Origin of the sequence: Streptomyces durmitorensis (assembly GCF_023498005.1) — a bacterium.
Taxonomy (GTDB): Bacteria; Actinomycetota; Actinomycetes; order Streptomycetales; family Streptomycetaceae; genus Streptomyces; species Streptomyces durmitorensis.
Genome location: NZ_CP097289.1, coordinates 7,176,774 through 7,231,173, shown reverse-complemented (window position 1 = coordinate 7,231,173; position 54,400 = coordinate 7,176,774). Strand labels below are relative to the sequence as shown.

Sequence of the window (54,400 nt, the reverse complement as noted above, 5' to 3'; positions counted from 1 at the left end):
CGCCCGGTTTCGCCGCCGACAACACGGACGAGCAGTGGGAGTCGGCTTTCGAGTCCGTGTTCCTCGGGGCGGTGCGGCTGGCGCGCTCGGCGGCGGCGGAGCTCGGCGAGGGCGGCGTCATCGGCTTCGTGCTCTCCGCCTCCGTGCACGAGCCGATTCCGGGGCTGACCATCTCCAACGGACTGCGTCCGGGACTCGCGGGCTTCGCGAAGTCGCTCGCCGACGAGGTCGGCCCCCGGGGCATCCGTGTCGTGGGGCTGCTTCCGTCCCGCATCGACACGGACCGGGTGCGGCAGCTGGACGCGCTCTCCGCTGATCCCGAGGCTGCCCGGGCGGGGCACGAGTCGCGGATTCCGCTGCGGCGGTACGGGACTCCGGAGGAGTTCGGCCGTACGGCGGCGTTCTTCCTCTCGCCCGCGGCGTCGTATCTGACGGGGGTCATGCTGCCGGTGGACGGCGGGGCACGGCACGGGTTCTGACCGCTCCTGCCCCGTATGACGTCGGCCGGTCCTGAGGTTCAGGACCGGCCGACGTCATACGGGAACCCGCTCCCTCAACTCACCCGCTCGGCCCGGTGCTTGACCGCCCGCAACTGCACCACCGCGGGCAGCCGGGCGAGCCCCGCCGAATCCCTCGCATGCGCCAACGCCTCCACGGAGAGCAGGTGCAGCGCCTCGCCGGGCATCGCGTGGGGCTCCAGGAGCAGGGACACGCGTGCCTCCGGCGCGTTGCGGCGGCCCGTGAGGGAGACCCCGGCCCGCTGCACGCCCTCCAGGGACTCCGCCTCCCCGACGAGCACGCCCTCCAGGGCCCGCCCCCGCAGCAGCGCGCCCTCTCCGTCCCCGGTCTCCACGAGGACCTCGGCGAGCCTGCGCCGCCGCAGCTGCGCCACCAGCCACCACAGGGCGAGCAGCAGGCACACCGCGAGTACGGCGATCACCGTGGGCCAGAACCAGCCCTCGTCCCGCCACCGCGCCCGGTCCGCGTCGCTCAGCAGGACGTCACGCTTCCCGTCGTGGATCCACCACGACGGCGGCGACGCACCGAGCCCGACGGCGAGGACCGAGCCGCCGCCGAGCACGAGCACCAGGCCGATCAGGCCGAGGAGCACACGGTTGACCGTCTTCAGCATCGCGAGCTCAGCCCTTCCGACCCGGACGTGCCACCCGGACCGAGAGGCCGGGGCTGCGGCCGAGGCCCAGGTCCCTGATGCCTTCGGCCAGCGTGGCGTCCAAGTCGCTTCGTACGTCGTCGAGTTCACGGAAGTGCGAGACCGCGTGGACGTCCACCTTGGAGCGCGTCATGCGGACCCGCACCGACTGCACGCCGGACACGTCCATCGCCCGGTCCCGCAGCACCATCGCGGCGGCGCCCCGGTGCAGCCCCGCCCGTACGTCCTCGTCCCCGCGCCGCATCGCGAGGACCGCCCGGAGTCCGGGCGTCACGGCGAGCACGATCAGCCAGATGCCCGCGGCCGCGGCCACCCCGGCACCGACGAGGACCGCCGTGCTGTCCAGGGGCCGCTCGCCGAGTTCGCGGGCGAGATCGGGCCGCCATCCCATGGCGGAGTGCCCGGCCCGCACGGCCGCGATGTCGTACAGCAAGAGCCCCGCGGCGCCGAGGATCAGCAGCGCGAGGACGGCGGCGGGAACGCGCCGCGGTGACCAGAAGCGGGTCGCCCTGGTCTCGTCGTCGGCCAGGGTGGGCGGCGCGTCGTAGGACGCCGCGGACGCCGACTGGTCCAGTTCGCTCTCGGCGCGTTCGACGACCGGCGGCGGCTGCGTGCCGCCACCGCCGCCCGCCACATGAGACCCCGAAGCCTCGCTCATCGCGTCCTCCCCTGCGCCGCGGCGTGCACGTGTGCCGAGTGCAGCCGCTCGACGTGGACCGCGACCTCCGGCACTTCCATCCCCGCCAACGCCTTTACCCGCTGGGCGACTTGGCGACGCACAGCGCCGCACTGCCCGCCGATGTCCGAGGGGTAGTCCAGTTCGACGCTGATCCGCACGCGGGCCACATCATGGCGCACGGTGACGGTCGCGTGCGGCGGGGAACCGTCCGCGGGCACCGCCGTCAGTGCCTCGCGTGCCGCCTGTGCCGCGATCTTCGCGACGACCCGGTCGGCGATCCGGGTCGCGCCGCGCTCCGCGGGCGCGACCTGCGGCGCCACGGCTCACCGCCGCCGGTCGTCGCCACGGGTACGGAAGAAGTCGCCGAGCTCCAGGTCCCCCTCGAGGAACCGGCCCGCGACAAACCCTATGGCGCCCAACGCGGCCACCAGCAAGAACGCCCCGAACCCGCCGAAGTACCCGGCGAAGCCGAGCGCCATTCCGGCCACCATGCCGATCACGGCCATGCTCATCGTGTGCTCCTTGGCAAGACGCGTCTGACATCCGGCTCCCGAACGGCCACCGCGCTACTGGAGGCGGCCTTGCGGCTCATCGTCTTCCTCGTCCGGAAGCTTCACATCGCTCACCGCGATGTTGACCTCGACGACTTCGAGTCCGGTCATGCGCTCGACCGCACCGATGACGTTCTCCCGCACATCGCGCGCGACGTCCGCGATCGAGACCCCGTACTCGACGACGATCTCCAGGTCGAGGGCCGTCTGCACCTCGCCGACCTCGGCCTTGACCCCGCGCGACACCGACTTGGCCCCCGAACCGCCGGGCACGCGGTCGCGTACGGCCCCGAAGGTCCTGGCGAGCCCGCCGCCCATCGCGTGCACGCCGTCGACGTCGCGGGCCGCGAGCCCCGCGATCTTCTCGACCACGCCGTCCGCGATCGTGGTGCGCCCCCGGGTCGCGGGGGCGCCGCCGCCCCTCTTGGTCGTACTGCTCTTGCCCAGCGCCTCGTCCGGGGACTCCTTCGTGAGGGTCTCCTGAGGCCGGTTCCGCTGTCCGGTGTCGGTCATCGCCGTATGTCCCTTTCGAAAGGGGATCTACTCCTTCGCCCACACTAAGTGCGGTTACGTCCTCGCGCGCCAGGGATGCGGCAGGCTGGGGCAATGACCGGTGACGGATGGACCGATGCGGTACGGCGGCAGCTCGGCCTGGGGCGGGTTCTCCCCCTGGGAGGTCCGGGTGACGGCTCCTGGCTGACCGAGGCGTGCGCGAATGGAGTACTGCGCCATACGGCGGAACGGGTGAGCGGTGTGCGGCTCGGCGGCCTGCGGGTGGCCCTGGCCGATCCGTCGAAGGCGTACGCCCCCGCCGTGCCGTCACCGCCGAGCGCGCTGCCGCCCGGCCCGCTGCGGATCACGGCTCAGTTCGCCGCCGAGCCGACCGAGCCGCTTCCCGCGGCGGCGGCCCGGCTCCGGGCGGCGCTGTTCGCGGCGGCCGACGAGCGGCTCGGCCTGGTGGTCGAGGAGGTGGACCTCGACGTGACGACGCTGCTCGACGCGGGGCAGGCCCCCGTGGACGTACCGGCGGCGGAGTCAGGGCGGACGCCGCCGGACGGGGCGCAGCCAGCCCCCGGCAGCGGCGACGAGGCACGCGTGGCGAGCGCCGCCCTCGACGTGCCGGGCGTACGGCGGCTGACCGGCGCACTCGGCGGCTTCGGCCGCGCGGTCCACCTCGCCGAGTCCCCGGCGGCGGACGCCGCTCTGCCGCGCCGCCACGCGCGCGTGGAGCTCGCCACGGACCGCGAACACCGCGCCCTGGACGTGGCGCTCGCGGTCCGTACGGCGGTCGGTGCCGCGCTGTCGGACCACCCGTCGGTGGCTGTCCTGATCACGGCGGTCGAGGAGTGAGCTGCGGTCGGGAGCGCCCCGCAGGGGCGCGGGGAACTGCGCGACCAGCCACGACGGCGCCGCAGACAAGAGACGACACCCGCGTCCCAACCAGCGGAGCGCCTACTCGCCGAGCCCCGCCAGGTCCCGCAGGCGACGCCCCTGCGCGGCACGCTCGGCGGTGCGCTGCTCCTCGTACGTACGGCCTGACACGCCCTGAAGCAGCGCCTTGGTCTCGATGACCGCGTCGCGCGGCGCGGCAAGCAGCGCGGCCGCCAAGTCGCTCACGGACGCGTCGAGTTGGTCCGCGGGCACGACGAGGTTGGCCAGGCCCACGCGCTCGGCCTCGGGCGCGTGGACGAACCGCCCGGTGGCGCAGATCTCCAGCGCACGGGCGTAGCCGACAAGTCCCACGAGGGGGTGCGTGCCGGTGAGGTCGGGCACCAGGCCCAGGCTGGTCTCGCGCATGGCGAACTGCACGTCGTCGGCGACGATCCGCAGATCGCAGGCGAGCGCGAGCTGGAAGCCCGCACCGATGGCATGTCCCTGGACGGCAGCGACGGACACGATGTCACTGCGCCGCCACCAGGTGAACGCCTCCTGGTATTCGGCGATCGTGGCGTCGAGGACGCCGTCGTCGCCGCGCGCCAAATCGATGAATGACGGCTCACCGTCGAAGCCCTCGGGCGTGAACGCCTGTCGGTCGAGGCCCGCGGAGAAGGACTTGCCCTCACCGCGGAGCACGACGACACGGACACTGCCCGGCAACATCCGGCCTGCCTCGGCCAACGCCCTCCACAGCGCGGGAGATTGGGCGTTGCGCTTGGCCGGGTTGGCCAGCGTCACCGTGGCGACGGCCTCGTCGACAGTCAGGCGTACGCCGTCCTTGTCGAGTACCGGTGCGGATCCGCCGAGTTCACTGCCGGGCGAAACCATAGGAGCCTCCGATGGTGGTGTGCAGTCGGTCCGGACGCGTGTACGCGCCCGTAAGTGACTGCACAGTAACCACCCGGCCGATCAGTCGATCGACCGGGTGGCCACCGTCGAAGCCGGTGAACCGCCCGCAGCCGTCAGCCGGCTGCGGCCTTCTTGCCTCGCGTCGCCCCGCCGCGTCCCCGCAGCGTGACGCCGGACTCGCTGAGCATGCGGTGCACAAAGCCGTACGAACGGCCCGTCTCCTCAGCCAACGCCCGGATGCTCGCACCGCTGTCGTACTTCTTCTTCAGGTCTGCCGCGAGCTTGTCACGCGCGGCGCCGGTTACCCGGCTGCCCTTCTTCAGAGTCTCGGCCACCCGTGCCTCCTCATAGGAAGTGCGCTCTGGACTTCTCATGATCACCCCTCCCGGGCTTCCTGGCCACCCATTCGGCAAGGTCCGTACGACGAGGTTTCCCGCCGGAGAAGGCGGCACCATGAGCGGAATTAACGATTCCGCGTGTCGAATTCCGTACGGCCGAATGGGTTGTGGATCGAAATGCCAGGTCAGCGCGGTGGCAGGTGAGAGCGGGGTCCGACGCCTCTGCCGCAAGGAAAATCCGTGTATCCCACACTTCGGTACGAGGAGACCTCACACAGATGAAGGATCACGGCTCGGCCGAATGATCCATACGCAGTGGATCAGTTATTCGATCAACCAATGTGGACACCCCGGCGGCACGCTCCCGCGCACCGCCCGGGGGCCCAGGAATCAGGCGAGCGCGACCAGATCCGCGTAGTCCTGGCCCCACAGGTCCTCGACGCCGTCGGGCAGCAGGATGATCCGCTCCGGCTGGAGCGCCTCCACCGCGCCCTCGTCGTGCGTGACGAGGACGACCGCGCCCTTGTAGGTGCGCAGGGCGCCTAGGATCTCCTCGCGGCTCGCCGGGTCGAGGTTGTTGGTGGGCTCGTCGAGGAGCAGCACGTTGGCGGAGGAGACCACCAGGGTCGCGAGCGCCAGACGGGTCTTCTCGCCGCCGGACAGGACGCCCGCGGGCTTGTCGACGTCGTCGCCGGAGAAGAGGAACGAACCGAGCGTCTTGCGCACCGCCACGAGGTCGAGGTCCGGCGCGGCCGAGCGCATGTTCTCCAGGACCGTTCGCTCCGGGTCGAGGGTCTCGTGCTCCTGCGCGTAGTAGCCGAGCTTGAGGCCGTGGCCCTCGATGATCTGGCCGGTGTCGGGCTTCTCGGCGCCGCCCAGGAGGCGCAGGAGCGTGGTCTTGCCCGCGCCGTTGAGGCCCAGGATGACCACGCGCGAACCCTTGTCGATGGCGAGGTCGACGTCCGTGAAGATCTCCAGGGAGCCGTACGACTTGGACAGTCCCTCGGCCATCAGCGGGGTCTTGCCGCAGGGCGAGGGGTCCGGGAAGCGCAGCTTGGCGACCTTGTCGCTCTGGCGGACCTCGTCGAGGCCCGCGAGGAGCTTGTCGGCACGCTTGGCCATGTTCTGCGCGGCGACGGTCTTGGTGGCCTTGGCGCGCATCTTGTCGGCCTGCGAGTGGAGCTGGCTGGCCTTCTTCTCGGCGTTCTGACGCTCGCGCTTGCGGCGCTTCTCGTCGGACTCGCGCTGCTGCTGGTAGAGCCGCCAGCCCATGTTGTAGACGTCGATCTGGGCGCGGTTGGCGTCCAGATAGAAGACCTTGTTGACGACCGTCTCGACCAGTTCGACGTCGTGGGAGATCACGATGAAGCCGCCGCGGTAGGACTTGAGGTAGTCCCGCAGCCAGACGATGGAGTCGGCGTCGAGGTGGTTCGTCGGCTCGTCGAGGAGCAGGGTGTCGGCGTCCGAGAAGAGGATGCGGGCCAGCTCGACACGGCGGCGCTGGCCACCGGAGAGCGTGTGGAGGGGCTGGCCGAGCACGCGGTCGGGGAGGCTGAGCGCGGCGGCGATGGTGGAGGCCTCGGCCTCGGCGGCGTAACCGCCCTTGGTGAGGAACTCCGTCTCCTGGCGCTCGTACTGCTTCATCGCCTTGTCGCGGGTGGCGCCCGAGCCGTTGGCGATGCGCTGTTCGTTCTCGCGCATCTTGCGGATCAGGGTGTCGAGTCCGCGGGCCGAGAGGATGCGGTCGCGGGCGAGCACGTCCAGGTCGCCGGTGCGGGGGTCCTGCGGGAGGTAGCCGACCTCTCCGGAGCGGCTGATCGTGCCGCCTGCCGGGATGCCCTCACCGGCGAGGCACTTGGTGAGCGTGGTCTTGCCCGCTCCGTTGCGGCCCACCAGGCCGATGCGGTCGCCCTTGGCGATACGGAAGGAAGCGTTCTCGATGAGGATGCGGGCGCCGGCGCGCAGCTCGATGCCGGAAGCGGTGATCACGGACAGACTCCTGGGCAGGGGGGATGGACGGCGGAAGGTTTGAAGGCGATCACGCCGTCTAATGCACGAGGAGAATGGCCATGCGGCCAATTCTAACGGGGCGGTGCAACCTCATTTTCTGCCCGGGTTGCTACGCCGTCGGGGGCACCGCCCGGCAGCTCGTTGCCCAGGGGCGTTCGCCGGGGCACGATCCGGCCGAGGTCGTCCACCGCGATCAGTTGCGAGGTCCAGGGCGTCGCCGCGTCGTCGCAGGGCTGGGCGACCATCAGGGCGCTCCCGTGGCGCACGGCACGTGCGGGTTCGAAGGCGCAGCCCGGCCGGGCGGGCAGCACCCAGCGCAGGTCGCCGTCGGCGCTGCGGTAGGCGGCGATGCGCTGCGGGGTGACGACGGCGAGCATGCGGCCGCGGGGGTCGAGCGGCTGGAGGACGCCTGCGGCGCCGCGGGCGGCGGGAGAGCGGAGCCAGGGTGCGCTGCCGGGGATGGCGCGGTGCCAGCGGACGGCGCTGCCGTCGGCGCGCGCGGTGTCGGTGACCAGACCGTCGCTCCAGAGCGCGATGGCGTGCCCGGGGGCGGGGAGCACGGTGAGCGGACGGGCTCCCTCGCGGCTGTAGGTCCAGCGCGGGCGGCCGGTCGCCGGGTCGTACGCCTCGACCGCGCGGCCCGTGCTCCGCAGCTCGGGGGCCGCTGCGCCGTCGGCCACGCGCGCGTGGACGGTGACGTGGTCTCCGTAGGGGGCGGGCCGCGAGTGGTGGGCCGCGGTGATCAGCGGCAGGGCGAGGAGGCCGAGGGCCACCGGGAGCGCGAGCCGGGAGCCGCGGCGGGCGGGCACCGGTCCCACGGGCCCGGCTGCGGCCACCTCGAACGGCACTACGGACACGACGCCCCCTCTTCGACACCCCTGCCGGTACCGCTGCCGGTACCGCTGCCCACGAACAGGCGCAGAGCGTAGCGGTGGCGTCACCGCGCGGCCCCGGGCGGCGGCCGCGACACGGCGCGCCGTTCGGCGAGGGTCCCCCGTTCGGACCCCCGTCCGGCGCCGCGCGGGGTGGCGCATATCAGGATGAAGGCGCCGACATCTCGGCACAGGGCGGCCACACTCCGCCCCGGATGCGAGGCAGAGGGTGGTGCGCCCATGCAGTTCGACGACGACGCCGATCTGGACACGTCCGAGGTACAGGACGTGCGGGGCAGCCGGATTCCCGGCGGCAAGGCGACGGTCGGCGGCGGCATCGCGGGCCTGATCGCGCTGCTCCTGGGGCTGTTCTTCGGGGTCGGCCCGGACCAGCTCGGCCTCTCGTCCGGCGACGAGGAGCCCGCCGCCACCTCCTCGTCCCTCGCGCAGGTGCAGCAGAGCTGCCGTACGGGGCAGGACGCGAACACCAAGGAGGACTGCCGCATCGTGGCGGTGGTCAACAGCGTGCAGGACTACTGGCGCGCGGAGTTCCGGCTCAGGCAGGCGAGCTACTCCCCCGCCCCGACCGTCCTGTTCACCAGCCGGGTGGGCACGGCGTGCGGCGCCGCCACGTCGGCGGTCGGCCCGTTCTACTGCCCCGGCGACCGGAAGGTCTATCTGGACCTGGGCTTCTTCGACGAGCTGCGGACGAAGTTCGGGTCGAGCGGCGGCCCCTTCGCGCAGGCGTACGTCGTGGCGCACGAGTACGGCCACCACGTGCAGAACCTGATGGGGACGCTGCAGCGCGCCCAGGACGGGCGTACGGGCCAGAACAGCAATGCCGTCAAGGTCGAGCTGCAGGCCGACTGCTACGCGGGCGTCTGGGCGCGGCACGCGACCCGCACCCCCGACGACAAGACGGGCAAGCCGCTGATCACCAGCCTGAACGACGCGGACATCCGCGAGGGCCTGGACGCGGCGGCCGCGGTCGGCGACGACCGCATCCAGGAGAAGTTCCAGGGCCGGGTCACCCCGGAGTCCTGGACGCACGGCTCGGCCGAGCAGCGGCAGCAGTGGTTCTACCAGGGCTACCGCACCGGCGACATGGGGCAGTGCAACACCTTCCGGTGAGGTGCTACACCCCTCCGGTGTGCACCTGGAAGGCCGCACGGCGCACGGCCTTGGCCAGCGCCGGGTCGGGGTGGGCCGCGGCGAGGGCGACCAGGACCTGGACGGTGCGGGGGTGGCCGATGCGGCGGACCTCGTCGAGGAGCGCGGGCACCGTGGGCTGCACCGCGGACTCCAGGTGGCGGATGAGGAGATGGGTCTCCCCGTGGTCGGCGACCGCCGCGGCGGTGTCGACCCACAGCCACGTCGACTCGTCCCGCGTGAGGACGAGGTGGACGTCCTCCGGGTCGGCGCCCTCCTGTTCCGCCAGCCAGATGAGGGCGTAGGGCCGCAGCGGGGTCTCGTCCACGACGGCCCGCACCTCGGACTCGGCCGGGGCGCCGACCACCCGCAGGGCCTCGAAGGCGAGGCCGCGCAGGAGGGCGTCCTCGCCGCGGGCGGCGTCCAGGAGCTCGGTGACGGCGCTGCCCACGGGGCGGGCCGCGAGCCAGGCGCGGTACTCGGAGCGGGCCGCGTTCGGGCGCAGGCGTGCGCAGCCGCGGAGCATGTCCTCGGCGGACTGCTCGATGTTCCCGGCCGGGCTCTGCGCGGCCACGCAGATCTGCTCCAGCTTGACCCAGACCGCCCAGCTGCCGAGCGGCGTGAGCGTGGCCTGCCCGTCCGCGTACGTCAGCGCGCCGACGGCGGCGAGGCCGCGCAGCGCCCAGTCCAGGAGGGTGGCCAGGGGCGGCGTCTCGGTCGGGTCCACCGGCTCGGGCTGCGGGCCGTAGGGGATCTCGCAGCGTTCCGTGCGCAGTTCCGTGACGCGCTGGTCGAGGAGGTCCAGGAGCTGCGCCACGGGCACGGGGCCCGCGGAGAGCTGAAGGAGGGTGAGGAGCTGCGGCATGGCCTCGACGGTCTCGGCCACGGTGGCGGGGGCCAGTTCGCGCGATGCCGCGTGCGTGAGCGACCAGGCGTCGAAGAGGGCGACCCAGCCGCGCAGCACGGCGGCGTCGTCACGGTCCCAGGCACGCAGCCGCCAGCCGGGGCGCGCGCTGTCGCCGTGCACCTCGATGAGGCCTGCCAGGCGTGCGGTGTCCCAGTCGGCGCGGACCTGATCCGGGGTCAGTGCGAGTTCCGCGGCGGCCCGTTCGGCGGTCTCGGCCAAGAGGGTTCCCCTGCCGCCTCGGGCATCGGGCGCGCCCGCGTTCGCGTCGGGGGCTCCCGGGCGGCTGCGTCCCGGACGCAGGGACCTGTCGGCCCAGCGGGCGACGGTCACGGCGTCGGCGAGGCCTTGGCGCGCCATCCGGGCCAGCTCTCCGGGGGCGGGCGTGCCCTCGGGGGGCCGGGGCGCGGGACGGCGCGCACGCTGCTGCGTCACTGCGCCGGGGGCGGTCAGGGGTCGCGCTGTGCCGCGCTCCGCCCCCGCTCGCCTCTCGGCCCTGGGGGACTGAGCGCGGACGAGTCGGAGCCTTGAGTCGCGCGGGATACGGGACGTCACGGGAGCAGTCTTCCTGTTGACGGTCCGAAAACCCAAACGGAATGCCTTCGCAAGGCTCCGGAGCGCTACCTCAGGAGGCTTTGGCGCGCTACATGAGGGGCGTGAGGAAGCGCCGCAGCGCCTCTTCATAGCCCGCGGGGTCGGCGTTCCACATGGCTCCGTGGGGCGCATCCGGAACGGTGTGGAGAGTGACCAGTTCCGGCCGCCGTTCGGCCAGTTGACGGGAAAGCGCCCAGGGGGCGATGACGTCGTCGGGGCCGTGGAAGAGGAGCGTGGGGACCCCCAGCACCTCGGGGTCGGCGGCCTCCAGGATGCGGTCGCCGCGCAGGCCCGTACGCCCCTGGGCGGCGCGCACCGCGAGCGGCAGGAGTGGCCTCGGCGTACGCCGGGCCGCGGCGAGCGCCCGCAGGGTGGTCTCCCAGTTGAGCACCGGGGAGTCGAGGACGAGTCCGCTGATCCTCTCGCGCAGGGCCGAGTACGCGGCGGCGTGCAGGGCCATGGCCGCGCCGGTGGACCAGCCGTGCAGGATCACGTTCCGGGCGCCGTAGCGCACGGCGTAGCGGATGGCCGCGTCCAGGTCGCGCCACTCGGTCTCGCCGAGGTGGCCGAGGCCGTCCGGGGAGCGGGGCGCGCCGAGGTCGCCGCGGTAGGCGAGGTCGAGCACCGGGAACTGCTGGCGGTGCAGGAAGTCCATGACGACCATGGGGTGCTCGCGGGTCGTGCCGAGGCCGTGCACGGTGATCACCCAGGTGTCGCGGACCCCCGGCACGAACCAGGCGGGCAGACCGCCTAGTTCCCCGGGGATGTCGACGTCCGCGTGGTCGATGTCCAGTGCCGCGTGCGGGTCGCCGATGTGGACCTGCGGGGTGAGCCAGACCTTGTCGCTGGGGTCGAGGGAGCCGTGCGTGACGCGCTCCAGGCGGCGTACGACGGTGTCCGCCGCGTGCGGCGCGGTGTCAAGGACGGGCCCGATCACCGCATGGCTGCCGCTGCCGCTGAGGCCGTACGTGCCGGGGCGCAGGCTCGCGAGGGCGCGGGTCAGGGTGATCTGGCCCGCGGCCGTGGAGTGGACCGTGAGGCGGGGCTCGGTCGGCAGCGGACGGCCCGACGGTGCCTTCAGGGCGGCGTTGCTGGCGAACCGGCCCGCGGCGACGGCGGCTGCGCCGCCCAGGAGGGCGGTGGTGACGGCGGTGACGGCCGTTGCCGTCGCTTTGGCTGGGCGCACCTGCCCAGTGTCGGGCCGCCGGGTGGCCACGGCCAGTGGGCGGGGCCCGCGGGGTGATGTCACTTCGTCCGCGGGCCCACGGTGTGCCGCATCCCCGCGGGCGGCCCCGGGGGTATCAGCCTTGGCCGTAGCCCCGCAGTCTGTCCTCCGCTTCCCTCAGCTGGCCGGCGGACAGGAGCGTGGGGGCGTGCCCCGGGATCGCGCTCGCCGTCAGCCAGAGGCGGGACATCCATTCCAGCTGGGCCGTGCGGTCGTACGCCTGGTCCAGAGTGTCTCCGTATGTGACGGTTCCGTGGTTCTGCAGCAGGCAACCTGTGCGCTCCCTGAGGGCCCGGAGCATGTTCTCGGCCAACTCGTCGGAGTCGTACGGCGCATACCGGGCGACGCGGGCCGGGCCGCCGAGCGCGGCCGCCATGTAGTGGATGGGCGGCAGCTCCGGTACGAGGGTGGAGACCGCGGTGGCGTGCACCGCGTGGGTGTGGACGACGGCTCCGGCGTCCGTGGTGCGGTAGACGGCCAGGTGCATGGGCAGTTCGCTCGTCGGGGCGAGATCGCCGAAGAGCTGACGGCCGTCCGCGTCGACGCCGACCGCGTCCTGCGGTCTCAGCCGGTCGTACGGCACCCCGCTGGGGGTGACCAGGATCGTGCCGCCGACGCGCACCGAGACATTGCCCGAGGTGCCGACCACCAGGCCGTCCGCCACCGTCCTGCGGGCCGCCGCCACCAGCTCGCCCCACGCCCGCTCCATCGCGTCCTGCCGGTCTTCGCCCCGCTGCTCCGTCATGCCGTGATCCTGCCAGCCGCGGGCCGCGGCACCGCCGTGCGGAGCCCTGGAGTCCGGCTTGGAGTCGGCGTGGAGTCCGGCGTGGAGTCCGCAGGGCCGTGAAGGGCTGCAAAACACCCCCACCCCCGAATGGCTGGCGGTCGACCGGCATTCAACGATCTTCCAATACCCTCCGGGGGATTTGTCCCGCACATCGCCATCCGGGGGGAAATATGGCTCGTGACCACAGAACATCCCGTCGCCGCGCTCACGTCATCGCGGCCTCAGCAGCGACTCTGGTCCTGGCGGGAGCCGCCCTCTCCGAGATTCCGGTTTCGGCGGCGGGCCAGCCGAGGGGACACGACGTCTCGTCGCACCAGAAGAACGTCGACTGGCAGAAGGCGAAGAGCAAGGGCGCGCGCTTCGTCTACGTCAAGGCCACCGAGTCCCACACGTACCGCAATCCCCACTTCGCCCAGCAGTACAACGGCTCCCGCAGCGCGGGCATCATCCGCGGCGCGTACCACTTCGCCGTGCCGGGCAAGTCGTCCGGCAAGAAGCAGGCCGCGTACTTCATGAACCACGGCGGACGGTGGCGGGCGGACGGCTGGACGCTGCCGCCCGCGCTGGACATCGAGCACAATCCGTACAGCTCACGGAAGTGCTACGGCGTCAGCAGGACCGGCATGGTCAACTGGATCAAGTCCTTCAGCGACGAGGTCAAACGGCAGACGGGGCGGCGCCCCGTGATCTACACGACCACCAAGTGGTGGAACGACTGCACGGGCGGCAGCCGCGCCTTCGGGTCGAATCACGCGCTGTGGCTCGCGCGCTGGTCGTCGACGCCGGGGGCGCTGCCCAAGGGGTGGTCGTACCTGACGATCTGGCAGTACGCCAACAGCGGCGGACTGCCGGGTGATCAGAATCTCTTCAGCGGCTCGCTGAACCAGCTGAAGAGCTTCGCCCGGGGGTAGTCGGGCACCCTTGGAAGCCCGGATTCCGGGCCTCGCACCGCCCCTCCGGTCGATCTCCGTCAGGGCCATGACGGAACCGGAGCGGCGGTGCCCCGGATCGGGTCACCGCACGGCCCGACCCAGTTCACTTTCCGTTCACCCTGGTTGCCTACGTTCCACTTGCCACTGACGTCCAACAGAAGCCTGGGTAAATGGAACACATCACGCTTCTCCTCGGGATCGTGATCGTTACCGCTCTCGTGTTCGACTTCACGAACGGTTTCCACGACACGGCCAACGCGATGGCGACCACCATCTCGACTGGCGCTCTCAAGCCCAAGACGGCGGTGGCCATGTCCGCCGTGCTGAATCTCGTCGGCGCCTTCCTGTCTGTCGAGGTCGCCAAGACGATCTCCGGCGGGATCGTCAACGAGGACGGACTGAAGACAGAGGTGATCTTCGCGGCCCTGGTCGGCGCGATCCTCTGGAATCTCCTGACCTGGCTGGTGGGCCTGCCCTCCAGTTCCTCCCACGCACTCTTCGGTGGCCTCATCGGCGCCGCGGTCATGTCGATGGGCTGGTCGTCGATCGACGGCGGCACCGTCGTCACCAAGATCCTGATCCCCGCGATCGCCGCGCCCCTCGTGGCCGGCATCGCCGCGACGCTGGCCACGCGCCTGACGTACCGCATCGGGCGCAACACCGACACCAAGGCGACCGCCAAGGGCTACCGCACCGGTCAGATCGCCTCCGCGGGGCTCGTCTCGCTCGCACACGGCACGAACGACGCGCAGAAGACCATGGGCATCATCACGCTGGCCCTGATCACCGGCGGCGTCCTGAACCCGGGTGCCAACCCCCCGATGTGGGTCATCGTCTCGGCCGGTGTCGCCATCGCGCTCGGCACCTACCTCGGCGGCTGGCGCATCATCCGCACCATGGGCAAGGGCCTCACGGACCTCGCGCCGCAGCAGGGCTTCGCCGCCCAGACCAGCGCCGCGACCGCGATCCTCGCCTCCTCGCACATCGGCTTCTCGCTCTCCACCACCCAGGTCTGCTCGGGCGCCGTGATGGGCGCGGGCCTCGGCCGCAAGGGCGGCGTGGTCCGCTGGTCCACGGCGACCCGCATGTTCGTCGCGTGGGGCCTGACGCTCCCGGCCGCCGGTCTGGTCGGCGCGGGCGCGGAGTTCCTCACCAAGCAGGGCCCCTGGGGCGTCGCGGCGACCGCCGCGCTCCTCATCGGCGGCTCCGCCGTCATCTGGGTGCTGTCCCGGCGCAACGCCGTCGACCACACGAACGTGGCCGACGACGAGATCCGCGGCGCCTCGGAAGCCGAGCCCGCCGGTGTCGTGACCACCGCGATGGCCGCCGTCACCCCGCCGCCCACCGGTTCGGCCGTGACGGCCTCGGACGTCGACCTCGTCAAGGCCACCATCCCGGCCCCGACCGGCACCGTGGCGGACCCCGCCCGGCCCGCCACGGTGTAAGGACAACTGACCATGAACATCGACTGGGCAGCTCTCGGCTCCGTATTCGGAGTCAGCCTCGGCGTGACGGTGGCCCTGGTGGGCCTCTTCACCCTCGGCATCGTCGGCCTCTCCAAGCGTGAGGCGGCGGCGACATCCGGCGCCACCTCCTCCGCCTCCGCCGGCGGCCCTCCCGTGGCGGCACGCACGGGCGCGTACGTGTGCTTCGCACTCTGCGCGGCGGCTGTGGCGTACGGGATCTACCTGATCGTCGCCTGACGACGACCACGGCCTCACAAGAGCCGGGTGGGACGCACCTCATGGGTGCGTCCCACCCGGCTTTTACGTGTCCGCACACCCCCTCATTCACACGAACGAGGGCATGCGATGCGGCGAAGTGACATATGGCATACTGCTACTCAGCTGTCTGCTAGCGTCGGCTGCACATATGGCTCTCTGCCCTATGTCATTGAATCAGCAGCCATCACGACAGCGAGGAGCCACCATGTCGAGGGATGTCGACCCGAGCCTGAATCGCCGCAGGCTTCGCATCGCACTCCGCAAGGCCCGAGAGGCCACGGAGCAGTCACAGGGCCAAGCCGCCCAAGCCCTCGACTGGTCACTGTCCAAGATCATGAGGATCGAGCAGGGCACGGTCAGCCTCTCCGTGACCGATCTGCGCGCTCTCCTCCAGCAGTACGGCGTGACGGACCAGGAACTCGGCGCGGAGCTCGAAGCGGCCGCCCGCGGCTCCAAGGGGCCCAGCTGGTGGGCCAAGTACAACGACGTCATCGGACCGCAGTTCAGTCAGTACTTGGGGTACGAGAGCGCCGCCGCATCCTTTCGCACGTACAACCCGATCATCGTGCCCGGCCTTCTTCAGACGGACGAATACGCGATGGCTCTCCTCACCCCGCGTCTGGACGAGGGGCAGGCGCGGAAGATCGTGGAGCTGCGGACAGCGCGCCAGGAGCGCGCCCTGGAGGGTGAGAACCCGCCGTGGACGTTCTTCGTCGTCGACGAGGCCGCACTGCACCGGCAGGTCGGCGGACCACGCGTGCAGCGCGCCCAACTGCAGCGCCTCATCGACATCTCGGAGCGCCCGCACGTCTCCCTCCAGGTGCTGCCGTTCACGGCGGGCGCCCACTACTCCACCCTGAGCAGCTTCATCCTGCTCGGCTTCCTGGACGACGAGGACCTGCTCTACCTCGAAGCGCAGGGAAACCAGTCGATCCGTGACGACCACGAGCTGATCGTGCGTCACCAGGAGTGCTTCGAGTCTCTCCGCGAGACCGCGCACGACGGAGAGAAGGCCCTCGACCTGATCCGTCAGGTCAGGGACGGCATTGACAGCAGCTGACCTCTCGGGCCCAAGGAGTCCGTGAGGAGCGAGGAGGCCTCAACATGCCAGCCGCGTTGCGAGAGTGGTGGCACGGGGTCCTCACGGCCATCGGGCAGGCGCCGTGGCGAAGCGGTGGTTCGGGTGGTGCGCAAGGTGCCGGTGGGGCTTCCACCGGCTCGGCCTCCGATGCCACCGGCAGCGCCTCTCCCGGACAGACACCGGACGACGGCCCCACCTACAACCAGCTCGTCCGCGAGGCGATGGCCAACCAGGGCCGCACGGACCGGATGGACACGCTGGACCGCCATCGCACGGACGACAACCTCCGGATGTTCACGACCAGGATCGTCTACTGCACCGGCTGCATACTCGTTCTGGTGCTGACGCTCACCGGAGTGCTCGTCGTCCTGGGCACCGTCGGCATGACGGGCTTCTGGACGGTCGGCTCGGTGATCGCCGTCTTCTCGGCCCCCGTGATCGCGCTGAGCCGCCAGCTCACCCACCTGATCTCGCAGACAGGGGCGACGCCCACGCTCAGCGACGACCGCCGTGCCGTGGTTCCTGCCCAGCGTCCCGAGCCCAGGGCCGAGGCCGATGATCCTGCCTGAACTCGGCCGAACCCCACCAGAGCCCCATGGACACAGCGGCCGCCATGGCCGCGAAGGCCCAGACGGCAAGACGGGCGGCCGCGCCCTCGACCAGCAGCGAAGCCGCCGCACCGACCAGGGTGGCGGCCGCGCCGAGCAGCACGCACCCCGCCACGACCACGACGATCCCCGATGCCTTGCGCTTCCCCCCGTGCCCGCCTCTCACCAGGTGCCGCACCTCGGCGAGATGATGCTCGGTCATCCTGTCCCCCCTCCCTCTCCCCCGTCGCCGGCAAGAGCGTTCAGGAACGCCTGCCAGCGCTTGCCGGAGAAGACGACGCGTGGCCCCGACGGGTTCTGCGAATCACGGACGAGCACCGCCTCCCGCTCGAAGGCGACTTCGACGCAGTCTCCGGAGTACCCGCTGAAACTGCTCCTGCGCCACACCCGTCCCGACGACTTCTCCTTGGCCACGCCGACCTCCCCCTGCCCGAGAGCCGGCGCCGCTCGACGCGCGTCCATGTCGGCGTGCTCCGCCCACGCCGATGCACGATAGCGCCGTGATCTCGGAGGGCCGAGAGGTCCGCCGAGAACCACCACACCACGTAACGACCCGGACCGAATCACTCGTGGACCGCTCTCCGGTTGTCGCGTTCCAGTCTAGGAAAGTTCAATTTCCAGGCCTAGGGAAAAACCGGCCCCATGTGTGCCTCGGCACACTCTCCCGTCCCAGGTCAACGGCAAGTTGACGGGCGTTCGCGGGCGTGGTGGACTGCCGGAGCCATTACGGCGGCAGGAGAGGAAGCCGGTGCGAATCCGGCGCGGTCCCGCCACTGTCATCGAGGAGCGGGCTCCTCGGAAGCCAGGAACTCTCCCCGCCGGTCACGTCGAACCAGGGCGCGGACACCCTGAGTGAGGACATATCGCCATGCGCGGCCGCCCGTTGCCGGTTCCTGTGCCCCTGTCTGTTCCCCTCCACGTACCGGCCGGCTGAACCGGTGCGTGCCGATCGCGACTTCGCGTACGGCGCCGCCGCCGGCCTCCTCGGTGATCTGTTCCTCGGCGATCCTCGTCGCGGGCACCCGGTCGCCGCGTTCGGGCGGGCCGCCGGCGCCGTCGAGCGTGTGCTGTGGCGTGACCACCGCGGGTGGGGCGCCCTGCATGCCGTGGTGTGTGCCGGGGGTGCGGCCGGTGCCGCCGCCCTGGTCTCCTCTCTCGTACGTGACTCCCGCGCCGCATCCGTCGCGCTGACCGCGGCCAGCACCTGGGCCGTGGTCGGCGGGACCTCCCTCGGACGTGAGGCGCGGGCCATCGGCGGGGCGCTCGCCGCCGGGGACGTCGAGGTGGCACGGGAGCGGCTGCCGCATCTGTGCGGGCGCGATCCGCAGGCGCTGGACGCCGACGGCATCGCGCGTGCCGTGGTCGAGTCCGTCGCCGAGAACACCTCCGACGCGGTGGTGGGGGCCTTGGTGTGGGGGGCTCTGGGCGGGGTCCCCGGGCTTGTCGGCTTCCGGGCCGTGAACACGCTGGACGCCATGGTCGGGCACAAGTCCGCGAAGTACCGGCGCTACGGGTGGGCTTGTGCCCGCCTGGACGACGTACTGGGATGGCCGGGTGCCCGGCTCACCGCCGTCCTCGCGGCCGCGGCCGGGGACTCGCCGCGCGGTGCGCTGCGGGCCTGGCGTGACGATGCCGCCAAGCACCCGAGCCCCAACGCGGGGCCCGTCGAGGCCGCCTTCGCCGGGGCGTTGGGCGTGCGGCTCGGGGGGACTCTCTCGTACGCGGGGCGTGTCGAGCACCGGCCCGTCCTGAACGGGGAAGGGCGTCGCGTCGAAGTCGCCGACATCGAGCGGGCCGTGAAGCTGTCGCGGCGGGTGGGGCTGCTGACCCTGGGGGTCGCCGCGGCCGTGAGCACGATACGGAAAGGCAGGGCCTCATGAGTGGTGGACTGCTCGTCGCAGGGACCACGTCCGATGCGGGCAAGAGCGTCGTCACCGCCGGGATCTGCCGGTGGCTGGCCCGCAAGGGGGTCTCCGTCGCACCCTTCAAGGCACAGAACATGTCCCTCAACTCCTTCGTCACGCGCGAAGGTGCCGAGATCGGGCGCGCCCAGGCCATGCAGGCACAGGCCGCCCGGGTCGAGCCGAGCGCGCTGATGAACCCCGTACTGCTCAAGCCGGGCAGCGACCGCAGCAGCCAGGTCGTCCTGATGGGCAAGCCCGTGGGCGAGATGACCGCGCGGGGCTACCACGGCGGGCGGCAGGAAGCGCTGCTCTCCACCGTCGTGGGATGCCTGGAGGAACTTCGGGGCAGCTATGACGCCGTGATCTGCGAAGGCGCGGGCAGCCCCGCCGAGATCAATCTGCGGCGTACGGACATCGTGAACATGGGGATCGCGAGAGCCGCCCGCTTCCCCGTGGTCGTGGTGGGAGACATCGACCGCGGTGGCGTCTTCGCCTCCTTCTTCGGGACGACCGCGCTGCTCGGCGCCCAGGACCAGGAGCTGGTCGCCGGGTATCTCGTCAACAAGTTCCGGGGCGACGTCTCGCTGCTCGAACCCGGGCTCGACATGCTTCTCGAACTCACCGGACGGCGTACGTTCGGTGTGCTGCCGTTCCAGCACGGCCTCGGCATCGACGAGGAGGACGGCCTGCGGGTGTCCCTGCGGGGCGCCGTCAGGGAGTCCGTCGTCGCTCCCCCGGTCGGCGAGGACGTGCTGCGGGTCGCCGTCTGTGCCGTGCCGCTGATGTCGAACTTCACGGACGTGGACGCGCTGGCCGCCGAACCCGGCGTCGTCGTGCGGTTCGTGGACCGGGCCGACGAGCTCGTCGACGCCGATCTGGTGGTCGTGCCGGGGACGCGCGGGACGGTGCGCGCCCTTCAGTGGCTGCGCGAGCGCGGCCTCGCGGACGCCATCGCGCGGCGCGCCGCCGAGGGGCGTCCCGTGCTCGGGATCTGCGGTGGCTTCCAGGTGCTCGGCGAGCACATCGAGGACGACGTCGAGTCGCGGGCCGGAGCCGTGGACGGGCTCGGGCTGCTGCCCGTGCGCGTGCGCTTCGAGCGCGAGAAGACCCTCGCGCGGCCGGTCGGCGAGGCCCTCGGAGAACCCGTCGAGGGGTACGAGATCCACCACGGCGTCGCCCAAGTCCTGGGCGGAGAGCCCTTCTTGGACGGCTGCCGGGTCGGCGAGGTGTGGGGCACGCACTGGCACGGGTCGCTGGAGAGCGACGCGTTCCGGCGCCGCTTCCTCACCGAGGTCGCGCGGGCCGCCGGGCGCCGCTTCGTGCCCGCGCCCGACACCAGCTTCGGCGCGCTACGCGAGGAGCAGCTCGACCTGCTCGGTGACCTGATCGAGGAACACGCGGACACCGACGCCCTGTTCCGTCTGATCGAGACCGGCGCCCCGCCCGGCCTCCCCTTCATCCCACCGGGGGCACCCTCATGACCCTCCTGCCGCTGTCCCCTGCCCCGCCCCGCATCACGTAATGGAGGCCTTGTGAGTACCCCCTATCCGTTCACCGCTCTCGTCGGGCAGGACGACCTGCGGCTCGCCCTGCTGCTCAACGCCGTCTCGCCCGCCGTCGGCGGCGTGCTCGTGCGCGGGGAGAAGGGGACCGCCAAGTCCACCGCCGTGCGGGCCCTTTCCGCCCTTCTTCCGCAGGTGCCCGTCGTCGCCGGGTGCCGCTTCTCCTGCGATCCGGCCGCCCCCGACCCGGCCTGCCCGGACGGACCGCACGACGCGGGCGGGGCCGCCGTGCGCGACGCGCGGATGGTCGAGCTGCCCGTCGGCGCCTCCGAGGACCGTCTGGTCGGTGCGCTCGACATCGAGCGGGCGCTGTCCGAGGGCGTGAAGGCCTTCGAGCCCGGCCTGCTCGCCGACGCCCACCGCGGCATCCTCTACGTCGACGAAGTCAACCTGCTGCACGACCACTTGGTCGACCTGCTGCTCGACGCCGCCGCCATGGGCGCCTCGTACGTGGAGCGTGAGGGCGTGTCCGTGCGGCACGCCGCGCGGTTCCTGCTCGTGGGCACCATGAACCCCGAAGAGGGCGAACTGCGCCCGCAGTTGCTCGACCGGTTCGGGCTGACCGTCGAGGTCGCCGCGTCCCGCGAGACCGATCAGCGGGTCGAGGTCGTACGGCGGCGGCTCGCGTACGACGACGACGCCGAAGGCTTCGCCGCGCGGTGGCACGACGACGAGACCGCGCTGCGGGAGCGGATCGTCGCGGCGCGCGCGCTGCTCCCCCAAGTCCGGCTCGGTGACGGGGCGTTGCGGCAGATCGCCGCCACCTGCGCGGCCTTCGAGGTCGACGGGATGCGCGCGGACATCGTGATGGCGCGCACCGCGACGGCGCTCGCCGCCTGGGCGGGGCGCAGCGACGTGCTCGCCGAGGATGTGCGCCAGGCCGCTCTCCTCGCCCTTCCGCACCGGCGTCGGCGCAACCCCTTCGACGCTCCGGGGCTCGACGAGGACAAGCTCGACGACACGCTGGAGCAGGCCGGTGACGGCAGTGACACCGGGGGCGACGGGGACGACGACCCCGAGCCCGACGGCGACGGTCCCGGCGGGGGCGGGCAGCCGCCCCAGGGCGGCCCCGACGCCCCGGACACCCCTGACACGTCCGACGCCTCCGACGCGCCCGCCGACGACCGCCGGACCGGGCAGGACGACGACTCCTCCCCCGCCCAGGTCCCCGCGCAGGCCCCGGCCGGTGGCGGTGAGCAGCAGCCCGTGCAAGCCTCCGAGCCGTTCCGCACGAAGATGCTGACCGTGCCCGGCCTCGGCGAGGGTGCCGCGGGGCGGCGCTCCCGGGCGCGGACCGAGCACGGGCGGACCACCGGGGCCCGGCGGCCGCAAGGGGCGCTCACCAAGCTGCACCTGGCGGCGACCGTGCAGGCGGCCGCCCCGCACCAGCGGGCGCGCGGGCGCTCGGGGCGGGGGCTCGTCGTGCGGCGGGACGATCTGCGGCAGGCGACGCGCGAGGGGCGTGAGGGCAACCTCGTGCTCTTCGTCGTGGACGCCTCCGGGTCCATGGCCGCGCGGCAGCGGATGAGCGCCGTGAAGGGAGCAGTGCTCTCGCTGCTGCTCGACGCCTACCAGCGGCGGGACAAGGTCGGGCTCGTCACCTTCCGGGGGTCCGACGCCGAGGTGGCGCTGCCGCCCACCTCTTCCGTCGACGCGGCCGCCGCTCGCCTGGAGACGCTGCCCACGGGCGGGCGTACGCCGGTCGCCGCCGGGCTGCTCAAGGCGCACGACGTGCTGCGGGTCGAGCGGCTGCGGGACCCGGCGCGGCGTCCGCTGGTCGTGGTCGTCACGGACGGCCGGGCCACGGGAGGCGTGGAGCCGGTGGCCAGGGCGGGGCGTGCGGCGCGGCTCTTCGGGGCCGCGGGGATCGCTTCCGTGGTCGTCGACTGCGAGTCGGGGCACGTGCGGCTCGGGCTCGCGGGGCAGCTCGCGGGCGAGCTCGGCGGGACCGTCGTGACGCTGGACGAACTGCGGGCGGAGTCCATCGCCGGGCTCGTCAAGGACGTAACTGGAACTCGTATGAGGAGCGTGGCCTGATGCCTCAGGGACAGCCGAACGTGGTGCCGGACGACGGGCTGACCACGCGTCAGCGGCGCAACCGTCCGCTGGTGATGGTGCACACCGGGATCGGCAAGGGAAAGTCCACCGCCGCGTTCGGGATGGCGCTGCGGGCGTGGAATCAGGGGTGGCCCATCGGGGTCTTCCAGTTCGTGAAGTCGGCGAAGTGGAAGGTCGGCGAGGAGAACGCCCTCAAGGTGCTCGGGGCGTCCGACGAGGGCGGGTCCGTCACCTGGAACAAGATGGGCGAGGGCTGGTCGTGGATCCAGCGCGCGCCCGCCGAGGGCGAGCCGAGCCACGAGGACAAGGCCCGCGAGGGGTGGGAGCAGGTCAAGCGTGACCTCGCCGCCGAGACGTACCAGCTGTACGTGCTCGACGAGTTCGCCTATCTCCTGCACTGGGGGTGGATCGACGTGGACGAGGTGGTCGAGGTTCTCCGGAATCGTCCCGGGCACCAGCACGTCGTCATCACCGGGCGCTACGCACCCGAGGCCCTGGTCGAATTCGCCGATCTCGTCACCGACATGTCCAAGGTCAAGCACCCGATGGACGCCGGTCAGAAGGGCCAGAGGGGCATCGAGTGGTAGCTCGGCTTGTCGTTGCCGCGCCGTCTTCCGGGTGCGGCAAGACGACCGTGGCCACGGGTCTGATGGCCGCGTTCTCGGAGGCCGGGCTCGCGGTGTCCCCGCACAAGGTGGGGCCCGACTACATCGATCCCGGGTATCACGCGCTGGCCACGGGGCGCCCGGGGCGCAATCTCGACGCGTATCTGTGCGGGCCCGGGATGGTGGCGCCGCTGTTCAACCACGGGTCCCGCGGATGCGATCTCGCCGTGGTCGAGGGCGTCATGGGGATGTTCGACGGGGCCTCCGGGCAGGGTGAGCTCGCTTCCACCGCGCATGTGTCGAAGCTGCTCCGGGCGCCGGTGGTCCTGGTCGTCGACGCGTCCTCCCAGTCCCGCTCGGTCGCCGCGCTCGTGCACGGCTTCGCGTCCTGGGATCCCCAGGTGCGGATCGGGGGCGTGATCCTCAACAAGGTGGGGTCCGCGCGCCACGAGGAGTTGCTGCGGGACGCCCTGGAGGAGTCCGGGGTGCCGGTCCTCGGCGCGCTGGGGCGGGTGCAGCAGGTCAAGGCTCCCTCGCGGCATCTGGGGCTCGTCCCGGTGGCCGAGCGGCAGGCCGAGGCCGTCGAGTCTGTGGCCGCGCTGGCCTCCCGGGTGCGGGAGGGCTGCGACCTCGACGCGATCCTCGCGCTGGCGCGCAGTGCGCCCGCGATGACCGGTGAGACGTGGGATCCGGGTGCGGAGGCTCCGGGAACGCCGGAGGGGCTTGCGGGTCCACCGGACGGGCTCAAGGGCGACGGCAACGGCCGTCGGCCGGTCGTCGCCGTCGCCGGTGGGGCCGCCTTCTCCTTCTCCTACGCCGAGCACGCCGAGCTGCTCACCGCCGCGGGCGCCGACGTCGTGACCTTCGACCCGCTGCACGACGAGGAACTGCCGCCCGGTACCGCGGGGCTGATCATCGGCGGCGGGTTCCCCGAGGTGTACGCGCCCGAGCTCTCCGCCAACGAACCGCTGCGGAAGATCGTCGCCGAGCTGGCCCTGAGCGGGGCGCCCGTCGCCGCCGAGTGTGCCGGACTCCTCTACCTGACCCGGGAGTTGGACGGGAAGCCCATGTGCGGCGTGCTCGACGCCCGCTCGCGGATGTCCGAGCGGCTCACCCTCGGGTATCGCGAGGCCGTCGCCGTGTCGAGCAGTCCGCTCGCGGCCGTCGGGACCCGGATGCGCGGGCACGAGTTCCACCGCACCGTCGTCGAACCGGGCGCCGGTGCGGCTCCCGCCTGGGGTCTGCACTCGCCGGAACGACGCGTCGAAGGCTTCGTGCAGCAGGGTGTGCACGCGAGCTATCTGCACACGCACTGGGCCGCCGAACCCGGTGTCGCCCGGCGGTTCGTGGAGAGGTGCGGGGGATGAGCAGGGGGCCGGTGGGGGCCGGGCCGCGGGACGGGGCGTCGTGACCGCGGTGCACGCCGTGGCCTCACTCCGCGATGCCCACCACCAGCCAGATGAAGGCCGCCCCCGCCACCGTGCACAGCAGCGTCGAGCGCGCCGGGTGCTCGTGGTGGGCCTCCGGCAGGATCTCCGCGGCGGCCAGGTAGAGCAGCGCGCCGCCGAAGAAGCCGAGATATCCGCCGAGAAGTTGCTCCGGAATGGTGAACAGGAGCGTCGACGCCGCGCCCGCCACCGGGGCCACCGCGTCCGCGAAGAGCATCGCGAGGGCCTTGCGGCGGGCGTTCCCGTACAGGCTGGTGAGCGTGTACGTGTTGAACCCGTCCGCGAAGTCATGGGCGATGACCGCGACGGCCACCGCGACGCCCATGCCGCCGCCCACCTGGAAGGCGGCGCCGATGGCGACGCCGTCCATGGCGCTGTGGCCGACCATCGCGGCGGCGGCCGTGAGGCCCACCTGCGGGACTCGGCCGTTCGTGTGCTCGTCCGCCCCGTGGGCCGCGTGGCGCCCCGCGAGGAGGTGCTCCACCAGGTGCGCGGTGAGGAAGCCCGCGACGAACAGGAGCAGCGCGGCGGGTACGCCGAAGACCGGGCCGCCCGCCGCCTCCAGCGCCTCCGGCAGCAGGTCGAGGCCGACCACGCCGAGCATCAGGCCGCCCGCGAGCCCGAGGACGAGGTGGCGCCGGTCAGTGACCCGCTGGGCCGTCCAGCCGCCCACCAGAGTCATCACAAAGGCGCCGAGCGCCACGAACACCGCCATGCGCCCTTGCTAGCCGATTCACCCCCTGCCCCGCACATCCACATCGGGCGCGCCGCCGCTGCCGAAGGGCCGGAGGCCGCCTCATGATCACTGCCATCGGTACGGGGACGGGGGCGCCGCTCGACGCATCGGCCATCGACGCGTTGCGCGCCGCGGGGCTCGTCGTGGGGGCCGGGCGGCGCATCGAAGCGGCTCGATTGCTGCCTGGGGCGGGCGGGGCGGCGGAGGGCAGCGGTGTCGTCGTGCCCGCCTCCGGGGACCCCGGGTCCTTCGGGATCGTACGGGCGTTCGCCGAGCGGTTCGGGCCCGCCGAACTGGACATCCGGCCCGGCGTCTCGTCGCCGGGCGGGCACGAGGAGGGCTTCGTGGCGGACTTTGCGGCGGACTTCGTGGAGGACTTCGTGGTGGGCGTCGGTGCGGGCAAAGGGGTGCCCGCCGAGGAAGTCGTCGGACTCGTCGAAGACACCCTGCGGGACGCGGGGATCTCCCCCGCCTCCGTCACCGCGCTGGCGACCGTCGACACGAAGGCCGCGGAACCCGGAGTCGTCGGGGCGGCGGCGCGGCTCGGGGTGCCGGTCGTGACGTACACGGCCGACCAGTTGGCCGGTGTCGACGTGCCCAACCCCTCCGCCGCACCGCTCTCCGCCGTGGGTACGCCCTCGGTGGCGGAGGCCGCCGCACTGCTGCTCGGCGGCGGTGAACTCGTCGTGCCGAAGCGGAAGTCGGCGCCGGAAGGCCGGGCGTCCATGGCGACCTGCGCGGTCGTGCGCCGCTCGTACCAGGCGCCGCTCACGTCGGCGCCTCCTCAGGATCTGAACGGAACAGGCACAGCAATCAAGGAGTCCGAGTGACCACCCCGCCCGCACTGCTCATCGCCGGCCACGGCACCCGGGACGAGGCCGGGGCGGCCGCCTTCCGGGACTTCGTGCAGGAGCTCGCCCGCCGCAACCCCGGACTCCCGGTCGCCGGCGGCTTCGTCGAACCGTCGCCCCCGCCGCTGGGAGACGCGGTCAGCGACCTCGTCGGGCAGGGCGCGAAACGTATCGCGGCCGTCCCGCTGACGCTGGTGCCCGCCGAACACGCCGATCACGCCAGGCACGCCCAGCACGCCCAGCACGCCCAGCACGCCAAAGGCGGCATCCCCGAGGCGCTCGCCCGCGAGAAAGAACGCCACCCCGGCACCTCGTACGTCTGCGGCCGCCCCTTGGGCCCGCACCCCTCTCTCCTGAAGGTCCTCGGCCGCCGCCTCGACGAGGCGCTCGGCGGCCCGGCCCGCACGCCCCAGGACCGCGCGGACGTCACGGTCCTGCTCGTGGCCCCCGGTTCGACCGACCCGGAGGCCAACGCCGAGGTCCACAGGGCGGCCCGGCTGCTGTGGGAGGGGCGCGGTTACGCGGGTGTGGAGACGGCGTTCGTGTCGCTCGCGGCGCCGGACGTGCCGTCGGGCCTGGATCGCTGTGTGCTCCTGGGCGCGCGGCGGATCGTGGTCCTGCCCTACTTCCTCTTCACCGGCGCCCTGCCGGAGCGGCTCCTCCAGCAGACGGAGGGCTGGGCGGCGGCGCACCCCGAGGTCGAGGTGCTCCCGGCGGACGTGATCGGCCCCGAGGAGGAACTGCTCGACCTCGTCATGGAGCGCTACCGGGAGGCGGCCGGCGGTGACGTCACCCATGCGTCCGCACACTGACCACGACGGCGGGCCTGACCTGCGGCATCACGGGGATGCCGAGGTCCGGGACACCGCCGGCCTCACCGACCTCGCGGTGAACGTCCGCGCGGACACCCCGCCCGCCTGGCTGAAGCGGCACATCGCCGCATCGCTCGACGGCCTCGCCGCGTATCCGGACGGCAGGGCGGCGCGGGCGGCGGTGGCGGCCCGGCACGGCGTGGCGCCGGAGCGGGTACTGCTGACGTCGGGCGCGGCGGAGGCGTTCGTGCTCCTCGCGCGCGCCCTGAAGGTGCGTCAGCCCGTTGTGGTGCACCCGCAGTTCACCGAGCCGGAGGCTGCGCTGCGGGACGCGGGGCACATGGTGGGGCGGGTCCTGCTCCGGGAGGAGAACGGGTTCCGCCTCGCGGGGGCGACCGTTCCGGAGGAAGCCGACCTGGTCGTGATCGGCAACCCGACGAACCCGACGTCGGTCCTGCACCCGGCCGCCTCGATCGCCGAACTCGCCGGCCCCGGGCGGGTGTTGGTGGTGGACGAGGCGTTCATGGACGCGGTGCCCGGCGAGCGGGAGGCGCTGGCGGGCCGTACGGACGTACCGGGGCTCGTGGTGCTGCGGAGCCTGACCAAGACCTGGGGCCTCGCGGGGCTGCGGATCGGTTACGTCCTGTCCGACCCGGAGACGATCGAGACGCTGGCAGCGGCGCAGCCCTTGTGGCCGGTGTCCTCGCCTGCCCTCGCGGCGGCGGAGGCCTGCGTGACGCCTGCGGCGCTGGCCGAGGCGTCCGAGGCCGCGCTGCGGATCGCCGCCGACCGGACCTATCTCCTGCGTGGGCTGAGGGAGTTCACCCCCTGCGGAGTGCGGGCCGTGGAGGACGCCGAGGGTTCCTTCATCCTGCTCCGGGCCCCCGAGGCCCCGGCTCTCCGCGAACGCCTGCGGGAGCGGGGCTTCGCCTTGCGGCGCGGGGACACGTTCCCGGGCCTCGGGGACGAGTGGCTCCGGGTGGCGGTGCGGGACCGGGGAACGACGGATCGGTTGCTGGGGGCGTTGAGGGCGGCGCTGGTGGAGGGCTGAGAATTCCCTCTCCCCAGCCTCGCCCCAACACCGCCTCTCCCCGGGAACCCGCTGAAGGACTCAGCCCCTGCGCACCCGCCGGGCCATGAGGACCGCTGCCCCGCCCCCGGCGAGCAACAGCACTCCGCCACCCAGCAGGTACGGAGTGGCCCAGTTCCCGCCGGTCTCGGCGAGGTTCGCCTCGGCGGGCTTCTCCGGCTTCGCGTCCACCGGCTTCTCCCCCGCGCCTCCCTGCGGCTTCACCGGGGGCGAGGGCTCCGGCTTGGCGGCCGCCGCCGGCGTCTCGCACGACGCACCCGCGAGCGTCAGCGTGCCCTCCACCTCGGCGACATTCAGCTTCAGCGGGTTCACGGACACCTTCAGCTCCAGGGCGGACGCCGCCGCCGTACGCGATGTCGTGTGCGTCTTCGACAGGTCGAGCCGCACCTCTCCGACCCCCGGCACCGCCACCTGGGTCGGGCCCCCCGCCGACAGCGTGACCTTCTTGCCGAGCACCGTCACGCCGCCCAGCAGATTCGCCTCGGCGACCGGCCGCTTACCCGCCGCGCAGACCGCCTTGGACGTCACCTGCTCGACCTCGATCAGGGACAGCAGGGGCAGGCCGGGCACATGCACCTTGGCCCGCGCGATGTTGCTGTACCCCTCCGCCTTCCCCTCCTCGACGGTCGCCTTCGCGGTGGCCACGTCCGCCCGCAGCACGCTGAACGCCTGGCCGCCGTTGACGCCGTCCAGCCTGGCGGTGAGCGCGGTCTTCTCGGCGCTCGCCGGCGCCTGCACTTCGTTGAGCGAGACCCGGAGCGGGACGTTCAGGGTCTTGTTGAGCAGGGACACGTCGAGCCCGGTGCGCAGCACGACGGCGTTCGCGCGGCCCTTGTCCCCGCCCGTGGCCGAGGCGGGGCCCGCGGTGGCGAGCGCCGCGGGTCCCGCGACGAGGGCCGTGGCGGTGGCGATCACACCGAGGCGGCGTGCGGGCAGGCGGAAGGCATTGCTGTTCAAGGTGGTGGAACCCCCACAAGAGTTACGGAGCCGCCAAAAGCGCCGCGCTTCGCTGGATGGGGACATCGCTTGAGCGCGGCACCGGCAACATCGACAGGGGGAATCTTTACGCACTGAGAGTGAATAGCCAGCGACGAAGCGTGAGTTCACTCCAAAGGGAGGTTTCCGCCCCTGCTTTCGAATCCTCCGGCACGGACGTTCCCACCAGCCCCCCGAGCAACTCCGTGGCTCGAACACATCGCTTGCCGCCCGGCTCATGGCCGAATGATGCCCAACGAAACAGAGGCCTCGCGCGTAACGCTCCGTCAATGTGAGTCCCCGCAGCGGCGCATGTGTCCGGTGCGGTCGTCGCGGGGGTGCCTCAGGAACACGACGGAGGTGGGCTACCCCACCACCCTCCCGTTCAGGACCACCCTCCGCGGGTTCCCCAACTCCCCCACGTCCTGGCGCGGATCGGCCCCGTACACCACCAGGTCCGCCGGTGCTCCCTCCACCAAGCCGGGGCGCCCCAGCCAGGACCTCGCTCCCCACGTGGTCGCCGAAAGCGCGTCCCGTGCCGGGATTCCTGCCAGCCTCAGCTCGGCCACCTCTGCGGCGACCAGGCCGTGGGCCAGCGAGCCTCCCGCGTCCGTGCCGGCGTACACGGGCACCCCCGCGTCGTACGCGGCCCGCACCGTGTCGTAGCGGCGCTCGTACAGGCGGCGCATGTGCCGTGACCACTTCGGGAACTTCGACTCGCCGCCGTCGGCCAGCTGCGGGAACGTCGCGATGTTCACCAGCGTCGGGACGATCGCGACGCCCCGCTCGGCGAAGAGCGGGATGGTCTCCTCGGTCAGGCCCGTGGCGTGCTCGATGCAGTCGATGCCCGCCTCCACCAGGTCCCGCAGCGAATCCTCGGCGAAGCAGTGCGCCGTGACCCGCGCGCCCAGGCGGTGCGCCTCGGCGATCGCCGCCTCCACCTCGGCCCGTGGCCAGCACGCCGTCAGGTCTCCCGCGTCGCGGTCGATCCAGTCGCCGACCAGCTTGACCCAGCCGTCGCCGCGCCTCGCCTCCTGGGCGACGTACGCGACGAGGTCGGAGGGCTCGATCTCGTGGGCGTAGTTGCGGATGTAGCGGCGTGTGCGCGCGATGTGGCGGCCCGCCCGGATGATCTTCGGGAGGTCCTCGCGGTCGTCGATCCAGCGGGTGTCCGACGGCGAGCCCGCGTCCCGGATCAGGAGCGCGCCGATCTCGCGGTCGGTCAGCGCCTGCTTCTCCGCCGTGGCCGCGTCCACCGGGCCGTGCGCGTCCAGGCCCACGTGGCAGTGCGCGTCGACCAGGCCGGGGAGCGTCCAGCCGTCGATCGTGACGTCCGGCGCCGCCGCCGGGCGGTCGTACGTCACCCTGCCCCCGACCACCCACAATTCGTCCCGGACCTCGTCCGGGCCGACCAGCACCCGACCCTTCACGTGCAGCACCGTGTGACGGCTGTGATCGCTCATGTGCAGCAGCTTAGGAGCCTGTCGGTACGCTCGGTCCGGCAGCCCGAACGAACTCGTGAGCGAAGTGAGCAGCGAAGTGAGCAGCACCGTGACGACGCATCCATTCCTTGACCTGGCCCCCTTGAGCGCCCAGCACTTCGCCTCCATCGAGGAGCGCGTCGCCGGGCTGCTCTCCACCTCGCAGGACGTCGTGATCATGCAGGGCGAGGCGCTGCTTCCCCTGGAGGGCTGCATCCGGGGAGCGGCGCGGCCCGGCACGACCGCGCTGAACGTCATCACCGGGCCCTACGGGCAGACCTTCGGGAACTGGCTGCGGGACTGCGGTGCGACCGTCGTCGATCTCGCCGTCCCCTTCCACACCGCCGTGACGGCGGAGCAGGTCCGCGAGGCGCTCGCCGCGCACCCCGAGATCGACTTCGTCTCGCTCGTCCACGCGGAGGCCGCCACCGGCAACACCAATCCCGTCGCCGAGATCGGTGAGGTGGTACGCGAGCACGGCGCCCTCTTCATGCTCGACGCCGTCGCATCGGTGGCCGCCGAGCCGCTGCTTCCGGACGCCTGGGGCGTGGACCTGTGCGTGATCGGCGCGCAGAAGGCGATGGGCGGCCCGGCGGGCGTCTCGGCCGTCTCCGTCAGCGAGCGGGCCTGGGCCCGCCTCGCCGCCAATCCACAGGCACCCCGCCGCTCCTACCTCTCCCTCCTCGACTGGAAGGAGCGGTGGATCGACGGCGGGCGCAAGGCGCTCCTTCACGCACCGGCCCAGCTGGAGATGCTCGCCCTCGAGGCGTGCGTGGAGCGCATCGAGGCGGAGGGGCTCGACGCGCTGATGGCGCGGCACGCCACCGCCGCCGCGGCGACCCGCGCGGGCGCGATCGCCCTGGGCGGCGGCCTGAGCCCGTACGTCCACGAGGCGCGGGACGCCGCTCCGGTCGCCACGACGCTGCGGGCCCCGGAGGGCGTCGACGCCTCGACGCTCGTCGCCAAGGCACTCGCGGCCGACCCGGTGCTTCCGCTGGTCGCCGGTGGCGGCGCGCTGGCCAAGGAGATGATCCGGGTGAACCACTACGGCCCTGACGCGACCCGCGGCGTCGTGCACGCCTCGCTCGCCGCACTGGGTGCCGCGATGGGCGAGGCCGGTCTCGCGGTCGACCTCGAAGCGGCGCGGCGAGCGGTGACGGCCGCCTGGCAGTAGGCGCCCCCGTCTTCCCGGTGGGCCCGAGTTCATGCGGCTTCGGGCCGCACCAAGCTCACAGCGAACAGCCGACGTCCGGGTGGGTGTCCATGGCAGCGTGACCGCCATGCCCACGCTCCCGGACGGCCGCCCTGTGCCCGACCCGACGGCGGGCGAGCCCGCGATGCTGGCGGACTGGCTCGACTTCCATCGCGCGACCCTGGCGGTCAAGTGTTCCGGGCTCGATGACGCACAGACCCGTATCGCTTCGGTCCCGTCCTCGTCGCTGACACTGCTCGGTCTCGTGCAGCATCTGGCCGAGGTGGAGCGGAACTGGTTCCAGCGCGTGCTCGCCGGGCGGGACGTGCCACCGGTGTACGGGGATCCGTCGGGCTTCGCCCTCGCCCCGGAGCGGACGTACGACCAGGCCCTGGCCGTGTGGCAGCGGGAGGTGTCGGTGAGCCGGGAGTTGTGCGAGGGACGTTCGCCGGACGACATCGGGCGGCTGAGCGAGCGGGAGGCGGCCGTCACGGGCGGCGCCGAGGTCAGCCTGCGCTGGATCCTGGTCCACCTCATCGAGGAGTACGCACGGCACAACGGTCACGCCGATCTCCTCAGGGAGGGAATCGACGGGTTGACGGGGCCGTAAATACTCTACGTAAATTCACGGACGCATTCCCACCGCTTCTTTATCCACTTTATCAGCACAGCTTCCCGTATTCTTCTGCCCGCTTTCCGGAGACCTAAACACTAAGGTTTCGTCAGCGCCAAGTCTCACAATTCGGACAGGCTTCGTGGGAGTTACGGTTCTGTGACGTACTCCACATCGCGCCCGGTATGTGGCCTATGAGCCCAGCAAATCAGGCCATATCGCCGGGGATTCCTGCGGGCGCGCACCCCCGCGTGATAACACATGAGGCGCTCTTACGTAACCCCTCCCGCCGATGCAATTAAAGAAATTGCTCGGTAAATTCAATCCGCATGACCGCTGCACAAGCCGATCTACCGACCGACCTGCAAGCGAATTCCCTGGAAATGCCCGAGGGGTTGCGCCTCGACACCCCCGACGTCGCCGACGGCGCCGCAATCTGGCGGATCGCCCGCGACTCGAAGGTGTTGGACCTCAACTCCTCGTACAGCTACCTGCTGTGGTGCCGCGACTTCGCGGCGACCTCCGTGGTGGCCAGGGACGCGAACGGTGAGCCCGCCGGGTTCATCACCGGCTACATCCGGCCCGAGCGGCCGCGCACCCTGGTGGTCTGGCAGGTGGCCGTCGACCAGGCGCACCGAGGCCGCGGCCTTGCCGGTGCGCTGCTCGACGGTCTCACCGCCAAGGTCGCCGCCGACCGGGAGCTGGTCTCGGTCGAGACGACCATCACGCCGGACAACACCCCGTCCGAGCGGCTCTTCACCTCATACGCACAGCGCCACGGCGCGTCGGTCGAGCGCACGGTGCTCTTCGACGCGGGGCTGTTCCCCGACGAGGGGCACCTGCCCGAGGTCCTGTTCCTCATAGAGCCGATCACCGAGACCGGGACAGCCGCGCGGATCGAGCCGGCCGAGCCGGTCGGCTGAGTTCCGCCGTTCCCCCCACGAACCACCTGTCACCCCCCACCTCCCAAGTCTTTCCATCTCCCAGGAGATCTGCTGTGACCATCACCCAGCCCGACCTGAGCGTCTTCGAGACCCTGGAGTCGGAGGTGCGCAGCTACTGCCGCGGTTGGCCCACCATCTTCGACCGTGCGCAGGGCAGCCGCATGTTCGACGAGGACGGCCACTCGTACCTCGACTTCTTCGCCGGGGCCGGCTCGCTCAACTACGGCCACAACAACCCCGTCCTCAAACGCGCCCTGATCGACTACCTGGAGCGCGACAGCGTCGTCCATGGCCTCGACATGTCGACGACCGCCAAGCGCGCGTTCCTGGAGTCGTTCCAGAACATCATCCTGCGCCCGCGTGACCTGCCGTACAAGGTCATGTTCCCGGGCCCGACGGGCACCAACGCGGTCGAGTCCGCGCTGAAGCTGGCCCGCAAGGTCAAGGGCCGCGAGTCGATCGTGTCGTTCACGAACGCCTTCCACGGCATGTCGCTCGGCTCCCTCGCGGTGACCGGCAACGCCTTCAAGCGCGCCGGCGCCGGCATCCCGCTGGTGCACGGCACGCCGATGCCCTTCGACCGCTACCTCGAGGGCACGACCCCCGACTTCGTCTGGTTCGAGCGTCTGCTCGAGGACCAGGGCTCCGGCCTCAACCAGCCCGCCGCCGTGATCGTCGAGACGGTCCAGGGCGAGGGCGGCATCAACGTCGCCCGCGCCGAGTGGCTGCGCAAGCTCGCCGACGTGTGCGAGCGCTGGGACATGCTCCTGATCGTCGACGACATCCAGATGGGCTGCGGCCGCACCGGCGCGTTCTTCTCCTTCGAGGAGGCGGGCATCACGCCGGACATCGTGACGGTGTCCAAGTCCATCAGCGGCTACGGCCTGCCGATGGCGCTGACGCTGTTCAAGCCCGAGCTGGACATCTGGGAGCCGGGCGAGCACAACGGCACCTTCCGCGGCAACAACCCCGCCTTCGTCACGGCCGCCGCCGCCCTGGAGACCTACTGGTCCGACGGCCCGGCCATGGAGAAGCAGACGCGCGCCCGCGGCGAGCAGGTCGAGGAGGCGTTCAAGGCGATCGTCGACGAGAACCCGGGCGCCATCAAGGAGTACCGCGGCCGCGGCCTGGTCTGGGGCATGGAGTTCCTGGACAAGGAGCGCGCGGGCGCCATCGCCAAGCGGGCCTTCGAACTCGGCCTGCTCATCGAGACCTCCGGCCCCGAGAGCGAGGTCGTCAAGCTCCTTCCGGCGCTGACGATCACCGCCGACGAGCTGGACGAAGGACTTCGCACGCTCGCCCGTGCGGTGCGCGAGACCGCCTGAGCGGTGCGGGAGGCCGCCGGGGCGCCGCACACGCGGCGCCCCGGCGGCCCTCGGGCCGCGTCCTCACCCCCGTAAGAGAAAAGGAACAAGTCACCGTGATCGTCCGTTCGTTCAAGGACATTGAAGGCACCGACCGGCACGTGAAGGCCGCTTCGGGAACCTGGGAGAGCAAGCGCATCGTCCTCGCCAAGGAGCGGGTGGGCTTCTCGGTCCACGAGACCATCCTGTACGCGGGTACGGAGACGTCGATGTGGTACGCCAACCACATCGAGGCCGTCGTGTGCACCAAGGGTGAGGCCGAGCTGACCGACGACACGACCGGCAAGAAGTACACGATCACTCCGGGGACCATGTACCTGCTCGACGGGAACGAGAAGCACACGATGCGGATCAAGGAGGACTTCCACTGCATCTGTGTCTTCAACCCGCCCGTCACCGGTCGTGAGGACCACGACGAGAACGGCGTGTACCCGCTGCTCACCGAGCCGGAACCGGCCTGATCTCCGACAGCGCACCGCAGGGCTGAAGCACGCCCCCTGAATCTCCCCCGCCGCCCTCTTCCTCTGGGCGGCGGGGGTGTACATCCCGGAAAGGGCCGTACGAGAGGAGAGGCAGGCAACACCATGACCACCGCACCCGAACGCACCGCCGACCTGTACCCGACGCGAGGCACCGAAGAGGTCCTCATCGAGCGCAAGGACCCCGTCGTGTGGTCCGAGCCGGGTACGCCGGGGCCCATCGTGGCCGAAGACCTGGCGGGGTTCGAACGGGACGGATTCCTGGCGATCGACCAGCTCATCACGCCCGACGAGGTGAGCGTCTACCACGCCGAGCTCGAGCGGTTGATCGATGACCCCACGATGCGGGCGGACGACCGGTCCATCGTGGAGCCGCGTTCCCAGGAAATTCGCACCATCTTTGAGGTGCACAAAATCAGCGAGCTGTTCGCGAAGCTCGCCGCCGATCCGAGGGTGGTGGGTCGGGCCCGGCAGATCCTGGGTTCCGACGTGTACATCCACCAGTCGCGGATCAACGTGAAGCCCGGTTTCGGTGCCTCGGGGTTCTACTGGCACTCGGACTTCGAGACCTGGCACGCCGAGGACGGCCTCGCGAACATGCGGACTGTCTCGGTCTCCATCGCGCTCACCAAGAATCACGACACCAACGGCGGCCTCATGATCATGCCGGGGTCGCACAAGACGTTCCTCGGCTGTGAAGGCGCGACGCCGAAGGACAATTACAAGCGTTCCCTGCAGATGCAGGACGCGGGCATTCCCTCGGACGGGACGCTGACCAGCCTCGCTTCGGAATACGGCATCCGGCTCTTCACCGGTGAGGCCGGCTCCGCGACCTGGTTCGACTGCAATGCCATGCACGGTTCGGGGGACAACATCACGCCGTTCCCGCGCAGCAACGTCTTCATCGTGTTCAACAGTGTGGAGAACACGGCGGTGGAGCCGTTCGCGGCGCCGATCCGGCGGCCGGATTACATTGGGGCTCGGGACTTCACTCCGGTGAAGTAAGCACTCTTGTATGAGAGTTGGCCCGGCACCTGGGGGTGCCGGGCCGAACTTGGTTCGTGGGCTCGGGGTTGCTCTGTGCGCTTACAGCGCCGGGTAGTCCGTGTAGCCCTTCTCCGTGCCGCCGTAGAACGTCGACGTGTCAGGCGTGTTGTACGGGCCTTCGACCTTGAGGCGGGCCGGCAGGTCGGGGTTGGCCAGGAACAGCGCGCCGAACGCGACGACGTCCGCGGTGCCGTCCTCGACGAGCGCGAGCGCGTCGGCCCCGGTGGGGCCCTCGGTCGCCGGGTTCAGGATGAAGGGTCCGTCGAAGCTCGCGCGCAGGGTGTTCACCAGGTCGCGGATCGGGCCCACCTCCATGACGTGCAGGTACGCCAGGTCCAGGGCGCTCAGCTCCTTCACCAGGGCGGTGTACGTCGCCTCGCGCTCGGCCTGGGGCTCGGAGATGTCGTTGAAGGGGTTGCCGGGCGAGAGGCGCAGGCCGGTGCGGGCGGCGCCGATCTCGGCGGCGACCGCCCTGGCGGTCTCGACCGCGAAGCGGATGCGGTTCTCCGGGGTGCCGCCCCATGCGTCGGTGCGACGGTTGGCGCCGGGGGCCAGGAACTGGTGGATCAAGTAGCCGCTGGCGCCGTGGAGTTCGACCCCGTCGAAGCCCGCGTCGATCGCGTTGCGGGCCGCGGCCGCGAAGTCTCCGATGGTGGCGCGGATCTCGTCGCCGGTCAGCTCGCGGGGCGTGACGAAGTCCTTCGGGCCATCCGCCGTGTACACCTGCCCCTTGGCGGCGACGGACGAGGGAGCCACGTTCACCAGGCCGTCGGGGAGCAGTGCGGGGTGGCCGATGCGGCCCGCGTGCATGATCTGCGCGAAGATCCTGCCGCCCGCTTCGTGGACGGCGGCGGTGACCTTGCGCCAGGACTCGATCTGTTCGGCGGAGTGCAGCCCCGGGGTGTCCGGGTAGCCCTGGCCGACGGCGGATGGCTGGATGCCCTCGGTGATGATCAGGCCGGCGGATGCGCGCTGGGCGTAGTACTCGGCGGTGAGCTCCGTGGCGGTGGCGCCCGCGCCTGCGCGGCTCCGGGTCATCGGGGCCATGGCGATGCGGTTGCCGAGCAGGGTGCCGGAGAGGTCGAGGGAGTCGAACGCGGTGGTCATCAGTGCCCCCCAGGGGAATGTAATTGGTCGGCCAATCAATCGGCCTGGCGTCACTGTAACTCATTCATTGGCCGACCAAGCTAATCTGGAGGAACGCATCCGCGCAGGTGCGTTCCTGCGCACCTGCCGACCGACCTGGACCGAGGAGTCCCGATGAAGGCTTCGGCCGACCCCGCCTGTACCGAGCTCCCCACCGCGGCGCGGCGGGGTCCCGTCAGCCACACCGTGAGCCGGGTGGCCCGGCTGCACCGGATCGCGGCGGGCAAGGTCCTGAAGGGGCTCGGGCTCTACCCCGGTCAGGAGTTCCTGATGATGTACCTCTGGGACGAGGGGGCCGTACGCCAGTCGGAGCTCATCAAGGCGGTCGACCTGGACCCGTCGACGGTCACGAAGATGCTGCAGCGCCTGGAGCAGGCGGGCCACGTACGACGCCGCCAGGACCCGGACGACCGCCGCGCGGTCCTGGTCGAGGCCACGGACGCGAGCTGCGGGCTGCTGGCGGAGGTGGAGGTGGCGTGGGGGGAGCTGGAGGAGCGCACGCTGGCGGGGATGGACGAGGGCGAGCGACGGGAGTTGGCGCGGCTGCTGGGGCGGGTGGAGGCGAACTTGTGCGGGGAGGCGGGGGGCGCCTAGCGGGCGGGTGCGCCTAGGGGCGGGTGCGGTGCGGGGCTGCCTTGAGGGCGGGGCCGCGCCGGTATGTCCGTCCTCGCCATCGTCCGGTGGCCGTGGGGCTGCTGCGGCGAGGGAGTGCCGCGAACCGTGCTCCGGGCGGACATACCGGCACGTCCCCTCGCGTCTCGATGCCGACTGCGCGCCGTCGTCCCGCCCCTTCCTGCATGCGAGGGTGCTGCGGGCAATGGGGTGGGCGGGAAAGCCTGTTCGTGGCTGTCGAAGCCGCGGGGTGAACGGGTGGGTGGGCGGGAGAGGTCCGTTCGGGCAGCGGGAGCCGCAGGGTCAGAGCCAGGCCAGGGACGCCGCCCGCGTCAGGACCCGACCCGCGGCGGCCTCACTGCCGGAGATTCCCCTGGGGACAACCGCGGGGTCCACCCTGCCGCCCATGAGCAGGCAGAAGTCCACCGGGTCAAGGACCAGCTCCGCGCTCACCGGCTCCGCACCGCTGCCCAGGATCCACGACACCTCGCCGCCCTCCCCCGAGACGGTCAGCGCGACGTCCGGCGCCTTGGAACCCATGGCCAGCTCCAGGATCCGTACCGCAAGGCGCACCATCTGCCACAGGTGGGCGGTGCGGGGCGGCGGGACCGGCATGTCCAGGGCCCTGCCGATGTCGTCCGTGTGCACCCACGCCTCGAACGCCCGGACCAGGAAGTGGTCGGCGAGCGGAAGCCGGGCGCCCATCAACATCGTGGCCCGTCCGGCCAGTTCGGGGTCGTGCGCCTCCGGGGAGGACAGGAGCGCGGTCGCCTGGTTCCGCCAGGACTCGATCGTCTCCGCCGGGCTCCGGACCCGCTCCCGGGCCAAGACCTCCTCCGTACGCGCCGCCCACGCCACCCGCCACGGAGTCCCGTCCGCCCCGTCCCACGCCGAAGGCGCCCGCAGGCCAAGACGCACGGCAAGCGGCTCGTCCGCGGCCAGCAGGTGCGCCACCGTGTCGTGGACGTCCCAGTCGTGCACGACCGGGGTCCCCCAGGCCTCGCGCTCCGCCAACTCGCCCAGGAGCGCCTGGAGTCCGGCCACGGCGGCAGCGTATGGCGCGGCGTGCGCGGCCGTGCGGGAAGCCGCCGGGCGGGTGCGCAGGGCGAGGGCGAGGCCCCGCTCGGCGGGAGCGGGCCCAGGGCCGGGGTCGGCCAGGGGCGGGCCGCCCAGATCCCGCACCGTCGCCCGCAGGCGCCCCGCCTCCGCCGCGCACCGGTCGCAGTCGGCCAGATGCGGGGTGACCGTCCGCTCGTCGCCCGGCATGAGCGCGCCGACGGCCCAGGCCCCGAGAAGTTCACGTACGGCTTCGTGATCCGTGGTCATCACGCGCCTCTTTCGCCTGGAGCGTCGGCAAGTGCCGGGCCGGGTGGATCGGTTGGATCAGGTGGATCGGTTGGATCAGGTGGGTCGGGTGATTCGGTCAGGGCTTCGGCCAGTCTGCGCAAGGCCGCCCGTAAGCGGGTCTTCGCCGTCCCCTCGGGGATGCCGAGTTCCAGCGCCGCCTGGCGGTAGGTGCAGCCCGCGAAGTACGCCAGGTGCACCACCTGGCGCTGCGGGAGCGGCAGCCGCGCCAGGGCGGAGTGCAGGAGCAGGGAACGTTCTCGTGCCATGACCACGTCTTCCGGGGGCGGATCCGGGGTGGGGATCGTGTGCAGGGTCGCGTCGTCGGCATGGGCCGCCTTGCGGTGGCGCTCCTCCCCGCGTACCCAGTCCACCGCCCGCCGATGCGCCAGCATGCACAGCCAGGTGCGCAGACTGCCCCGCCGCGCGTCGAACGCGTAGGGCCTGGACCAGAGATGGGCGAAGACCTCCTGGGCGACGTCCTCCGCGGCGGCGGGGCTGCGGGTGACGCGCCCCGCGACGCGGTGCACGAGGGGGCCGTACGTGTCGTAGGCCTCGGCGAGAGCCGTCTCGTCGCCGTACACCAGGCGCCGGTGCAGGTCGGAGTCCCTCATGGGCTGCTGAGCCACTGACACCACCGCCTCGTGAGGCCACCCCGTCCTGCCTTCCTAGTGCCCCGCCGCCCGGCGCGCCAGTGTTCAGCCGGAGAGCACGTCGAGGATCCGGTCCACGTCCGCCTCCGTGTTGTACAGATGGAACGAGGCTCGCAGGTGACCCGCCCGTGCGGAGGCGAAGATCCCGGCCCGGCTCAACTCGGGCTCCCTGTCGGCGAGTCCGGGGACGGACACGATGGGCGAGGCGCCGGGCACCGGCACGTGGCCGAGCTCGGCGAGTCCCGCGCGGTAGCGGGCCGCGAGCGCCGTGTCGTGGGCGTGGACCGCTTCGACGCCGGTCTCCTCCAGGTAGCCGAGGGACGCCGCCGCGCCGTGGTAGGCGAGGAACGCGGGGGGTTCGTCGTAGCGGCGGGCGTCGGGGGACAGTTCCGAGAGCGGGCCGTACGTGGAGTTCCAGGAGTCCGCCGACGCGAGCCAGCCGCCGTGCAGCGGGACGAGGGACTCCTGCGCCTCCTCGCTCACCGTCAGGAACGACGTGCCGCGCGGGCAGAGCAGCCACTTGAAGGCGCCGGTGACGGTGTAGTCGTACAGACTCGCGTCGAAGGGCAGCCAGCCCGCGGCCTGCGTGGCGTCGTTGAGGGTGCGGGCGCCGTGGGCGGCGGCGGCCTCGCGCACCGCCGTGTCGTCGGCGATACGGCCGTCGGCCGACTGCACGACGGAGTACACGACGAGCGCCGTGGTGGGGCGGATCGCCTCGGCGAGGCTCTCGAACGGCGTATAGCGGATCTTGAGGTCGCCGCGCACCACGAAGGGGTTGATGATCGAGCTGAAGTCCCCCTCGGGGAAGAGGACTTCGGATCCCGGCCGCTGCGCGGCGGCGATCAGCCCGGCGTGGACGGCGACCGAGCCGCCATGGGCCACGCGCGCGTGCGGCACGCCCACGAGCCGTGCGAAGGACTCGCGGGCGGCCTGCACGATCCCGAAGTCGCCGGAGCCGCCGCGTCTGCCCGCGCCGTTCTCGGTCGCGAGGCTCTGGATGGCCTCGACGGCGCGTGCGGGCAGCAGGCCGCAGCTCGCGGTGTTCAGGTACGTCGACGTGGGCGCGAACTCGGCGCCGTTGATGATCCCCATGGGATCAACTCTCGCGCCCCGGCGCACCCACGTCCATCGCCTGTGCGTGGAGGCGGCCGTTCAGCGGCGCTCAGGCGTCGTCGCCCGCGGCCTGCGGGACCGCGCAGCCGTCAGGACCGCAGGCGTCGCCGTCGCCGCCGTCCGCGAGGGTGGTGAGCGGCGAGCGACTGCCCCACGCCTGCTCAAGGGCCTGCGTGAAGACGTCGGCGGGCTGTGCGCCGGAGACGCCGTACTTGCGGTCGAGGACGAAGAACGGCACGCCGTTCGCGCCGAGTTCGGCGGCCTCGCGCTCGTCGGTGCGTACGTCGTCGGCGTAGCGGGACGGGTCGGCGAGCACCGCGCGGGCCTCGTCCGCATCGAGGCCGGCCGCGACCGCGAGCTCCACGAGGCGCTCGTCGTCGTCGAAGACGGAGCGCTCCTCGGCGAAGTTGGCGCGGTAGAGGAGCCCGAGCAGCGCGTCCTGGCGGCCCTGCTCCTTGGCGAAGTGCAGGAGGCGGTGCATGTCGAAGGTGCTGCCGTGGTCGCGGCCCTCGGTGAGGTAGTCGAGGCCTTCGGAGGAGGCGTTCACGCCGAGGTTCCGCTCGGCCTCCTGGGCCTGCTCCTCGCTCATGCCGTACTTCTTGGCGAGCATCGGGATCACGAGCCCGCTGTCGCCCTTGGCGCGCGAGGGGTCGAGCTCGAAGGAGCGGTGCACCACCTCGACGTCGTCGCGGTGCGGGAAGGCGGCGAGTGCCTTCTCGAAGCGGGCCTTGCCCACGTAGCACCAGGGGCAGGCGATGTCGCTCCAGATCTCGACGCGCATGTGACTAGCTCTCTTCAGGTCGAACGGTAGTGCGGAGGATCCCTCCGGTCAGTTGAACAACGTACGACCTGCCACGCTCATTCCCCGGCCGTCAGGGCCAAGCGCATCCGCAGGTGCGTGCCCGCGCCCTCGCCCGGCTCCGCGGGCCGCCAGCCGTGGCGGACGTAGAAGGCCTGGGCGCGCCGGTTCTCCCGGTGGACGTCCAGCGTGGCCCTCCGGATGCCGTCGGCCCGCCACTCCTCCACGCACGCTTCGTGCAGGGCCGCGCCGACCCCCGCGCGCCAGTGGCCGGGGTCGACGTGGAACTGGAAGAGCGCCACGGTGTCCGCCGCCTCGCCCTCGGGCGTACGGAAGGACGCGACGCCCACGATCCGGCCCTCGCGGACCGCGCACAGCACGTGCCCGGCACGGCGCTCGACGGCTCCCCGCCACATCGCCGTGCCGTCGACTCCTTCGTCCGGCAGCCCCTCGGGGTAGTACGTGGCGCGGGCGCGGGCGTGCAGGGCCGCGAGGGCCGGGGCGTCGGCGGTGAGGGCGGTGCGTATGACGGTCGGCATCACGGTCCGCATCGTCGTGGGAAGTGCTGAGTGGATCACGCTGCGACAGACGCGTTCCGGGAGCTTTGGGTTCCAACGCGGCTGAACTGGGCGCGGTAGGCGCTCGGCGTGAGCCCGGTGCGGCGCACCAGGTGGCCGCGGAGCGAGTCGGCGGTGCCGAGCCCGCAGGCCTGCGCCACCTGGTCCATGGAGAGCGAGGTCGTCTCCAGGAGCTCCTTGGCCCGCTCGATGCGCTGGTGGAGGAGCCACTGCAGCGGGCTCACCCCGCTCTCGGCGTGGAAGCGCCGGGTGAGCGTGCGCACGCTGACGCCCGCCTGCCGGGCGAGGTCGGTGAGCGTGAGCGGCTCGTCGAGGTGGCGCATGGCCCAGCCCCGGGTGTCGGCGCAGGCGTTGCCGCGCTCGGGCGGGAGCGGGGTCTGGGTGAACTGGGTCTGACCGCCGGGGCGTACGGGGGCGACGAGCGCGGCCCTGGCCACCTGGTTGGCGACGGCCGCTCCGTAGTCGGTGCGGATGATGTGCAGGCACAGGTCGATCCCGGCGGCGTACCCGGAGGACGTCATGACCTGCCCGTCCTCCACGTAGAGGACGTCTCCCTTGAGGTCGAGCGACGGATAGCGGCTGCGCAGCTCCTCGGCGAGCTGCCAGTACGTGGTCGCGCTGCGCCCGTCGAGCAGTCCCGCCTCCGCGAGCACGAAGGCGCCGCTGCAGATGGAGGCGATGCGCTTGCCCGCGTCGGCGGCCTCGCGGACGGCGGCGACGGTCCGCGGGTCGGGTGCGTAGCGGTGTCCGGTGCCCGCGACGAGGAGGGTGTCGGCCTCGCGCACGGCGTCGAGCCCGTGCTCCACGTGGAGGCTGAGCCCGCCGGTGGTGGCGATGGTGCCGGGCTGCGGGGTGCAGACGACCACCTCGTAGCCGGGTCCGCCCGCCACCTCGACCTTGTCGAGGAGCATCTCGGGGACCGCGAGGTTGAACATCGACACAGGTGAGGGCGCGATGACGGCGACGCGGTGCGGCCGGTGGGACGGGCGGGCGGACTTCGGGCGGGGCATGGCCAGAACCTCCGGAGGTATGGCATTCAGGCCACTACTGTAGCCGCGCTCCGGTCAGCAGACTCATGGACATGGCAACGAACTCCCTCACCGAAGGCTCCCGCGATCCGGGGCACTTGACGCGGCCGCTCCCGGCTCCGGGCTCACCCCGCAAGGGCCGCACCTCCCCCGGACTCACCCTCACCGCCGCCATGCTCGGCTTCGCCCTGATCACGCTCGACGCCTCCGTCGTGAACGTGGCGCTGCCCGCGATCGGTGACTCCCTGGGCGGCGGCATGTCCGGGCTCCAGTGGGTCGTGGACGCCTACACCCTGGCCTTCGCCGCCCTGATGCTCTCCACCGGCGCGCTCTCCGACCGGATCGGCGCGACCCGGGCGTACGCGATCGGCATCGCGGTGTTCACGGCCGCATCGGTGGCGTGCGGCCTCGCGCCTTCGCTGCCGGTGCTGATCGGCGCGCGGGTGGTGCAGGGCGTGGCGGCCGCCGTGGTCCTGCCCGCCTCGCTCTCCCTCGTACGCCAGGCCTACTCGGACGCCGCCAAGCGGGCGCGCGCGGTGGCCATGTGGGCGGCGGGCGGTTCGGTGGCGGTGGCGCTCGGCCCGGTCGCCGGCGGCGCGCTGACCACCGCGTGGGACTGGAGCGGCATCTTCTTCATCAACGTCCCCCTGGGGGCGGTGGCGTTGGTGCTCCTGCTGCGGGCGCCGCGCTCTGAGCGGCGGCCCGCGCCGCTGGACGTGCCGGGGCAGTTGCTCGCGGTCCTGACGCTGACGGCAGTGACCTTCGCGGTCATCGAGGGCGGTACGACGGGTCTGATCGCCCTGGCCGTCGCGGTGGCGGCGGGTGCGGCGTTCCTGCGGACGGAGGCGCGGCAGCCGCATCCGGTGGTGCCGCTCGGGCTCTTCCGCGACCGGACGGTCGCGATCACCGTCGCGGCCGGGGCCGCGTGCAGCGTCGCCTTCTACGGTCTCGTCTTCGTCTTCAGCCTCTTCTTCCAGGAGGTGCAGGGGCGTTCGGCGCTGTGGGCCGGGCTGATGTTCCTGCCGATGACGGGGCTCATCGCGGTGACGAACGTCTTCGCGGGGAAGCTGGCGGCGCGGGTGGGCCCGCGGACACCGATGCTGGCGGGGCAGTCGCTTGCCGTGCTGGGGCTGCTCGCACTGCTCTTCACCGACGCGTCGACGCCGGCGCTCGCCCTGGCGTTCCTCATGGTGCCGCTGGCACTGGGCTGCGCCCTGACGATCCCGCCGCTCACGGCGGCGATGATGGAGGCGGTCCCCGCGGACCGGGCGGGCCTGGCCGCGGGGGTCCTCAACTCGGCCCGCCAGGTGTCGGGCGGCCTGGGGATCGCGGCCTTCGGGGGGCTGGTGGCGGGGGACTTCGTTGCCGGGATGCGGGTCAGTCTGCTGATCGCGGCGGGGCTGTTGGCGGTCTCGGGGGTGGCGACGCTGGGGCTGCGGCGGGGGCGCTGATTTTCCCCGACCCCGCCCCTTCCCGAAAACCCGCTCTGGCGCGGGGGCCTTGGTTACCGTCATCACCGGCTCCGCCGAGTTCGTCCTCAATCGCCGGACGGGCTGAAATTTCCCCGGCCCCGGCTGAAATCGCTCAGCCGGGGCCGGGGAAAGCTTTCAGCCCCTCCGGCGTTTGAGGAGCGGGGGTCTGGGGGCGGAGCCCCCCAGGAACGGCACGCCCCCCGCGGGGTACTAGGACCCGTCCCTCAGGCCCCGGGGCCAGTTCGGGCGGAATTCGAGCCCGTCGTACGTCACCACGCACCCCTCCCCCACCGGCGACTGCGCCATGAAGCCCACCAGGGCCGCGCCCGCCGTCTTCACCTCGCCCAGCGAGAAGATCCGGACGAACGTCCACCGCTTCCCGTCCGGTGAGGCGTGGAAGGCGAACGCCGAGCCCGTGCGGCTGATGCGGAGCCAGACGCTGCTGCCGTCCACCACGAAGGCGTTCGAGTCGTCGGAGCGGCCGCGGGTGACGACCGTGCAGACCGTCGCCTCGTCCGGCGACCGCTCCAGGCAGAGCTTCGCCCACTCCCGGTCGCCCACGTGCAGGTACAGCACGCCCGCGTCGAACGCCGCCGCGAAACCGACCGTCACCCGCGCGATCAGCTGGAAGTCCCCCTCGGGCGCGCCGAGGAGACGGGGCGCGTCCGACGCGGGGTCCAGCGCCTCGCCCGTCGGCGGCACGAAGCGGTCCTGCCGGGCGCCCGCCCAGCCGGTGAGCACGCCGTCCTCGTACGACCAGTTGCCGTCGGGGCCGTACGTGCGCAGGGAGAAGGGCAGTTCGGGGATGTCGACGTCCATGGGCGTCAGTGTTCCAGGCGCCCGTCGTAGCGACGCGGCAGCCCCAGGGGGTTGTCGTCCCGCAGCTCGGGCGGGAGCAGCGCGGCAGGCGTGTTCTGGTAGGCGACAGGACGCAGCCAGCGCTCGATCGCCGTACCGCCCACGGAGGTCGAGGTGGACGTCGTCGCCGGGTACGGACCGCCGTGGTGCTGCGCGGGCGCCACCGCGACCCCGGTCGGCCACCCGTTGACCAGCACGCGCCCGGCCAGCGGCGTCAGCTCGGCGATCAGCGCCGCGCCGCCGCCCTCGCCCGCGGCCTCCTCGGCCGACAGCTGCACCGTGGCCGTGAGGTTGCCGGGGAGGCGGGTGAGCACGTCGGTGATCTCCGCCTCGTTCTCGTAGCGCGCGACGACCGTCACCGGGCCGAAGCACTCCTCCAGGAGCAGGTCGTGCTCGCCCTCCTCGGCGAGCTTCGCCGCCGGGACCGTGAGGAAGCCCGCGCTGACCGTGTGCTCGCCGCCCGCGCCCGGCGTCACCGGCGCCTCCACGTCCGGCAGCTCGCCCCGCTCCCGCACGCCCGCCACGAAGTTGTCCCGCATCCGGTGGTCGAGGAGCACCCCGGCCTCGGTGTCGCTGACCGCCTCCGTCAGGGACTTGACGAACCGGTCGCCGCCCGCGCCCGCGGGCGCGAAGACCAGGCCGGGCTTGACGCAGAACTGGCCGACGCCGAGCGTCATCGAGCCCGCGAGGCCCGCTCCGATCTCCTCGGCACGCTCGACCGCGGCGGCCTCGGTCACGACGACCGGGTTGAGGGAGCCGAGCTCGCCGTGGAAGGGGATCGGCACGGGGCGGGCCGCCGCCGCGTCGAAGAGGGCACGGCCGCCGCGGATCGAGCCGGTGAAACCCGCGCCCGCGACCAGCGGGTGCCGTACGAGCTCCACGCCCGCGTCGAAGCCGTGCACGAGGCCGATGACGCCCTCGGGGATGTCGTGCAGGGCCGCGGCCCGCCGCAGCGTCGCCGCCACCAGCTCGGAGGTGGCCGGGTGGTCCGGGTGCGCCTTGACGACCACGGGGCAGCCCGCGGCGAGCGCGCTCGCGGTGTCGCCGCCGGGGACGGAGAAGGCGAAGGGGAAGTTGGACGCGGAGTAGACGGCCACGACGCCCAGCGGGATCTTGTAGCGCCGCAGGTCCGGGATGGGCGGCGTCGCGCTGCTGTCGGGGTGGTCGATCACGACGCCGAGGAACCCGCCCTCGTCGACCACGTCCGCGAAGGCCCGCAACTGGTAGCAGGTGCGGGCGAGTTCACCGGTGAGCCGGACGGGACCGAGCGCGGTCTCCGCGTCCGCGGCCTCCACCAGGTGATCCTTCGCCCCGTCGAGCAGTTCGGCCGCGGAGCGCAGGAAGGCGGCGCGTACGGTGCGGTCGGCGAGGGCGTCCTGGGCGGCCAGCGCGGCGCGTACCGCCTGGTCGACCTCTTGGGCTGTGGCCTCGACCGCAACCTGTTCGCGCTGCTTCCCGGTTCGGGGGTCGACACTCCAGACTGGTGCTGCTGCCACCGCGGGCTCCTCCAGAGGTGATGCCACAGATGTGCTCACAGATGTGCTGCCACCCACCTGGGCTGTTCGATATGCTGAACGCTGTCTCCGATGATGAATAGCGGAGACTTCGGAGACTATTTCTCGTCGAACTAAGGGGTCAAGGGCGATGTCGGCTGGCGAGACTGGCGGGGCACAGGTCAAGTCCGCGGTGCGGACGGTGGAGTTGCTCGAATACTTCGCGGGCCGCCCCGGAATGCACTCCTTGGCCGCCGTCCAGGAAGCCGTCGGGTATCCCAAGTCCAGCCTCTACATGCTCCTGCGTACGTTGGTGGAGCTGGGCTGGGTGGAGACGGACGCGACGGGCACGCGGTACGGGATCGGGGTGCGGGCCCTGCTGGTCGGCACCTCGTACATCGACGGCGACGAAGTGGTGGCGGCGGCGCGGCCGACGCTCGACCGCCTCTCGGACGACACCACGGAGACGATCCACCTGGCGCGCCTCGACGGCACGAACGTGGTCTATCTCGCCACGCGCCAGTCGCAGCACTACCTCCGCCCCTTCACCCGGGTGGGCCGCCGCCTCCCCGCGCACTCGACGTCCCTGGGCAAGGCGCTGCTCGCCACTCACACCGACGAGCAGGTCCGCAAGATGCTCCCCCAGACGCTGCCCGCGCTGACCGAGCACACGATCACCGACCGCGAGAAGCTGATCGAGGAGCTGCGCACGGTCCGCGAGCAGGGCTTCGCGGTGGACCGCGAGGAGAACACGCTGGGCCTGCGCTGCTTCGGCGTGGCGATCCCGTACCGCACGCCCGCCCGGGACGCGATCAGCTGCTCCGTGCCGGTGGCGCGGCTGACGCCGGCGCACGAGCAGATGGTGAAGGACGCGTTGTTCGACGCGCGGGACCGGCTGACACTGGCGACTCGTAGGCTCTGAGCCATGGCCACCATGGATGTCAGTCTCCGCCCCGTCCACGACAGCGATCTCCCGGTCTTCTACCGGCAGATGAACGACCCCGAGTCGAACCGCGTCGCCGCGTTCACCTCGCCGAAGACGGCGGACTGGACGCTCTTTGAAGGCCACTGGAAGGGACTTCGGGAGTCGGCCGACGTGGTCGTGCGGACGGTCCTCGCGGACGGTGACGTGGTGGGCAGCGCGGCGGTGTACGGGAAGCCGGACGAGCGCGAGGTCACGTACTGGATCGACCGCTATTACTGGGGCCGGGGGCTCGCCACGGCCGCCTTGCGGGCGCTGCTCACGGAGGTGCCGGAGCGCCCCCTCCACGCGCGGGCGGCCGCGGACAACGCGGGGTCCCTGCGGGTCCTCGAGAAGTGCGGCTTCCGGGTCACCGCCGCCGAGCGGGGCTTCGCGCATGCGCGGGGCGAGGAGATCGACGAGGCCGTGCTGGTGCTGGCGTAGGAGCCCAGCAGCCGGGTCTTGGGCGCCGTCATCACCGGCTTCGCCGGGTTCGTCCTCAAACGCCGGACGGGCTGGATTCCTCACCCCTCCCCCGCACGGCGGACCCGGATCATCGCCACGCAGGACGTGCCCCACGCCCCGCCCCGGGAGCGTAGGGACCATGAGCCAGATCCGCCGCACCCTGCGCGCCCTCGCGATCCTCTCCGCCCTCCCCTACCTCACCCTCAAGATCGCCTGGATCGCGGGCAGCCACATCGGCATCCCCGAGGACAGCAGCCTCCTCGAACACCGCACCACCATGATCTTCGCCAACGCCCTCACCGTCCTGATGGACGCCTGCGTCATCCTCCTCGCGCTGCTCCTGACCCGCCCCTGGGGCCTGCGGACCCCCGCGTGGCTGCTCGCGTTCCCCATGTGGGCCGCCACCGGGCTGCTGCTGCCGATCATGGCCGGGTTCCCGCTCCAGCTCCTGGTCAAGGCACTCGGCGGCAGCATCAACCGGCCCTCGGAGGATGGCGGGAGCGGTGCCTTTCTCGACGAGTGGGTCTTCGGCGTCGTCTACGGCGGCTTCATCCTCCAAGGCCTCGCCCTCGGCGCCCTGTTCGTCCTGTACGCACGGGACCGCTGGGGACACGTGTGGCAGGGCCGCTTCCGGGACCTGCCCCGCCCGGCCACCACCACCCGTCGCAGCCTTCAGCGCGGCACGGCCGTCGCGGCCGCCCTCCTGGCCCTCGCCCCCGCCGCCCTGCACCTTCTCTGGGCCACCGGATCCACCGTCGGCCTCAACGAGGCGCGGATCGAGGAACGTACGACCGACTTCTACGTCCTCGAAGCGCTGGACCTGGCCTATCTCGCCGCAGCCGTGGCCGGCGGGCTGCTCATCGCCTTCCGGTGGGCTCCCGCGCTGCCCGTCAAGGTGCCGCTCGCCCTCGCCTGGCTCGGCTCGGGCGCGGTCACCTGCTGGGGCGGGTGGCTGCTGTTCGCCTCGCTCGGCGGCGTCGACGACATCGCCGAGCAGCCCACGCCGCTGATGATCCTGACCTACGCTGTGCGGATGATCATCGGGACGCTCGTGGTCGCTCTCGGGGTGTGTTTCTTCAAGGAGCGGGCGCGCACGGCTGCTCGGGCCCCACGGCTCACCGCGTGAGGACGTTCGCATCGGCCCTGTTCGGGCGGCGGGCGCGGCGCCGGTGGATCCATCTGATCCTCGGCGGCGCGCTCGCCATGCCGTACGTCTTCGTGGGCTCCGTCATCGTCGGACCGCTGCTCGGCGAGGACAACGTCTTCGGCTCGTTCACCTCCCAACTCGGCGCGTTCGCCGTGGGGTTGCCGCTCGCCGCGATCACCGCGCTCTTCCCGCTCACCCGGCCCATGTCGGTGGCCGCCGTGCGCGCGCTGTGCGACGTGCCGGGCGATGCGCTCGCCGACGGGCCCGCGCGGTCACGGCAGGCGCGCGGGCGCACCGTCGCGTGGTTCACGCTGCACCTCGGGTTCGGCGGGATCATCAGCGGAATGTCGCTCGCGCTGCCGCCGTTCGCGGCGGTGCTCATCGCCCTGCCGTTCACCTCCGTGCTGCAAGGCAGCCGGATCGGGATGCCCGAGGTCTTCGGCGAGGGCTGGATGCTGGCGCTCTGCCCGGTCATCGGGCTCCTCTCCCTGGCCGCGCTCGCGGGGTGCGCCGCCGTGGCCGGGGGCCTGCTCGCGCGCTGGGCGCCCGAACTCCTCGGCCCCTCTCCCGCCGACCGGCTCGCGGCGGCCGAGCAGCGCGCCGCCGACCTCGCCGTGCGCAACCGGCTCGCGCGGGAGCTGCACGACTCGGTGGGCCATGCCCTGAGCGCCGTCACGCTCCAGGCGAGCGCCGCCCGCAGGGTCCTTGACCGCGACCCGGAGTTCGTCCGCGAGGCGCTGGCCGCCATCGAGGAGACGACCCGGCGCACGGTCGGCGAACTCGACGCCGTCCTGGGGGTGTTGAGGGAGGGCGGCGACGGACAGGCGAGCCCGACCGCGCCCGCGCCCACCCTCTGCGCCGACCTCGACGGGCTCCTCAAGCGCACGCGCGCGGGCGGCCTGCGCGTGAAGGCCACGGTCGAGCTCGGCCCCGGAGGCCCGGACGCCCTGCCCCCGATGGTCTCCCGCGAGGCCTACCGCATCGTCCAGGAGAGCCTGAGCAACGCCCTGCGGCACACGGGCCCCGACGCCCCCGTGACGCTCCGGATCGCCCTGGACGGCGCCGACCTGGAGATCCTCGCGGAGAACCCGCTGCCCCACGGCGCCCCCGCGTCCCGCCCCGGCGGCGGCCACGGCCTGCGCGGCATCACCGACCGGGCCAGGCTCCTCGGCGGCACGGTCCGGACGGGCCCCGCCGACGGGGTGTGGCGCGTGAGCGTACGACTGCCCCTGAAGGGACCCGCATGACCACCGACCCGAAGGGACCCGTACACCCATGACCGGGACAGCCGCAGCCCCCATCCGCATCGTCCTCGCCGACGACGAGCGCATGGTGCGCACCGCCCTGCGCGTGATCCTCTCCGCCGAGCCCGACCTGGAGGTCGTCGGCGAGGCGGCCAGCGGCGCCGAGGCGGTGTCCGTCGTGCGCGAGCTGCGTCCCGACGTGGTGCTCATGGACGTACGCATGCCGGAGATCGACGGCATCCGGGCCACCGAGCAGATCCTTCAGACGCAGGCGGACCCGCCGCGCATCGTGGTGGTGACGACCTTCGAGAACGACTCCTACGTGTACGAGGCGCTGCGCGCCGGGGCCTGTGGGTTCCTGCTCAAGCGGGCCGACGCGGACTCGCTCGTCCAGGCGGTGCGGCTCGTGGCGCGCAGCGACTCGCTGCTCTTCCCCGCGGCGGTGCGCGCCCTGGCGGCCGAGCACGCGCGCGCGAAGCCCGCGCCCCCGGCCTGGGTGGCCCGGCTGACGGGGCGCGAGAGCGAGGTGCTCAGGCTGATGGCGGCGGGTCTGACCAACGCGGAGATCGCGGGGCGGATGGGCGTGGGCCCTGCCACGGTGAAGACACATGTGGCCTCGGTGCTCGCCAAGACGGGCGCGCGGGACCGTACACAGGCGGTGATCGCGGCGTACGAGGCGGGCTTCATGAACACGGAGTGACCGCGCGGCCGCGGCGTCGCGCAGTATGAGGAATCTCTAAGAAACCCGGCAGAACGGAACGAATGCGTCCGCGTCGGTCGTCTTTTCACGGGATGAACAAGACGATCAGGCACGCCTCGGTCTTCACGCTGCTGCTCGTGCTCGCCCTCCTGGTGCGAGCGACGTGGGTGCAGTTCTACGACTCGAAGGCGCTCGCGGACGACAAGCAGAACCGGCGCAACGCGATCGAGCAGTACGCGAACCCGCTGGGCGACATCATCGTGGGCGGTGACGCCGTCACCGGCTCCGAGCGGACGAAGGGCGGCGACCTCAAGTACAAACGCACCTACAAGGACGGCGATCTGTACTCGGCCGTCACGGGCTACAGCTCGCAGGTGTACGGAGCGACGCAGATCGAGGGCATCTACAAGGACGTCCTCGACGGCACCGACACGCGGCTGAAGAACCCGCTGGACACGGTCACGAACAAGCGCGCCGATCCGGGTGACGTGGTCACGACGATCGACCCGGCGGTGCAGAAGGCCGCGTACAAGTCGCTCGGCGACAAGAAGGGCGCGGCGGTCGCCGTCGACCCGAAGACGGGCAGGATCCTCGGGATGGTGTCGACGCCTTCGTACGACCCCTCCGACATCAGCGGTTCCACGGAGTCCAAGGAGTGGCAGGCGCTCCTGAAGGACGAGGACAAGCCGCTGGTCAACCGCGCGCTGCGGCAGCCGCTGCCGCCGGGTTCGACGTTCAAGCTGGTCGTCGCGGCGGCGGCCCTGGAGGACGGGCTCTACGGCTCGGCGGACACCAGGACCGACAGCCCGAACCCGTACACGCTGCCCGGCACGACCACCGTCCTGAAGAACGAGAACGCGAGCGCGCCCTGCGAGGACGCCACGATCCGTACGGCGCTGCAGTACTCGTGCAACAACGTCTTCGCGAAGATCGCCGTCGACCTGGGCCAGGACAAGGTCAAGTCGATGGCCGAGAAGATGGGCTTCAACACCGACAAGCTGGACGTGCCGGTGCGCGCCTCCGAGAGCGTGTACCCCTCGGACATGGACAAGGCCCAGACGGCCCTGACCGGCATCGGCCAGTTCGACGTGACGGCGACGCCGCTCCAGATGTCGATGGTCACGGGCGCGATCGCCAACGGCGGTGAGCTGGTCTCGCCGCACATGGTGTCCCAGATCACCGACTCGAACGGCGATGTCCTCGATTCGTTCGACGACGCGGACTCCGAGCGTGTGATGAGCGAGGACACGGCGAGCCAGTTGCAGTCGGCCATGGAGACGGTCGTCGAGAAGGGTACGGGCACGAACGCGCGGATCAGCGGCGCGGACGTGGGCGGCAAGACGGGCACGGCCCAGCACGGCGAGAACAACAGCAAGACGCCGTACGCCTGGTTCACCTCGTACGCCAAGGGCAGCGACGGCAAGGAGGTCGCGGTGGCGGTCATCATCGAGTCCTCGGACGCGGCGAGGTCAGAGGTGAGCGGCAACGGCCTGGCGGCGCCGATCGCGAGGGCGATGATGTCGGCGGCACTCAAGTCGTAGCTCCGTCTCCGCCGCCCGCTGCGGGGTGCCGTTCCAAGCGAGACGGCACCCCGCGGAGGTCAACGGCGCGAACGCCACACCTGCAAGCCCCACACGGCGGCGAGCGGAACCAAGGCGCCCACAAAGAGCCCCCCGGCGAAGCCGAACCCGCTGTCGGCGTCGCCGTCATCGACGGCGACGGCAACCCCCGCCAGGACGACAGCCAACGCCGCAACCCCGGCCAGCACATAGAACCGCCGACTGAAGAAGCGCCAGCGCCCCGGCACCCCCGGCGGAGCCGAAATCTCCGCCCCCGGCCCAAGACTCGCAGCCAGCGGCCGCTTGAACCACGCGTAGACGATCCAGTTCCCGCACGCCTCCCACCCCTCGGGTGCAAGCCGCTCGTCGAGCCCCTCACGCCCCCGCGTGACCAGCTCACGCCGGTACTCCCACCGCTGAGGCCGCTCAAGATCCCGGTGGCTGACGAAGCGCCCGAGCGCGTCGACCCGCTCGACCTCCCACCCCTCGCCGCCGAAGCGGTTCAGGAGCTCTTCGTCGACGTACGTGTCGGCGGTCCACCGCCACGTCTCGACATGCGCCTCGGGGACCTCGGGCTCCTGGCCCCCCGCGGGCACCAGCTCGCGGGCGAACTCGTCGACGGGACCGAACTCGGCCTCCGGGTCCGCACCACCCGACTCCTCCAGGTGCGCCGCCAGGTCCGCGACGGTCGCCTCGACGCGGTCGGACGGCACCCCCTCCTGCCGCAGCAGCGCGGCGAGGTCTTCGAAGTAGCTCATCGCACACCCGCCTTCGCGAGGACCTCACGTACCGATCCGTCGAAGGCGAGCCACAGCCCGCCCTGCTCGCCGAGAGTGGCGCGGCCGGCATCCGTGAGGGAGTAGTAGCGCCGGCCGGGGCCCTTCTCCGTGGCCCGGAACTCGGCGGCGACCAGGCCCGCCTCCTCAAGGCGGTTCAGCACGGGATAGAGCGTGCCGCCCTTGATCTGGCCGAACCCGGCGGCGCCGAGCAGCTTGGCGATCTCGTAGCCGTAGCTCTCGCCGTCGGTGAGGCTGGCGAGCACGAGGAGATCGAGTACGCCCTTGAACCAGCTGGCCCGGCGGTCGGTCCTGGCGCCCCCTGAGGCGGGTGCGGTCATGGTCAGCTGCCCTTCGCGGCCGGTTCGTACGTGGGCACG

Annotated in this window: 58 protein-coding genes, 1 pseudogene and 1 riboswitch (2 of these 60 only partly in view); of the genes and pseudogenes, 30 read left to right on the top strand and 29 right to left on the bottom strand. The window is 72.0% G+C overall.

Annotation, left to right across the window (positions count from 1 at the left end; translation table 11 throughout):
- Positions 1-479, top strand: partial view of an SDR family oxidoreductase gene (locus M4V62_RS32300; RefSeq protein WP_249590725.1) — the 3' portion only. 277 nt of this gene lie to the left of the window's left edge; the window shows 479 of its 756 coding nt (coding positions 278-756); its start codon lies off the left edge, out of view; its stop codon occupies positions 477-479.
- Positions 480-553: 74 nt separating this feature from the next.
- Here the strand turns inward: M4V62_RS32300 and amaP are convergent, their stop codons facing one another.
- From amaP to M4V62_RS32275, 5 genes are read right to left on the bottom strand one after another with little or no spacing between them, the layout of a single operon-like run.
- Complete coding sequence (amaP, locus tag M4V62_RS32295) at positions 554-1,132, bottom strand: alkaline shock response membrane anchor protein AmaP (protein ID WP_249590724.1); 579 nt, start codon at positions 1,130-1,132, stop codon at positions 554-556.
- Between the two features lie 7 nt (positions 1,133-1,139).
- The gene (locus M4V62_RS32290) at positions 1,140-1,829 is read right to left on the bottom strand and encodes a DUF6286 domain-containing protein (RefSeq protein ID WP_249590723.1); all 690 of its coding nucleotides are present in this window, start codon (positions 1,827-1,829) and stop codon (positions 1,140-1,142) included.
- Complete coding sequence (locus M4V62_RS32285; protein WP_249590722.1) at positions 1,826-2,170, bottom strand: Asp23/Gls24 family envelope stress response protein; 345 nt, start codon at positions 2,168-2,170, stop codon at positions 1,826-1,828. The genes M4V62_RS32290 and M4V62_RS32285 overlap by 4 nt, the downstream gene beginning before the upstream one ends.
- Positions 2,171-2,173: 3 nt before the next feature.
- Positions 2,174-2,362: a hypothetical protein gene (locus M4V62_RS32280; protein ID WP_249590721.1), complete on the bottom strand. Its 189-nt coding sequence runs from the start codon at positions 2,360-2,362 to the stop codon at positions 2,174-2,176.
- 54 nt (positions 2,363-2,416) lie between these two features.
- The gene (locus tag M4V62_RS32275) at positions 2,417-2,914 is read right to left on the bottom strand and encodes an Asp23/Gls24 family envelope stress response protein (RefSeq protein WP_249590720.1); all 498 of its coding nucleotides are present in this window, start codon (positions 2,912-2,914) and stop codon (positions 2,417-2,419) included.
- 93 nt (positions 2,915-3,007) lie between these two features.
- Between M4V62_RS32275 and M4V62_RS32270 the strand changes: the two genes are divergently transcribed.
- Positions 3,008-3,751: a nucleopolyhedrovirus P10 family protein gene (locus tag M4V62_RS32270; RefSeq protein ID WP_249590719.1), complete on the top strand. Its 744-nt coding sequence runs from the start codon at positions 3,008-3,010 to the stop codon at positions 3,749-3,751.
- Between the two features lie 102 nt (positions 3,752-3,853).
- Here M4V62_RS32270 and M4V62_RS32265 read toward each other — a convergent pair whose 3' ends face one another.
- From M4V62_RS32265 to M4V62_RS32250, 4 genes are all read right to left on the bottom strand, one after another.
- Positions 3,854-4,666: an enoyl-CoA hydratase/isomerase family protein gene (locus M4V62_RS32265; RefSeq protein WP_249590718.1), complete on the bottom strand. Its 813-nt coding sequence runs from the start codon at positions 4,664-4,666 to the stop codon at positions 3,854-3,856.
- A 134-nt stretch (positions 4,667-4,800) separates the two neighbouring features.
- On the bottom strand, positions 4,801-5,022 hold the full coding sequence (locus M4V62_RS32260; RefSeq protein ID WP_249590717.1) for a helix-turn-helix domain-containing protein: 222 nt from the start codon (positions 5,020-5,022) through the stop codon (positions 4,801-4,803).
- Between the two features lie 393 nt (positions 5,023-5,415).
- A complete protein-coding gene (locus tag M4V62_RS32255) occupies positions 5,416-7,014 on the bottom strand; it encodes an ABC-F family ATP-binding cassette domain-containing protein (RefSeq protein ID WP_249590716.1) in 1,599 nt (532 codons plus the stop codon).
- Between the two features lie 92 nt (positions 7,015-7,106).
- The gene (locus M4V62_RS32250) at positions 7,107-7,892 is read right to left on the bottom strand and encodes a PQQ-like beta-propeller repeat protein (protein WP_249590715.1); all 786 of its coding nucleotides are present in this window, start codon (positions 7,890-7,892) and stop codon (positions 7,107-7,109) included.
- A gap of 255 nt (positions 7,893-8,147) precedes the next feature.
- On the opposite strand from M4V62_RS32250, the gene ypfJ reads away from it, so the two are divergent.
- A complete protein-coding gene (ypfJ, locus tag M4V62_RS32245; RefSeq protein ID WP_249590714.1) occupies positions 8,148-9,038 on the top strand; it encodes a KPN_02809 family neutral zinc metallopeptidase in 891 nt (296 codons plus the stop codon).
- 4 nt (positions 9,039-9,042) lie between these two features.
- Here the strand turns inward: ypfJ and M4V62_RS32240 are convergent, their stop codons facing one another.
- The 3 genes from M4V62_RS32240 to M4V62_RS32230 form a co-directional block, all read right to left on the bottom strand.
- Positions 9,043-10,515 carry a hypothetical protein gene (locus tag M4V62_RS32240; protein ID WP_249590713.1) on the bottom strand — a complete coding sequence of 491 codons (1,473 nt, stop codon included), beginning with the start codon at positions 10,513-10,515 and terminating at the stop codon, positions 9,043-9,045.
- An 88-nt stretch (positions 10,516-10,603) separates the two neighbouring features.
- Complete coding sequence (locus M4V62_RS32235; protein WP_249590712.1) at positions 10,604-11,740, bottom strand: alpha/beta hydrolase; 1,137 nt, start codon at positions 11,738-11,740, stop codon at positions 10,604-10,606.
- Positions 11,741-11,855: 115 nt separating this feature from the next.
- Positions 11,856-12,524: a class II aldolase/adducin family protein gene (locus M4V62_RS32230; RefSeq protein WP_249590711.1), complete on the bottom strand. Its 669-nt coding sequence runs from the start codon at positions 12,522-12,524 to the stop codon at positions 11,856-11,858.
- 212 nt (positions 12,525-12,736) lie between these two features.
- Here M4V62_RS32230 and M4V62_RS32225 point away from each other — a divergent pair, with 212 nt between their 5' ends.
- From M4V62_RS32225 to M4V62_RS32205, 5 genes are all read left to right on the top strand, one after another.
- Positions 12,737-13,477 carry a lysozyme gene (locus M4V62_RS32225; RefSeq protein ID WP_249590710.1) on the top strand — a complete coding sequence of 247 codons (741 nt, stop codon included), beginning with the start codon at positions 12,737-12,739 and terminating at the stop codon, positions 13,475-13,477.
- A gap of 191 nt (positions 13,478-13,668) precedes the next feature.
- Positions 13,669-14,943, top strand: coding sequence for an inorganic phosphate transporter (locus M4V62_RS32220; RefSeq protein ID WP_249590709.1), 1,275 nt, complete (start codon positions 13,669-13,671; stop codon positions 14,941-14,943).
- A 12-nt stretch (positions 14,944-14,955) separates the two neighbouring features.
- Positions 14,956-15,201 (top strand): hypothetical protein, encoded by a 246-nt coding sequence (locus M4V62_RS32215; RefSeq protein ID WP_249590708.1) that lies wholly within the window; start codon positions 14,956-14,958, stop codon positions 15,199-15,201.
- Positions 15,202-15,427: 226 nt separating this feature from the next.
- The gene (locus M4V62_RS32210; RefSeq protein ID WP_249590707.1) at positions 15,428-16,282 is read left to right on the top strand and encodes a helix-turn-helix domain-containing protein; all 855 of its coding nucleotides are present in this window, start codon (positions 15,428-15,430) and stop codon (positions 16,280-16,282) included.
- 44 nt (positions 16,283-16,326) lie between these two features.
- Positions 16,327-16,872, top strand: a complete 546-nt coding sequence (locus tag M4V62_RS32205) for a hypothetical protein (RefSeq protein WP_249590706.1) — start codon at positions 16,327-16,329, stop codon at positions 16,870-16,872.
- On the opposite strand, the gene M4V62_RS32200 is transcribed toward M4V62_RS32205, so the two are convergent.
- Both M4V62_RS32200 and M4V62_RS32195 read right to left on the bottom strand, forming a co-directional pair.
- Entirely contained in the window at positions 16,799-17,113 is a 315-nt protein-coding gene (locus M4V62_RS32200; RefSeq protein ID WP_249590705.1) for a hypothetical protein, read from the bottom strand. The genes M4V62_RS32205 and M4V62_RS32200 overlap by 74 nt on opposite strands.
- On the bottom strand, positions 17,110-17,373 hold the full coding sequence (locus tag M4V62_RS32195; RefSeq protein WP_249590704.1) for a DUF397 domain-containing protein: 264 nt from the start codon (positions 17,371-17,373) through the stop codon (positions 17,110-17,112). Before M4V62_RS32195 ends, M4V62_RS32200 begins: the two co-directional genes overlap by 4 nt.
- Before the next feature lie 237 nt (positions 17,374-17,610).
- Positions 17,611-17,744: riboswitch (cobalamin riboswitch) on the top strand.
- A gap of 105 nt (positions 17,745-17,849) precedes the next feature.
- Between M4V62_RS32195 and M4V62_RS32190 the strand changes: the two genes are divergently transcribed.
- The 5 genes from M4V62_RS32190 to M4V62_RS32170 are packed head-to-tail and all read left to right on the top strand — an operon-like array spanning position 17,850 to position 24,407.
- Positions 17,850-18,791, top strand: coding sequence for a cobalamin biosynthesis protein (locus M4V62_RS32190; RefSeq protein ID WP_249590703.1), 942 nt, complete (start codon positions 17,850-17,852; stop codon positions 18,789-18,791).
- On the top strand, positions 18,788-20,296 hold the full coding sequence (locus M4V62_RS32185; RefSeq protein ID WP_249590702.1) for a cobyric acid synthase: 1,509 nt from the start codon (positions 18,788-18,790) through the stop codon (positions 20,294-20,296). Before M4V62_RS32190 ends, M4V62_RS32185 begins: the two co-directional genes overlap by 4 nt.
- A 51-nt stretch (positions 20,297-20,347) precedes the next feature.
- Positions 20,348-22,414, top strand: coding sequence for a putative cobaltochelatase (locus M4V62_RS32180; protein WP_249590701.1), 2,067 nt, complete (start codon positions 20,348-20,350; stop codon positions 22,412-22,414).
- A complete protein-coding gene (cobO, locus tag M4V62_RS32175) occupies positions 22,414-23,022 on the top strand; it encodes a cob(I)yrinic acid a,c-diamide adenosyltransferase (protein ID WP_249590700.1) in 609 nt (202 codons plus the stop codon). The genes M4V62_RS32180 and cobO overlap by 1 nt, the downstream gene beginning before the upstream one ends.
- Positions 23,016-24,407 (top strand): cobyrinic acid a,c-diamide synthase CobB, encoded by a 1,392-nt coding sequence (locus M4V62_RS32170; protein WP_249590699.1) that lies wholly within the window; start codon positions 23,016-23,018, stop codon positions 24,405-24,407. Before cobO ends, M4V62_RS32170 begins: the two co-directional genes overlap by 7 nt.
- Positions 24,408-24,471: 64 nt before the next feature.
- Here the strand turns inward: M4V62_RS32170 and M4V62_RS32165 are convergent, their stop codons facing one another.
- Positions 24,472-25,203: a ZIP family metal transporter gene (locus M4V62_RS32165; RefSeq protein ID WP_249590698.1), complete on the bottom strand. Its 732-nt coding sequence runs from the start codon at positions 25,201-25,203 to the stop codon at positions 24,472-24,474.
- A 401-nt stretch (positions 25,204-25,604) separates the two neighbouring features.
- Between M4V62_RS32165 and M4V62_RS32160 the strand changes: the two are divergent.
- The 3 genes and pseudogenes from M4V62_RS32160 to cobC all read left to right on the top strand — a co-directional run.
- Positions 25,605-25,976 (top strand): annotated as a pseudogene (locus tag M4V62_RS32160) (cobalamin biosynthesis protein); the annotation flags it as partial.
- Positions 25,977-26,050: 74 nt separating this feature from the next.
- Entirely contained in the window at positions 26,051-26,887 is an 837-nt protein-coding gene (locus M4V62_RS32155) for a sirohydrochlorin chelatase (protein ID WP_249590697.1), read from the top strand.
- Positions 26,871-27,938, top strand: a complete 1,068-nt coding sequence (gene cobC, locus M4V62_RS32150) for an Rv2231c family histidinol phosphate aminotransferase CobC (RefSeq protein ID WP_249590696.1) — start codon at positions 26,871-26,873, stop codon at positions 27,936-27,938. Before M4V62_RS32155 ends, cobC begins: the two co-directional genes overlap by 17 nt.
- A gap of 60 nt (positions 27,939-27,998) precedes the next feature.
- Here the strand turns inward: cobC and M4V62_RS32145 are convergent, their stop codons facing one another.
- Positions 27,999-28,934: an SCO1860 family LAETG-anchored protein gene (locus M4V62_RS32145; protein WP_249590695.1), complete on the bottom strand. Its 936-nt coding sequence runs from the start codon at positions 28,932-28,934 to the stop codon at positions 27,999-28,001.
- Positions 28,935-29,317: 383 nt separating this feature from the next.
- Entirely contained in the window at positions 29,318-30,415 is a 1,098-nt protein-coding gene (locus M4V62_RS32140; protein WP_249590694.1) for an amidohydrolase family protein, read from the bottom strand.
- 55 nt (positions 30,416-30,470) lie between these two features.
- On the opposite strand from M4V62_RS32140, the gene M4V62_RS32135 reads away from it, so the two are divergent.
- The 6 genes from M4V62_RS32135 to thpD all read left to right on the top strand — a co-directional run bounded on the left by M4V62_RS32135 (position 30,471) and on the right by thpD (position 36,030).
- Positions 30,471-31,607 (top strand): pyridoxal-phosphate-dependent aminotransferase family protein, encoded by a 1,137-nt coding sequence (locus M4V62_RS32135; RefSeq protein WP_425575099.1) that lies wholly within the window; start codon positions 30,471-30,473, stop codon positions 31,605-31,607.
- A 106-nt stretch (positions 31,608-31,713) separates the two neighbouring features.
- Positions 31,714-32,235: a DinB family protein gene (locus M4V62_RS32130; protein WP_249590692.1), complete on the top strand. Its 522-nt coding sequence runs from the start codon at positions 31,714-31,716 to the stop codon at positions 32,233-32,235.
- A 332-nt stretch (positions 32,236-32,567) separates the two neighbouring features.
- On the top strand, positions 32,568-33,161 hold the full coding sequence (gene ectA / locus M4V62_RS32125; protein WP_249590691.1) for a diaminobutyrate acetyltransferase: 594 nt from the start codon (positions 32,568-32,570) through the stop codon (positions 33,159-33,161).
- 74 nt (positions 33,162-33,235) lie between these two features.
- The gene (gene ectB, locus M4V62_RS32120; RefSeq protein WP_249590690.1) at positions 33,236-34,507 is read left to right on the top strand and encodes a diaminobutyrate--2-oxoglutarate transaminase; all 1,272 of its coding nucleotides are present in this window, start codon (positions 33,236-33,238) and stop codon (positions 34,505-34,507) included.
- 95 nt (positions 34,508-34,602) lie between these two features.
- Positions 34,603-35,007, top strand: coding sequence for an ectoine synthase (locus M4V62_RS32115; protein WP_249590689.1), 405 nt, complete (start codon positions 34,603-34,605; stop codon positions 35,005-35,007).
- Positions 35,008-35,130: 123 nt separating this feature from the next.
- Positions 35,131-36,030, top strand: coding sequence for an ectoine hydroxylase (gene thpD, locus M4V62_RS32110; RefSeq protein ID WP_249590688.1), 900 nt, complete (start codon positions 35,131-35,133; stop codon positions 36,028-36,030).
- Positions 36,031-36,111: 81 nt separating this feature from the next.
- Here the strand turns inward: thpD and M4V62_RS32105 are convergent, their stop codons facing one another.
- Positions 36,112-37,179 (bottom strand): alkene reductase, encoded by a 1,068-nt coding sequence (locus M4V62_RS32105; RefSeq protein ID WP_249590687.1) that lies wholly within the window; start codon positions 37,177-37,179, stop codon positions 36,112-36,114.
- Positions 37,180-37,332: 153 nt separating this feature from the next.
- On the opposite strand from M4V62_RS32105, the gene M4V62_RS32100 reads away from it, so the two are divergent.
- A complete protein-coding gene (locus tag M4V62_RS32100) occupies positions 37,333-37,812 on the top strand; it encodes a MarR family winged helix-turn-helix transcriptional regulator (protein WP_249590686.1) in 480 nt (159 codons plus the stop codon).
- Positions 37,813-38,133: 321 nt separating this feature from the next.
- On the opposite strand, the gene M4V62_RS32095 is transcribed toward M4V62_RS32100, so the two are convergent.
- From M4V62_RS32095 to M4V62_RS32070, 6 genes are all read right to left on the bottom strand, one after another.
- Complete coding sequence (locus tag M4V62_RS32095) at positions 38,134-39,156, bottom strand: maleylpyruvate isomerase family mycothiol-dependent enzyme (protein WP_249590685.1); 1,023 nt, start codon at positions 39,154-39,156, stop codon at positions 38,134-38,136.
- A complete protein-coding gene (locus tag M4V62_RS32090; RefSeq protein WP_249593100.1) occupies positions 39,156-39,788 on the bottom strand; it encodes a sigma-70 family RNA polymerase sigma factor in 633 nt (210 codons plus the stop codon). The genes M4V62_RS32095 and M4V62_RS32090 overlap by 1 nt, the downstream gene beginning before the upstream one ends.
- Before the next feature lie 84 nt (positions 39,789-39,872).
- Positions 39,873-40,919, bottom strand: coding sequence for an aminotransferase class V-fold PLP-dependent enzyme (locus M4V62_RS32085; protein WP_249590684.1), 1,047 nt, complete (start codon positions 40,917-40,919; stop codon positions 39,873-39,875).
- Between the two features lie 70 nt (positions 40,920-40,989).
- Positions 40,990-41,721: a DsbA family oxidoreductase gene (locus M4V62_RS32080; RefSeq protein ID WP_249590683.1), complete on the bottom strand. Its 732-nt coding sequence runs from the start codon at positions 41,719-41,721 to the stop codon at positions 40,990-40,992.
- A gap of 77 nt (positions 41,722-41,798) precedes the next feature.
- Positions 41,799-42,278: a GNAT family N-acetyltransferase gene (locus M4V62_RS32075; protein WP_249590682.1), complete on the bottom strand. Its 480-nt coding sequence runs from the start codon at positions 42,276-42,278 to the stop codon at positions 41,799-41,801.
- A 35-nt stretch (positions 42,279-42,313) separates the two neighbouring features.
- The gene (locus tag M4V62_RS32070) at positions 42,314-43,327 is read right to left on the bottom strand and encodes a GlxA family transcriptional regulator (protein WP_249590681.1); all 1,014 of its coding nucleotides are present in this window, start codon (positions 43,325-43,327) and stop codon (positions 42,314-42,316) included.
- Between the two features lie 71 nt (positions 43,328-43,398).
- Here M4V62_RS32070 and M4V62_RS32065 point away from each other — a divergent pair, with 71 nt between their 5' ends.
- On the top strand, positions 43,399-44,796 hold the full coding sequence (locus M4V62_RS32065) for an MFS transporter (protein WP_425575100.1): 1,398 nt from the start codon (positions 43,399-43,401) through the stop codon (positions 44,794-44,796).
- Between the two features lie 231 nt (positions 44,797-45,027).
- On the opposite strand, the gene M4V62_RS32060 is transcribed toward M4V62_RS32065, so the two are convergent.
- Together M4V62_RS32060 and M4V62_RS32055 are read right to left on the bottom strand one after the other, a co-directional pair.
- Positions 45,028-45,636, bottom strand: a complete 609-nt coding sequence (locus M4V62_RS32060) for a DUF1349 domain-containing protein (protein ID WP_249590680.1) — start codon at positions 45,634-45,636, stop codon at positions 45,028-45,030.
- A gap of 5 nt (positions 45,637-45,641) precedes the next feature.
- Positions 45,642-47,171 (bottom strand): aldehyde dehydrogenase (NADP(+)), encoded by a 1,530-nt coding sequence (locus M4V62_RS32055; protein ID WP_249590679.1) that lies wholly within the window; start codon positions 47,169-47,171, stop codon positions 45,642-45,644.
- 148 nt (positions 47,172-47,319) lie between these two features.
- Here M4V62_RS32055 and M4V62_RS32050 point away from each other — a divergent pair, with 148 nt between their 5' ends.
- The 6 genes from M4V62_RS32050 to M4V62_RS32025 all read left to right on the top strand — a co-directional run bounded on the left by M4V62_RS32050 (position 47,320) and on the right by M4V62_RS32025 (position 53,226).
- A complete protein-coding gene (locus tag M4V62_RS32050) occupies positions 47,320-48,090 on the top strand; it encodes an IclR family transcriptional regulator (protein WP_249590678.1) in 771 nt (256 codons plus the stop codon).
- Between the two features lie 12 nt (positions 48,091-48,102).
- Positions 48,103-48,573, top strand: coding sequence for a GNAT family N-acetyltransferase (locus tag M4V62_RS32045; RefSeq protein ID WP_249593098.1), 471 nt, complete (start codon positions 48,103-48,105; stop codon positions 48,571-48,573).
- A gap of 160 nt (positions 48,574-48,733) precedes the next feature.
- Positions 48,734-49,720, top strand: a complete 987-nt coding sequence (locus M4V62_RS32040; protein ID WP_249590677.1) for a hypothetical protein — start codon at positions 48,734-48,736, stop codon at positions 49,718-49,720.
- The gene (locus tag M4V62_RS32035) at positions 49,717-50,988 is read left to right on the top strand and encodes a sensor histidine kinase (protein WP_249590676.1); all 1,272 of its coding nucleotides are present in this window, start codon (positions 49,717-49,719) and stop codon (positions 50,986-50,988) included. The genes M4V62_RS32040 and M4V62_RS32035 overlap by 4 nt, the downstream gene beginning before the upstream one ends.
- 28 nt (positions 50,989-51,016) lie before the next feature.
- A complete protein-coding gene (locus M4V62_RS32030; protein WP_249590675.1) occupies positions 51,017-51,685 on the top strand; it encodes a response regulator transcription factor in 669 nt (222 codons plus the stop codon).
- Between the two features lie 92 nt (positions 51,686-51,777).
- Positions 51,778-53,226 carry a peptidoglycan D,D-transpeptidase FtsI family protein gene (locus M4V62_RS32025; RefSeq protein WP_249590674.1) on the top strand — a complete coding sequence of 483 codons (1,449 nt, stop codon included), beginning with the start codon at positions 51,778-51,780 and terminating at the stop codon, positions 53,224-53,226.
- 59 nt (positions 53,227-53,285) lie between these two features.
- Here the strand turns inward: M4V62_RS32025 and M4V62_RS32020 are convergent, their stop codons facing one another.
- The 3 genes in view from M4V62_RS32020 to M4V62_RS32010 are tightly spaced (at most 2 nt apart) and all read right to left on the bottom strand, a layout consistent with a single transcriptional unit that may run on beyond the window.
- The gene (locus tag M4V62_RS32020; protein ID WP_249590673.1) at positions 53,286-54,002 is read right to left on the bottom strand and encodes a hypothetical protein; all 717 of its coding nucleotides are present in this window, start codon (positions 54,000-54,002) and stop codon (positions 53,286-53,288) included.
- Positions 53,999-54,361, bottom strand: a complete 363-nt coding sequence (locus M4V62_RS32015) for a PadR family transcriptional regulator (protein ID WP_249590672.1) — start codon at positions 54,359-54,361, stop codon at positions 53,999-54,001. The genes M4V62_RS32020 and M4V62_RS32015 overlap by 4 nt, the downstream gene beginning before the upstream one ends.
- Before the next feature lie 2 nt (positions 54,362-54,363).
- Positions 54,364-54,400 carry the end of a CPBP family intramembrane glutamic endopeptidase gene (locus M4V62_RS32010; protein ID WP_249590671.1) on the bottom strand. 716 nt of this gene lie beyond the right edge of the window, so the window shows 37 of its 753 coding nt (coding positions 717-753); the start codon falls outside the window, past its right edge; its stop codon occupies positions 54,364-54,366.

Bases quoted from the DNA above. Each gene is read 5' to 3' on its own strand.
- M4V62_RS32020 (WP_249590673.1), bottom strand. From the start codon at position 54,002: ATGAGCTACTTCGAAGACCTCGCCGCGCTGCTGCGGCAGGAGGGGGTG.
- M4V62_RS32130 (WP_249590692.1), top strand. From the start codon at position 31,714: ATGCCCACGCTCCCGGACGGCCGCCCTGTGCCCGACCCGACGGCGGGC.
- M4V62_RS32140 (WP_249590694.1), bottom strand. From the start codon at position 30,415: ATGAGCGATCACAGCCGTCACACGGTGCTGCACGTGAAGGGTCGGGTG.
- M4V62_RS32270 (WP_249590719.1), top strand. From the start codon at position 3,008: ATGACCGGTGACGGATGGACCGATGCGGTACGGCGGCAGCTCGGCCTG.
- M4V62_RS32275 (WP_249590720.1), bottom strand. From the start codon at position 2,914: ATGACCGACACCGGACAGCGGAACCGGCCTCAGGAGACCCTCACGAAG.
- M4V62_RS32060 (WP_249590680.1), bottom strand. From the start codon at position 45,636: ATGGACGTCGACATCCCCGAACTGCCCTTCTCCCTGCGCACGTACGGC.
- amaP (WP_249590724.1), bottom strand. From the start codon at position 1,132: ATGCTGAAGACGGTCAACCGTGTGCTCCTCGGCCTGATCGGCCTGGTG.
- cobO (WP_249590700.1), top strand. From the start codon at position 22,414: ATGCCTCAGGGACAGCCGAACGTGGTGCCGGACGACGGGCTGACCACG.
- M4V62_RS32105 (WP_249590687.1), bottom strand. From the start codon at position 37,179: ATGACCACCGCGTTCGACTCCCTCGACCTCTCCGGCACCCTGCTCGGC.
- cobC (WP_249590696.1), top strand. From the start codon at position 26,871: ATGCGTCCGCACACTGACCACGACGGCGGGCCTGACCTGCGGCATCAC.
- M4V62_RS32185 (WP_249590702.1), top strand. From the start codon at position 18,788: ATGAGTGGTGGACTGCTCGTCGCAGGGACCACGTCCGATGCGGGCAAG.
- M4V62_RS32280 (WP_249590721.1), bottom strand. From the start codon at position 2,362: ATGAGCATGGCCGTGATCGGCATGGTGGCCGGAATGGCGCTCGGCTTC.
- M4V62_RS32030 (WP_249590675.1), top strand. From the start codon at position 51,017: ATGACCGGGACAGCCGCAGCCCCCATCCGCATCGTCCTCGCCGACGAC.
- M4V62_RS32065 (WP_425575100.1), top strand. From the start codon at position 43,399: ATGGCAACGAACTCCCTCACCGAAGGCTCCCGCGATCCGGGGCACTTG.
- M4V62_RS32200 (WP_249590705.1), bottom strand. From the start codon at position 17,113: ATGACCGAGCATCATCTCGCCGAGGTGCGGCACCTGGTGAGAGGCGGG.
- M4V62_RS32230 (WP_249590711.1), bottom strand. From the start codon at position 12,524: ATGACGGAGCAGCGGGGCGAAGACCGGCAGGACGCGATGGAGCGGGCG.
- M4V62_RS32205 (WP_249590706.1), top strand. From the start codon at position 16,327: ATGCCAGCCGCGTTGCGAGAGTGGTGGCACGGGGTCCTCACGGCCATC.
- M4V62_RS32100 (WP_249590686.1), top strand. From the start codon at position 37,333: ATGAAGGCTTCGGCCGACCCCGCCTGTACCGAGCTCCCCACCGCGGCG.
- thpD (WP_249590688.1), top strand. From the start codon at position 35,131: ATGACCACCGCACCCGAACGCACCGCCGACCTGTACCCGACGCGAGGC.
- M4V62_RS32075 (WP_249590682.1), bottom strand. From the start codon at position 42,278: ATGCCGACCGTCATACGCACCGCCCTCACCGCCGACGCCCCGGCCCTC.
- M4V62_RS32025 (WP_249590674.1), top strand. From the start codon at position 51,778: ATGAACAAGACGATCAGGCACGCCTCGGTCTTCACGCTGCTGCTCGTG.
- M4V62_RS32070 (WP_249590681.1), bottom strand. From the start codon at position 43,327: ATGCCCCGCCCGAAGTCCGCCCGCCCGTCCCACCGGCCGCACCGCGTC.
- ectA (WP_249590691.1), top strand. From the start codon at position 32,568: ATGACCGCTGCACAAGCCGATCTACCGACCGACCTGCAAGCGAATTCC.
- M4V62_RS32210 (WP_249590707.1), top strand. From the start codon at position 15,428: ATGTCGAGGGATGTCGACCCGAGCCTGAATCGCCGCAGGCTTCGCATC.
- M4V62_RS32045 (WP_249593098.1), top strand. From the start codon at position 48,103: ATGGATGTCAGTCTCCGCCCCGTCCACGACAGCGATCTCCCGGTCTTC.
- M4V62_RS32095 (WP_249590685.1), bottom strand. From the start codon at position 39,156: ATGACCACGGATCACGAAGCCGTACGTGAACTTCTCGGGGCCTGGGCC.
- M4V62_RS32085 (WP_249590684.1), bottom strand. From the start codon at position 40,919: ATGGGGATCATCAACGGCGCCGAGTTCGCGCCCACGTCGACGTACCTG.
- M4V62_RS32290 (WP_249590723.1), bottom strand. From the start codon at position 1,829: ATGAGCGAGGCTTCGGGGTCTCATGTGGCGGGCGGCGGTGGCGGCACG.
- M4V62_RS32090 (WP_249593100.1), bottom strand. From the start codon at position 39,788: ATGAGGGACTCCGACCTGCACCGGCGCCTGGTGTACGGCGACGAGACG.
- M4V62_RS32225 (WP_249590710.1), top strand. From the start codon at position 12,737: ATGGCTCGTGACCACAGAACATCCCGTCGCCGCGCTCACGTCATCGCG.
- M4V62_RS32050 (WP_249590678.1), top strand. From the start codon at position 47,320: ATGTCGGCTGGCGAGACTGGCGGGGCACAGGTCAAGTCCGCGGTGCGG.
- M4V62_RS32265 (WP_249590718.1), bottom strand. From the start codon at position 4,666: ATGGTTTCGCCCGGCAGTGAACTCGGCGGATCCGCACCGGTACTCGAC.
- M4V62_RS32220 (WP_249590709.1), top strand. From the start codon at position 13,669: ATGGAACACATCACGCTTCTCCTCGGGATCGTGATCGTTACCGCTCTC.
- ypfJ (WP_249590714.1), top strand. From the start codon at position 8,148: ATGCAGTTCGACGACGACGCCGATCTGGACACGTCCGAGGTACAGGAC.
- M4V62_RS32015 (WP_249590672.1), bottom strand. From the start codon at position 54,361: ATGACCGCACCCGCCTCAGGGGGCGCCAGGACCGACCGCCGGGCCAGC.
- M4V62_RS32215 (WP_249590708.1), top strand. From the start codon at position 14,956: ATGAACATCGACTGGGCAGCTCTCGGCTCCGTATTCGGAGTCAGCCTC.
- M4V62_RS32040 (WP_249590677.1), top strand. From the start codon at position 48,734: ATGAGCCAGATCCGCCGCACCCTGCGCGCCCTCGCGATCCTCTCCGCC.
- M4V62_RS32195 (WP_249590704.1), bottom strand. From the start codon at position 17,373: ATGGACGCGCGTCGAGCGGCGCCGGCTCTCGGGCAGGGGGAGGTCGGC.
- M4V62_RS32165 (WP_249590698.1), bottom strand. From the start codon at position 25,203: ATGGCGGTGTTCGTGGCGCTCGGCGCCTTTGTGATGACTCTGGTGGGC.
- M4V62_RS32080 (WP_249590683.1), bottom strand. From the start codon at position 41,721: ATGCGCGTCGAGATCTGGAGCGACATCGCCTGCCCCTGGTGCTACGTG.